Origin of the sequence: Acinetobacter thutiue (genome assembly GCF_030385805.1) — a bacterium.
Taxonomy (GTDB): Bacteria; Pseudomonadota; Gammaproteobacteria; order Pseudomonadales; family Moraxellaceae; genus Acinetobacter; species Acinetobacter corruptisaponis.
Genome location: NZ_JAUDZE010000001.1, coordinates 468,941 through 526,611, shown reverse-complemented (window position 1 = coordinate 526,611; position 57,671 = coordinate 468,941). Strand labels below are relative to the sequence as shown.

Below are 57,671 nucleotides of genomic sequence, written 5' to 3'. Positions count from 1 at the left end.
GTTCTTCGTAGTAGCGAAAATTAAGCGGTCGAATCTGCCAACCGCTGCGAAAACTGACATCCACATAGCCCTCTTGTTGCAAACGATAGAGTGCCTGTCGGATTGGGGTACGACTGACATCATAAGCCTTTGCCACTTCGGACTCGGTAAAACGTTCACCTGGCATCAACTTGAAATCAAAAATATCATTCTTGATGCGCTGGTAAACCAGCTCAGACAAATTGTCTGAGCCTTTTGTTGTTATTTTTGTTTCTTTCATGCCACCCTATTCCATATAGACCAGTGGTTCACCGCTATGCACGGTTTGTCCCGCCCGACAGATAATAGCTTTGACAATGCCATCCTCTTCTGCATAGACAGGCAATTCCATTTTCATCGCTTCAATAATAGCAACAGTTTCACCTTTTTTAACTTCCTGACCATGCTCTACAAAAATTTTCCAGATATTGCCTGTCATTGAGGCATTCAATGAAGACAGATGGCTGTAATCTGTGTTGTTGCTTTGCTCAATTTGCTCTTCTGGTTGCGCCGCAAATTCCTCTTTCCAGCGACCAACTTCTGAGCTAAATGCCTGTTGCTGTTTGGCTTTAAACTCGGCAATATCGTCTGCTTCATCCTCCAGAAATTTCACATAGTCGGCATAATCAAATTCAGTTTCCTCAATCTGGATTTGCGCACATCCATTCTCAAAATCAGCACGCCATTGATTCAACTCTTGTTCAGACACTTCAAAATATTTGATTTGATCAAAGAATTGTAAGAACCACTGTTTATCACCGAACTGTTTATTTTTCTTAAACTTGTTCCAGATCGGCAAGGTACGACCAATCAGTTGATAACCACCTGGGGAATCCATACCATAAATACACATATACATGCCGCCAATGCCAACTGTTCCCTCTGCGGTGAAAGTACGTGCAGGGTTGTATTTAGAACTGAGTAAACGATGGCGTGGATCAATTGGCACGGCACATGGGGCAGTTAAATACACATCGCCCAAACCCAAAATCAAATAATTGGCATCGAAAATAATATCTTTCACTTCATCACGATGCGCCAAGCCATTAATCCGTTGGATAAAATCAACGTTATTTGGTAGCCACGGTGCTTTGGCGCAAACACTTTCCTGATAGCGTTGTACTGCGCCCAACGTGGCACTGTCTTCAAATGCCATTGGTAAATGCACGATACGAGATGGAATTTTTAACTGACTTAAATCGCCCATTTCCTGTTCAAGTTGCAGCAATCGGGCAATCAGTTGTGACTGTGGAATCAGCAAACCATCATATTTAATTTGCAGTGAACGAACTCCCGGAGAAAGTTCCAACACGCCTGCAATTTTTGCTGCACGAATCATTTGAATCAGTTGATGCACCCGCAAACGTAATGCCAAATCTAAAACGTTTTCACCATATTCGAGCAGAATATAACTATCACCTGCCTGACGATACACGGTTTTTGGTGACAATTCGGTTGGTTCACGTTGTGCCAGAATCGTACTTACAACTGCTTGCATCGGTTCAATTGTTTCAATGATTTGAGCTGCTTCAGCAAAGTTTTGAATATTGTCAATTTGCTGACGTTCCAATTCATTAGCTTGTTCAACACTGATTGGATAAAAACGGATTTTATCGTCGGCTTTCAACTGACCAACTTTCCAGAGTTCTGCTTTGGCAATGGTCACAGGACAAACGAAACCGCCTAAACTTGGACCATCTTTTGCCAAAATCACAGGGAAATCACCTGTAAAGTTGATTGCACCAATCGCATATTCACAGTCATGTACATTGGATGGATGCAAGCCTGCTTCACCGCCATTTTCCCGTGCCCAACTTGGTGTTGGACCTGATAAACGTACGCCTAAACGGTTGGAGTTAAAATGTACCGTCCATTCAGAGGCAAAAAATTCTTCTACATATTCAGGTTTAAAAAAATCAGGTGCGCCGTGTGGACCATAGAGCACTGCAATATCCCATGTATTACCATATTCAGGAATTAAGTCAGTTGATAATGCTTGTGGCGCATCCGTTGCAAGTGGTAATTCCGTATTGGCACAGCTTGGATCGACCATTTTAATCATGTCACCAACACGCAAGGTACGCCCTGCGTGACCGCCAAAATTCCCTAGTGCAAACGTGGCACGGCTGCCCAGATACACAGGTACATCCACACCATTGCGTACCGCTAAATAAGTACGGCAACCTGATTCCACCTGACCGATTTTAAGGATTTGCCCTGCTTTAACGTTGATAGGCTGCCAAAAATCAATTTCCTGATCATCCAGCAAAGTAGTACAACTTGCACCTGCTAAGGCAATAGTCGCATCGGCATGGAATTTAAAAGTTGGACCAACGAGGGTAAATTCAAAACCTGCGGCTTTCGCATCATTTCCGACAATGCGATTTGCCAATTGAAAAGCATAATCATCCATTGGTCCAGATGGTGGTACACCAATATCCCAATAGCCTGTACGGCCTGGATAATCCTGAATTGAACTGAGTGTACCCGCTTGCACCACTTCAATCACATTTGGCACATAGTTGAAATCATCCAGCATCCGTGTCCAGATTTGCATATCATCAAAACGCTGATCAGACACAATGGCACGTGCATAATCCAGATTAGTGCTAATGCCATTTAAACGGGTTTCCGCCAATACGGTTTTGAGTTTTTCAATTGCAGCCGTGCGGTCATCGGCATGCACAATAATCTTGGCAATCATCGGGTCAAAATATTGAGAAATTTCAGTGCCTGTTTTGACCCAAGTATCGACACGAGTGCCCTCTGGAAAACTGACTTCAGTCAACACACCTGGACTTGGCTGGAAGTTCTTCACAGGATCTTCGGCATAGACCCGTACTTCAATGGCTGCACCTTGTGGCTGAATATTGCTGAGATAGTTCCAATCTAATTCATCGCCTGCTGCAACTTTTAGCATGCATTCAATGAGATCTAAGCCAGTGACCATTTCCGTGACAGGATGTTCGACCTGTAAACGGGTATTCACTTCAAGGAAATAAAACTCATCCCGATGGGCATCGTAAATAAATTCAACTGTGCCTGCACTGCGATAATTGACTGATTTACCAAGCTCCACCGCAGCTTGATGCAGTTTTTTACGCGTCGCTTCTGGCAGATTTGCCGCAGGGGTTTCCTCAACCACTTTTTGGTTACGACGTTGTAGCGAACAATCACGCTCGCCAAAAGCCACCACTTGCCCTTTGCCATCACCAAAAATTTGCACTTCAACATGGCGAGCCTTATCAATAAAGCACTCAATAAATACGCCTGCATCTTTAAAAAATTGCTCACCCAAACGTTTGACACTTTCATAAGCATCGGTCAAGGCCTGTGGTGTATCGCAACGAGTTAGACCAATACCACCACCGCCTGCGGTACTTTTCAGCATGATTGGATAGCCAATCCGATCCGCAGCGGTCAGTGCTTCTTCTACGCTATCGAGTAAGCCTGTCCCTGGAGTCATCGGCACATTTGCCGCAGCAGCCAATTCACGGGCACGGTGTTTTAAGCCAAATTCCAAAATTTGCTCTGCGGTTGGACCCATAAAAGCAATGTTATTTTCTTCACAGGCACGGGAAAAATCCGCACTTTCAGACAGGAAACCATAACCCGGAAAAATCGCTTCTGCGCCTGTTTGCTTGGCTGCCTGAATCAGTTTTTCAATACTTAAATAAGTATCCGCAGGTTTTAAGCCATCCAAAGCAATCGCAATGTCTGCATCGGCAACATGCTGTGCATAGCGATCACTATCGGAATAAACAGCAACACTGGTAATGCCTAATTTTTTTAAGGTGCGAATCGCCCGAACAGCAATTTCACCACGGTTTGCAATAAGTACAGTTTTAAACATGATGATTTCCCCAAATTAATTCGTTGTGTTGGCTGCTTGACTGTTGCGATGCTGAATGTAGGCTCTCCAGCCACCAAAATGACTAATATTCTCTGCATCATCTATGCCATAAGGCTCGCAAATAAAGCCCTTGACCCAACGACCATCTTCCAGTTCGACATTGCCCATACCTAAAGGGGTTGGAATTTCTGCGACAAACTCGCCAAAACGAGCCGTTGGCACATCCCAAAGTTCGACAATGATGCTGTCCCCATTTTGCTGACGAGCTAGTCCAGGTTTTGGAGGAATCGTGCCGTTTAAGGCGTATAGCGCATAATTTTTTGAGGTTTTAGTGGTTTCGATATGTACCGCATCACGGGTGGTAAGCTGGAAATTTAATGGCATACCTGTCAAATGCGCCCCGACCACTGCAACACGGATATGATGTGCAGAAACAGGCGTTGCAGAACTTAAAGGTAAGCTTTTATCTAACGCACCCAATTTCAGTGCCAGATAGTTTTGCCATGCCTTGCCAAAATGCACCAATGCAGCATCGTGCCAAGCAGGCGCAATTAAGGTAATGCCAAAGGGTAAATGATCGGCTCTAAATCCTGCGGGCAATGCCAATGCACTCAGATCAGCCAGATTGGTGAAATTGGTATAAGTACCAAAATGAGCGTTATATTCAATTGGATGCTGTTGAACCTGCGCAATGGTATAAATCGTTGGCGTGGTTGGCACAATCAAGGCATCAAACTCAGCCAGTTTTTGTTGTATTTTTCGGGCTAAATCCTGTTTGAGATATTCAGCATTGTAGGCATCCACCGCAGAATATTTTTCGCCGCTTTTAATAATTTCTAAAACGGTTAGATCAAAATCTGCGGCATTGGTTTTGAGTAAATCTTCAACCGCTGCGGTACGCTCTGCCACCCACGAACCTTGATACAGTTGCGCAGCCAGTTTCTCAAAATCTGAAAAATCAATCTTGGTGATTTCAGCATTCAACGATTCAAGTAATTGAACGGTTTGCTGAAAAGCTTTTTCGGCTTGCTCATCACCAAAGAAATTGGGCTGTTCTGGAATAGCAAATTTGAGTTTGCCAGAAAAACGGGCAGGCACATTTTTAGGATGCTTGCGTGAATAGCTGTCTAAAGGGTCATAAGCTTCCAATAGATTTGCCACCAAATCCGCATCGGCAACAGTCAAGGCAAAAATGGAAATACAATCCAAACTTTTACAGGCAGGTACTAAGCCACGATTGGAAAAACGTCCTTTGGTTGGTTTTAATCCCACAATATTATTGAATGCTGCGGGTACGCGCCCCGAACCTGCTGTATCTGTACCGAGTGCAAATGGAACGAAGCCTCTAGCGACGACACTGGCTGAACCTGAACTTGACCCCCCACTGACATATTCAGCTTTAAACGTGTTAGGCACTGCTCCAAATGGTGAACGCGTCCCAACCAAACCTGTCGCAAATTGATCAAGGTTGGTTTTACCAATCACAATTGCACCCGCTTGTTTTAATAAGCGAACAGTCTCCGCATCTTGCTCGACAATGGTAGTTAAAGCTTTACAGGCCGCCGTTGTTGCAAATCCTGCCACATCAATATTGTCTTTGACTGCAAATGGAATGCCATACAATGGAAATTGCTTGTGTAAATTTTCAGCGTCTTTCGCCAATTCATTTAGGGAATGAATTTGTTGCTCAACTTGATCTACGGTTGCAATCGAAATCCATGCATTATCTTGAGGATCAATTGCTGCAACCAAATCCTTTAAAGTATCGGGCTGAATCTCATTGTTTAAATATGCCGTTTGCCATTCAGAAATTGTCCAGCCTAAAGTTTTTATCTCATGCATTTTATGAATCCCATCTTGTATACAAGTTTGGATAAATAAATGCAGAAAGTGTGCCAGATATATTTTTATATTATAAATGAATAGCTTATTATTTTATTTAATTGATTTTTGATGAGTGGATTTAGCTTTGGTGCCAAAACGGCTTCATTTTAATGCCCATGCCCCATAAATCAGCATAAGATTATTGAGGTGATTTTAGATAGCTGGATAATTCTTGAAAATCATGCTCAAGTGCTTGGGCTGCCTGCTGTTCCATTGCCCTAAATTTTTTGAGAATCACTTGCCCAAATTCAGTTACCACCGCTCCACCACCATGTGTTCCGCCTGTCTGGGTTTCCACCAAAGCAGACTGAAAACATTGATTCATAGTATCCACCAGTTGCCAGGCACGTCGGTAACTCATATTCATGGATTTAGCCGCCTGCGAAATTGAACCTGTACGTTGTATTGCTTCAAGTAATTCTGCTTTACCAGGACCAAAGGCAATCTGTTCTTCAGACAATATACGGACGTGTAGTTTTAAACGTGGTTTTGACATCAACTTATACTCAAAGATTTGATGATGCAGAACACATCATCAAATCCAGATTTTAACAATTAAAAATGAATCACGGTACGAATCGACTTGCCCTCATGCATTAAATCGAAAGCCTCGTTAATGTCTTCAAGCGGCATTGTATGCGTGACAAATGGTTCAAGCTGAATCTCGCCTTTCATGGCATCTTCAACCATTTTTGGCAGTTGTGAACGACCTTTCACCCCACCGAAGGCAGTACCCATCCATTTACGTCCTGTCACCAACTGGAACGGACGAGTTGAAATTTCCTGACCAGCACCAGCAACACCAATAATCACTGATTGTCCCCAACCACGATGCGCACATTCCAAGGCTGAACGCATCACATTGGTATTGCCAATACATTCAAAGGAATGATCAACGCCCCAGCCTGTCATTTCGACAATCACTTGCTGGATTGGTTGCTCATAATCTTTAGGATTAAGAAAATCAGTTGCACCAAATTGTTTTGCCAGCTCAAATTTATCAGGATTGGTATCAATCACAATAATCCGTCCAGCTTTGGCTTGGCGAGCACCTTGCACCACCGCAAGACCAATGCCACCTAAACCAAACACTGCAACACTATCACCCTCTTGTACTTTCGCCGTGTTATGTACCGCGCCAATACCTGTGGTCACGCCACAACCCAACAAACAGACTTGTTCATGGTTGGCTTCTGGATTGATTTTCGCCAAAGACACTTCGGCAACAACCGTATATTCACTAAAGGTTGAGCAGCCCATATAGTGATAAATTGGCTGACCATTATAAGAAAAACGAGTTGTACCATCAGGCATCACACCCTTGCCCTGAGTCGCGCGAACCGCAACACAAAGATTGGTTTTACCCGATTTACAGAACAAACATTCCTTACATTCTGCGGTATAAAGAGGAATCACATGGTCACCGACTGCAACACTGGTGACACCCTCACCGACCTGAACCACAACGCCTGCGCCCTCATGCCCCAATACTGCAGGGAACACACCCTCTGGATCATCACCAGACAAGGTAAAGGCATCGGTGTGGCACACACCTGTATGGGTAATTTTAATCAGGACTTCACCCACTTTTGGTGGTTCAACATCCAGTTCCACAATTTGTAATGGCTCACCTGCGGCAAAGGCTACGGCTGCACGAGATTTAATCACAATGATACTCCTTAATTTTTACTTTAAATAAGATTTAAGAATTTTACTGACTTGAGTTAGTTCCTGACTGCGTTGCAGCTCTGAAGATTCACCTACCACCAAGGTATCCTTTAAATGAATTTCGAGAAGTTCAGTCATTAAACCATTTAATGCACCACGAACTGCACAGATTTGCTGCAAAATATCAGCGCATTCCGTGTCATTTTCCAAAGCACGTTCAACGCTCTGTACTTGCCCCTGGATTCGTCTTACACGTGTGAGAATCTTTTTTTTATCCTCTAATTGTTTAGGCATAATGTCGACTACATTAAATCTAAAAATATACTATACACCAGTATAGTACCAAAGCTCAATAATTGATTAACCCATATATGATTTTGCTGTTCTCGGTGAATTTTTTTAACAACTAAAAATGTATAAGCCTCCACCACATCCATAATAAATTATTGTTTTTCTTAGAAATTACATTATCACCTTGGAAATAAAAAGTTTTTAGATAATAAAATCAATATTGTATAAATTAAAGTTGGATTCACGTGCTTGAACAATAAAATGATAAAAAACTCATACCATCTTCAGATAACGACACTTGTTATCATGTTAGGAATAAGTGGCTGTTCTTTACCACCAAACCAGAATCATGATCGGAGTAATTCTGTGCAAATAAAAACAAAGTGGATGAATGATCCACAAGCCGATCTCAATATTGAACATGGTTTAACCGCTTTTTTAGCCTTGGATGATGCTTTTTTAAGCATTGCTTCACGGATTCACTTAATTCGAAATGCCAAACATCAGCTTGATTTACAATATTATATTTGGAATGACGATGCCATTGGCAACATGATGCTGCATGAATTACTGAGTGCAGCAGACCGAGGCGTAAAAATCCGTTTACTGATTGACGATCAAAATGGAATAAAACTTGATAAAACCTTAAGGGCCCTTGCCCACCACCAAAATTTTGAAATCCGTATTTTCAATCCTTATAAATTTAGACACTTACGATTTATTGATTATATATTTCGGCTCAACCAAGTGAACCATCGTATGCACAATAAGCTGACAATTGCTGATCAGTCGATTGCAGTCACAGGTGGTCGTAATATCAGCAGCGAGTATTTTGAAGCAAGCGATCAATTCCAGTTTAGCGATATGGATATTTTGTTCTATGGCAAGGCGGTTGATCGGGCTGAACAGGTTTTTGATGAATTTTGGAATAATGATCTCAGTTATTCAACTGAGCAGTTAATTGGGACGGGAACACCACAGCAACTTGAAAGTTTAAGAGATACTTATAAAGCTTTGAATCAGGTTAATACCCCAACGGAAGATAAACTGGAAGCAGCACAGGATTATTTAAAATTAAGATTACAAAATTATCCCATCCAATGGGCAAAGGCTCATTTTGTTGCTGATCATCCCAATAAGGCATTGGGACAGGCAAAGGGTGACAATCTGCTATATTCTCAAGTGCTAAAGATTATGGGCAAACCTGAACAACATATGGAACTGGTTTCGGCCTATTTTGTACCCACCAAGCAAGGTACCGCTTATTTAAATCAATTATCTGGGAATGGAATTAAGGTTCGGGTACTTACCAATAGTCTAGTGGCCAATGATGTTGCCGTGGTTCATTCTTTTTATAGTCAATACCGTAAGCCTCTCTTGCAAAACGGCGTACAACTTTATGAGTTCAAACCCAATATTGAAAGAACAAAGCGAACTTGGTATGAAATTGCTACAGGTAGCGTGATTCCTAAAAAAGGCAAAAATCGCTCAAGCCTACATGCAAAATTCTTTGATGTGGATGGGAAAGTTTTTATTGGCTCATTTAATTTCGATCCTCGCTCTGCCCATTTAAATACCGAGGTCGGTTTAGTGGTTGAATCCGACCATTTACAGGATCAGATTACCGCGATGCTTGACCAGCATTTGCTACAAGTCGCCTACCAACTCAAACTGGATGAGAATGGCAATATCGTTTGGTATGAACATCAACCAAATGGTGAAGTTGTTGAACATCATCATGACCCTGAAAGCACTAAATTCCAGCGATTTACCATGCATTTTGTGTCTTATTTTCCAGTGGAATGGATGATGTGACTCTCTATTTGATTTTCACTTCAAACAGGCACAAACCCTCAATTTCTAAAGGCATCTTAATATTTTCAAAAGATGCTGCTTTTAAAGCGTCGATATGCTCCTGTTTGTTCATATAAAGCTGGTCATTTTGCATGGCATGAGGTGCACATAGATGATCACAAACCAAGTAACAACCTTGAGGTTCTAATAAGGTTGTTACTTTTTTATGAAAATCGGCAGCATATTTTTTATGCCGAAGCTCATGCAATGCCTGATGGATGATAATAAAGTCATATTTTTGATTTACAGCATTTTGCCACTCAGGCTCTTTAAAGTTTCCAATGAAATAATTGGCTCTTGCCCGTTCAGAGGAGGTTAACTTCTGTTGAGCAAGCTGATGCATAGCCTCAGAAAAATCGAAAGCGGTATATTGAATATTGGGCAATTGCGACAATAAATGTTGCGCTAAAAATCCTGGCCCTGCTCCCAACTCCAGAATATGACCTTGATCAGAAGCATGCGTCTTAATCAGATTGACATAATAATCAAAGAAATCCTTTCTCCACGGGCGTTTCACATTCGCCGTGTCTTGCCATTCCACAGCATCCTCATAATTGCGTAAGTCGATTGGACTGGCGACATCGTTCATCCATTTCCCCTCCTTTTATAATTAAACCAAACCAATTTGTTCAAAGAACTGTTTGTAAACATCCGCTTTTTTTTCCAGTGCCAATGGATAGGCCCGTGATGATGAGGGCAAGCGGTATAAACTTAGCTCACGATTGTCATAACCAACCTCTACCGATTGACCGATCATGGGCTTGACTGGCTGATCTGGAAAATGCTGCATCAGCGTATCTGTGGCCTTGTCTCCCGTTGTCATAATGGTATGGCACATTGGCATTTGCTCAAGCAAGGCTGACAAATCGGTTGGAGTCACAATTTCCAGGAACTTGTCTGAGGCATTGCCCTGCAAGCGTTTAATTTGATAGGCCGTATCAAATATCCCAATTCCAATTTGGGACAAAAACTCACGGATTTGACTTTCCTTAAAATTTTTATTGGGTAAATCTAAAAAGTGGTTTTTATCACTGAAAAAAATCAGGCCAAAGATTCTCCACATATCATTTTGATAGTTTGGATAGTAGAAGTTCATCTTCCACCGATTCTGAGGTGGTGGAAAGCTTCCCAGCATCAGCAGTTTTGCATTGCTAGGCAAAAATGGAGTGAGTGGATGTGTTTCTATATCTATCATCGTACTACTTAGAATTAATTTTTTAAAGGAATTAAATCTGAGTGTGACTTTGTTTTTTAATCAATTCAAGACTTTGTTAAAAGAATACAAGTAATATAACCATTTTAAACATGGTTTTAAATTATTGGAGAGTCATTATATGGTTTAAAGTGATTTAAAATTAGTTGGTATCACAGAGAGATTTCTAAATGGAATTATTTATATAAAATCAAGTCAATGGTAGAGAAGTCATCCTCTAGTTTAAGCAAAACCTGCTCCAATAGCTGATTAACCTCTTCATTATGATAGGGTTGCATTTTGCCATTCTGCATATCCATGACATTACAATTTATTTTTTGCTCCAGTAACTTATAGATACTTTTATTTCGTCCAAACAGGATTCTCTTGATCAATTGATGTTTTTCAAGATCAGCCAAAACCCTATAAATTGTGCCAATTTTTACTTCCCTGTTTTTATTGACCATCATATAGATGTCATCGGCTGTTAGTCCCCCATGATTCGCAATGACTTCCAAAACAGCCAGTCTGGCAGTTGTTGCCCCTAATCCTGTGTTAAGCAATCGTTCTGAAAACATAAACACTCCTTAACCTATAGAAATCGCTATATTTTTTCTAAAATAAAAAAACCTACCATTTCTTGAAATGGCAGGTTGTAAACTTAAGCTTAGAAGCTAAAGGTAACTTTCACAAAATAATTGCGTCCATAAAGTTTGGTATTGAAGCCCTCATCCTTATCTTTCAAGTCAACATCAGTCAGGTTTTTAACACCGTAGTCTAGGGTTAAGTTTTGAGTCAGATTTGAAGTTAGGGTTACATCATAGGTCGTATATGATGGCAACTCTTCTGTAGCCGACAACATTTGTTGCCCAATATAGCTCGCACCAAAATTCATTTTATAATTTTCAACAGGTGTCCAGGTAATAAAGGCATTTGCCATCCATTCTGGACGCTCAGTCAAATCTTTATCAGTGATTTTATTTTTTGCATCTAGATAGGTCGCATTCCCCTTAACACCAAAAGCATCACTGAAGTCATAACCTGCCGCTACTTCAACCCCTTTAAGCTCGGCCTTGGCAACGTTATCCCATTTGTTTGGGAACTTCGGATCTGTTGGTGCTGGGTCTTTGATACGTTCAATCAGGTTTTTAACATCATTTTGGAAAGCCGTGATGTTAAAGTTCCAGTTTGGTTGTGTCACAATCAAGGATGCTTCGTAGTTATTACTTTCTTCTGGTTTTAAGTTCGCGTTACCACGAATGAAACAGCTTCCGCCACAAGAAACCAGACGGTAATTTTCATCTAACTGGTATGGACCAGGTACTTTGTAAGCCTGTCCAAAGCCCCCTTTTAGCACAATCCCATCTGCAAGCTCATAGGCTAAATAAGCCTTACCAGTAGCCTTACCGTCAAAGTTATCGAAATGGTCATAACGCCCCCCAACCGTAGCCGTGAAAGCATCTGTGATGTGGGTATCATTCTGTACAAATACACCATAACTCTTTTGCTTCGAGCTGCCTGTTGTATATGAAATAGGATCAGTGATTTTTTGGTCTTTATAATCTGCACCTAAAGTCGTGTTGTTCATCAACCAATCAAAATTGGTAAACCCTCTGGCAATTAAATTATCCTGTTTATAATGTCTTTTTTGTGGTGCATCATAGTCAGTGTCATAATCATCGATTTTTGCGGTTTCTTTACCGATATAGGCTTCTGTTTTACCCCATCCCCAATTACCACGGTGAGTTAAACCGATATTGGTACGGTCCATCTCCATTTCTTGAGAACCCCAATTTGTATCCTGGGTTAAAGGTCTTTTATCTTTATTATAATTCACATCTAAATCGAGTGCTTGCTGGTCATTAATGTCCCAGTTCAAAGTTCCGTTTAAATTGGTTGTTTCTTTCTCAACAAAGTAAGCTGAAGCATCGGTTTGTTGCTTATACCATGCATCTCGGTTATAGGCATCGCCTGAAAGATTAAAACGGACACCATCAGTTAGTCCGCCATTTAAATTAAAACCATAACGTGACTGGTTTTTACCTTTGCCACTGTCCACTCTATTAAACTGAGTGAAAACAGAACCATGAATTTCACCTGGTTTTGCTTTTTTAGTAATAATATTGATTACACCACCCATGGCATCTGAACCATAAAGTGATGACATTGGACCACGAATGACTTCAATACGTTCAATACTATTGAGTGGAATTGAACTCCAGTCAAAGTCATTGCCGCGCCACATTGCACCTGAAGAAGAAGTGCGTTTACCATTCAGCAGGATTAATGTATAGCTGCCAGAAGTATCCTGCATACCACGGATCACAATTTTATCTTGTCCGCTGTTATAGTTATAAACACCCGCTTCTTTTTGCAAAACGTCTGCTACGCTTAAGGCAGCACTTCTTTCAATCTGTTCACTGGTAATTACGCTGATAGATGCAGGTGCCTTGTCTATGTTTTGCTCTGTTAATGCGGCTGAAACCACAATGGTCTGAAGGCGTTGAGGTTCTTGTTGATTTGAGCTGCCCTGTTCATTTGCCATCACTGTGAATGGTGCTAATGCGGCAACCGCAATAACTAACTTTTTCTTAGTTAAAACCATCTTTTCATTTCCTCCTTATTGATAACAATTTCAAGTATTAATTGTTAGCATTTGTAAATTTTGCGCATCATAACCAGTTATTGATAATCATTCAATAGTTATAACTATTTTTATTTTGAAATTGATAATCATTCTTATTTATGTAAAATTGAATTATAATCGTCCTTTTGAATATCGCCATATTCCAACTTCCATTACCAATTTATGCATAAGTAGATAAAATAATGTTGCCTCGCTTCTTTATTTACCACCCCATATTTGCATCAGTCATTGCTATTATCATCCTGATTTTAGGCTTTTTTTCGATTTTAGCACTGCCTGTTGAACGTTATCCCAACCTTGCCCCACCAAGTGTCAGTGTTGCTGCGGTTTATCGTGGAGCATCTGCCGAAACCGTTGAAGAAAGCGTGACCCAGATTCTGGAACAGCAAATCAAGGGTATCGACAATCTGCTGTATTACACCTCGAATAGTGAATCCTCTGGTCGCAGCAGCATTGATATTCATTTTAAAATTGGAACAGATATTGATAAGGCACAGGTTCAAGTGCAAAACCAGATGAATAGTGCACTGAGTCGATTGCCTGAACAGGTCCAGCGTCAAGGGGTCAATATCTGGAAAACCACAGGTGATTTATCACTGATCGTGGGCATTTATGACGGAACAGGTAAAACCAGTAATATTGATTTATCTGATTATTTGATTACTCATTTTGAGCAACCATTGACCCAGATTCAGGGTGTGGGTGAAGTGGATATTTTTGGTTCAGCCTATGCCATGCGGATCTGGCTCAATCCAAATCAGCTTCGAAATTATAAGTTGATGCCGAGTGATATTGAAAAAGCGCTGTCAGATTATAATACTCAAATCGCTGCGGGTTCGATTGGTGCAATGCCCTCCGCAGATCATCAAAATATTTATGCCAAAGTCACCGCAGGTTCACGCCTGAAAACCATTGAGGATTTTAAATCGGTGGTGGTGAAAGCCAATATCGATGGTAGTTTGGTTTATTTAAAAGATGTGGCACGAGTTGAACTCGGTGCAGAAAATTATGAAAGTATAAATAGGCTGAATGGCTTTCCCTCTGCGGGTTTGGGTATTTATCTGAGTCCAGATGCCAATGCCATTCAAAGCTCAAAACTGATTAAGGAAAAAGTCGCTCAACTGAGCCAGCATTTACCTGCGGGTTATAAAGTGGTTTATCCACGCGATAATACGCCATTTATTCAGGAATCCATCAAACAGGTGATTTTTACCTTGCTGGAAGCGGTAGTTTTGGTGGTTCTGGTGATGTATTTATTTTTACAGAACTGGCGAGCGACCCTAATTCCAACCATTACTGTGCCAATTGTGATTTGCGGAACATTTATTATTCTGTACTTGGCAGGGATGAGTATTAACACGCTGACCTTGTTTGCTTTGGTTTTGGCAATTGGTTTGCTGGTAGATGACACGATTGTGGTGGTGGAAAATGTCGAACGCCTGATCCATGAAAAACAGCTTGAAGTCCGTGAAGCCTGTCTTGAATCCATGCAAGAAATTAGTGGTGCATTGATTGGGATTACCTTGGTGCTGACTGCGGTGTTTATTCCAATGGCATTCTTTAGTGGTTCGACAGGTATGATTTACCGTCAGTTCTCGATCACACTGGTCGCTGCCATGCTACTTTCGCTGATTGCAGCGATGATGATTACCCCAGCTTTATGTGCTGTATTACTCAAAAAAGAACATAAAAAACCTGTTTGGGGACAGTATCTGGAAAATGGAGTCAATCGGATCAAATCCCTATTTGTCCAATTGACCAAGTCTTTGCTACGTTTTAAGGCTTTGGCTGGGCTGGGTGTCTTGGCAATTATTTTTGCTTTGGTTCTCGTCTATCGTGCCTTGCCGACCAGTTTTATTCCCAATGAAGATCAGGGTTTATTGGCGGTACAATTTACCTTACAGGACAGTGCTTCACTCAGTCAAACGCAAGCTGTGGGTAAACAGGTCAATGATTATCTACTCAATCAAGAAGCCAAAAATATTAATACTGTACTGATTGTGAATGGACAGAACTTTTCTGGTCAAGGACCAAATTTGGGTATGGCATTTGTGTCACTCAAACATTGGGATGAGCGTCAAGGTGCGGAAAATACTGCACCTGCGATTCGTGCCCGTTTACAACAAGGACTTTCTGATCTACTGCCTGCCCGTGTCATGGTCGGCATGCCTGCCAGTGTCTCAGGTTTGGGACAGTCTGATGCGATTGAGTTATGGCTGCGTGATGTGGCAGGTAAAGGTCGGGAAAATCTACAACAACAGTTTGCCGATATTGAATCACAAGCGAAAAACTACCCTGCTTTTACTGATTTAAGCCCATTGGTCAGTGACAACAAAGCCGCTTTATTTGTACAACTGGATCAAAATAAAGCCAAAATGCTCGGTATTGAGCAGCAGGAAATTCGTTCAACCTTGTCAACCGCTTGGGGCGGCAGCTATGTCAATGATTTTGTGGAACGTGGGCGCATCAAACGAATCATTATGCAGGGCGATACCGAATTCCGTTCTAAACCTGAAGATTTACGTTATTGGCATGTACGGAATCAGTCTGGCGAAATGTTGCCCCTTTCCCATTTTGCCCAGACCGAATGGACAGGTGGTCCAGAAGTGTTAAACCGTTTTATGGGCTTGGCGGCAATTCAACTTGAAGCCAGTGTCAGTGAGGGTTTTAGTTCTGGTCAGGCGATGGGACAACTTTCGGACTTAATTAATCAGCAGGCAGATGTTGATCTGGCATGGAGTGGTTTGTCTTTGCAAGAACAACAATCCAGCAATCAGGCAATTTATCTGTATGTGATTTCAATCCTGTTTATTTTCCTGTGTTTAGCGGCTTTATATGAAAGCTGGAAAATTCCGTTGATTATTTTATTGGGCTTGCCTTTAGGGATTACAGGTACAATCTTATTTGCATGGTTATTTGATTTGCCAAATGATGTGTATTTCCAGATTGCCTTATTAACCGCCATTGGGCTGTCGTGTAAAAATGCCATTTTAATTGTGGAATTTGCCTCAACTGCACTCACGCAAGGTCGAGATAAATACGCAGCAGCCTATGAAGCTCTATCTTTGCGTTTACGCCCCATTATTATGACCTCACTTGCCTTTGGTGCAGGGATTATTCCATTGGTATTTGCCACAGGTGCAGGTGCGGCAAGCCGTTATGAAATCGGGATTAGTGTATTGGGCAGTGTAATTTTTGGAACGATTTTAATTCCTTTATTTACCGCTTTCCTGTTCGTCATCGTACATAGTTGGGTCGGTGTACCAAAACTGGAATGGCGTAATTTGGATGTGTTTGCCCGTGTTAGGAATTGGCGGATTAAGGAAGATTAACATTTAAACAGAGTAAAAAATGGCAGATTAACTCTGCCATTTTTTTGTTCAATAAATTATGAAAAATTAAGCCACCAATTTTTCAATCCAGACATCCAAAGTCGGTTGTTCGGCTAAATCTTCAAAACTGACTTTTGCTCCATGTGCTTGCCATTTCCCAACCAATGTCATCAAACGTACAGAGTCCAGACCCAACATTAACAAATCATCATGTAATTCAATTTCCGTCACAGGAATCTGGAGTTGCTCGCTGACTGCGGCAATAATTCCCTCTTTCGATAATACGGTTGCCATATCTTTTAACTCCCATAAACGTAAAACCTGATCCGTACTCATCACCTGTCCGCAACGTGTGCTGATATATTTCAATGCCATATCGTGTTCTTCACGGCTAAAATCTGCCATTGCATCGCCACAAACAAAAGGTTTGATATTCAGCATAAAGGCTTCGGCTGCACTCATTAAGCAACCGATATGCGCATAAACGCCACAAATCACCAACTGATCACGTCCCCACTGATGCATCAACTGTTCAAAGTCAGAAAATTTAAATGCGCTATAACGCCATTTAGTCATCACAATATCGGACTCAATTGCAGCCACATCAGGATGAATACGGGTGATTTGCGGATCTGCTTTTAAACCTGTGCCCCAAAAATCTGTCAATAATTGACGATGTTCAGGGGTTTGGTCACCTGGTTGTGCTGTATAGACCACAGGGATATTCAGTTGACGTGCCTGTGCAATTAGAGCTTGGGTATTTCTCAAAAGTTCAGGAATCGGCTGTTGAGTCTGGTCATAAAAGTCTAAGAAATATTGCTGCATATCATGTACAAGTAGAACCGACTTTTTAGCATCAAGCTGCCAATGGGTTTTGTTTGCGGTAAATTCATCTGCCTGTGGCATGGTATAACTGGCAATTTTAGGGATAGTCATATAAGTCTCTCGTATATAATTCGTGATATTCCCTCTCCTGCTAGGAGAGGGTTAGGGAGAGGTTAAAAATCAAGTAGAAACTAAGAACTCGGTGCCCCTACGTTTAAAAAGGGGTTAGGAAAATTCAAACCACTTCGGCTTCAACTTGTTTACGCAACACTTTTTTGTCAATTTTTCCAAAAGCGGTATAAGGAAACTGTTCGATAAACTCAATTCGATCAGGAATCTTATAAGTGGCTAAACCATAGTCTTTGAGGTATTGGCGTAATTGCATACCACGACGAATCGCACTTGGCTCATTGTCCTGTGTTTGCCATGCAATAAAGGCACAACTTTTTTCACCCAGCATTTCATCGGGCATCGCCACCAATGCAGCTAAACGCACCTGCGGATGAGTCACTAAAGCTTGTTCTACTTCTTCAGTGGCAATTTTTTCGCCACCCCGATTAATCTGTTCTTTGGAGCGTCCCTCGACCACAATACAGCCATCTTCACGGATACGAACTAGATCGCCTGTACGGTAAAAACCATCGGGCGTAAATGATCGGGCATTATGTTCTGCGGCTTGATAATAGCCACGAATCGTATAAGGTCCTCTTGTCAGTAAATGCCCAATCTGCCCAATTGCTACAGGTTGATCATTGTCATCCAGTACCAGAATTTCATCATCTTCGGAAATTTTAATGCCTTGTGTATGAATGATTTGCTCGGCTGACATATCAAAGCGAGTGTAATTGACCAAGCCCTCAGCCATGCCAAATACTTGTTGCAACTTCACATTAAATTCTTGGATTAATGCGGTTGCTACCGTATCAGGCAAACGTGCGCCACCAACCTGCAAGCAGCTTAAAGTTGATAAAATATCATCTTGATCTTTACGAGCCTTATCCATCCACGGGCGAACCAAAGCAGGCACTAGACAGGCATCAGTGACTTGATGTTTACGCATTAAGTTGAATGCTGTTTCAGGACTCGGGTCTGTACCCAATACCACTGCGCCACCCACATAAAAAATCCCTAATGCGCCTGCCGAACTCATAGAAAAATTATGTGCTGCGGGCAATACCATTAATAAACGGGAGCTTTGCTCAAGTTGGCAAATTTTGGCACTTTCACGCACGCTATATAAATACTCATCGTGGGTACGAGGAATCAGTTTGGGAATCCCTGTACTGCCACCTGAAAGCTGTAAAAATGCCACCTGATCAGCAAAACTTGGATTGATCGCTTGTTCTAAAATAACTGTTTCTTCTAACAAATCAGCCAAACTGGAAAATTCAGCCTGATCACCCAACACAAAAATATGCTGTAGCTCAGGATTTGCGGACTGACATTTACGAGCCAATTCCCGATAATCAAATTTCTGTGCGCCAAAATCAGCACAAAAATAAGCTTTTGCACCTGTTTGTTGAAAGAAGCTATTTAACTCTGCATGTCGATGAGCTGGCAAAGACATAATTGGCAACACACCCAAACGAATCAGCGCAAAAAATACCACATAAAATTGATAACAATTCGGCATTTGTACGACTGCTTTATCGCCTGCACGTAAACCATGTTGATATAAATGTGTGGCGCAATAACTCACCAATTGATTAAATTGCTGATAGTTAATTTCGGTTTCAGCATCGAAAATGGCAATATTATCTGTATACTGACTTGCTGATTGCTGCAAAAAATCACTTAGATTCTGTCCAATCCAATACCCCTTTTCACGGTATAAATTGGCAAATTGTTCTGGATAAGGCACTGCACCCTCTAGGTAATTCTGCATGTTATTTCACCTTGTCCATAATTTGTGCCGAACTAAAACCAAAACCATCCAGTACCGTTCTAAACTTGGCGGCTGTTTCGGCATGTTCAGCATGTGGATCGGAAGCCGCAACAATGCCTGCCCCCGCAAAGAGTCGAGCAATATTGTGCTGGATACGGGCACAACGTACCGTCACCGACCATTCGCCATTGCCCTGTTCATCTGCCCAACCCATTGTTCCTGCAAACAATTCCCGATTAAACGGTTCAAGCTGTTCAATCAAATATTTTGCAACCGCTGTCGGTTGACCACAAATCGCAGGGGTTGGATGTAGTTTTTCCACCAGATCAAAGACATGAGTATCCTGATCTTTAAGCTCGCCCTCAATCCGTGTTGCCAAATGCCAAAGACGTTTGGTTCTAATTAACGATGGCTGTTTTGGAATATGTAGCTTTTTACAAAATGGACTGAGTTGATCGGCAATCATTTCAATCACCACCGCATGTTCATGCTGATCTTTGGCAGAATTTAACAAGTATTTGGCATTTTCCTGATCCTGAATCGGGTCAGCATCTCGTGCCAAAGTGCCAGCGACTGGTTTGCTCCAGACTTGCGCAGCTTGTTTGGCAACCAATAATTCAGGACTTGCGCCAACAAACCAACCCTCCTGATGTGCATTTCTGGCGACAGCGTAGTTATAACCCTCTGGATTATCTTTGGATAACTGATAAAACAGTTGTGCCACATCTATTTCATCTGTCAGTTCTAACTGTAAAATGCGGGCAAGTACCGCTTTATTGAGTTTACCCTGCTGCATTTTTTCGACTAGTTCAGCGACCTGACGTTGGTATTGTTGTCCTGATGGAATAAAACAGGCTTCTCGAATACTTTGTTCAGGCAAGGCTTGATGATGTTGGGTATAAATTGCTTTTTGATAAAACTTAACCTCATCCATGATCATTAGGTTTAAATCTTGTGAGGTACAAAATGGAATACCACCCAAAATTTTGGCTTGATGATGACCATCGGCAATCGCCTGTTTCAGTTGCAAACGTGCCTGTTGCAACCAGTCTGACAATTGGCTCTGCTCACTCACCTGTATGTTTTGCAGTTTTCGCTGACTCTGTAGAATATAATCTGGAGTGGTAAAACAGAAAGCTGCTGCTTGGTCACATTGAAAAATCTCATGTGCCAATGCAACACGGCTCTCAGTATAGTTTTCTCTCTGGATAAAATAGGGATGTTGAATCGACATCGCACTACTCCTTAGTGATTGATCTTTTTATAAAGTTTTAAGTTTGGAATAATGGCTTTAAACCCCTAAGGTCGCCCCACCATCGACCACTATTTCCTGCATGGTGATTTGTGAAGCTTGCTCAGACAGTAAAAAAATCACGCTATTGGCAATATCTTCAGGTTCAGCCAGTTTTCGCAATGGAATACCTGTTCGGTATTGAGCAAGGTCACCATCGACTACGGCGGCTGGTGGTTGATCATTGGTCCAAAGCTGTTTCTGCATACTGGTCAACGTTGAGCCAGGCGAAACAATATTGACACGCACCTGATGCGGTGCAACTTCTAGCGCTAAGTTACGGCAGTAATGACTCAACGCAGCTTTAGTCGTCGCATACATACCCAAATGCATACGTGGCATACGTGCACTATTGGAACTAACCGTAACGATACTGCCCTGTTTTTTCATACAAAAATATTGGGCAACCTGCTGACTCATCGCAATCGGTGCCAACAAATTCACTGCCAGAATCCGTTGCCAGTCGGTCGATGTGGCATCCAGTAATGAGGTCATAATCAGAATACCTGCAGCATTAACCAATCCAATCACTTGATGATTTTCTAAAATGTCCGCAATTATGGTATGGGTCTGGTCTTCAATTGTGATGTCCTGACAAATGCCTTGCCAACCTGAATGGCAATCTGGTGTCAGGTTTTGGGTTATTTCCCATTGTTCAGGTTGTGCCTGCTGGTCTAAACCAACCACACAAAAACCTTGCTGCAATAATTTCAATGAAATCGCTGCACCAATTCCTCTGGCAGCTCCCGTGACAATGACGGTTGAGCGCATATCAATACTCCAATAGAGATGAAATGTGAGGAACGATTAAAGTTCCGTAACAAACATCGCAAACTGATCGTGGAATCATTAAGTTGGATATTGTGCCTGCCACGAACCTTGACAAGGCACCAATAAATTCCTGCGCATAATTGCAAATAATTATCGTTATAATCAAGTATCGTATTATTATTATTTTTATCAAATAAGAAATTTCTGGATATTTTATAAACTTTTATACGAATTAAGTTATTGTTTTATCTATAAATGATAAATTCATGCTTTTTTTAATTGATTATAATGATAATTATTTTCATTTACTATTAAGAATCATTTTAGTATTGTGAGTCCGCTTTCTGGTCACTCTAGGGACTCAAGATGAAGCCAACCACCCTCCCTTACACTGTTAAAACCGCAACTCATCCCCTATTTCAGCAAAATGATCTGGGTTCAAAAAACTGGTGGAGTCAAGTCCAGCATATTGGCAATCCACTGATATTAAAAAAGAATCATCGTACGCATTGCACTTTTCTATGGCGTTGTCAATCACAGGCTGAACAGATTTTTATTGATATATATTCACAAACATCCTCGATTTATCAGCAATGGAATCAGTTTAAGCGGATTGAAAATACCGACATTGCCTTTTTTGAAATTGAGTTACCGCATGACTGGTCAGGCAGTTATGTACTGGTCACAACAACTGATCTTGCCCCTCAAAGTACCGATGCCGCAGTGCGTCGACAATGGTGGCAAAAGCAGTTACAACAACATGCCCAAATTGATCCCTTAAATCCTTATCCTGCCTATCCTGCACAGGTGGCTCGTTGGGTCAATCAAGTGCATTTAACTGAAAAAGAAGAAAATTATATTCAGGATTTACCGATTCAATATCGCTCATTGCAGTGGCAAAGTGTCTTGCTCAATAGCACTTACCCTGTTGATCTCTATCAAACTGGTGATGAACTTTCAGCAAATCAACCGCTGATTATTTTTCTGGATGGGCAAGTCTGGAGTCGACATTTACCGATTCTACAACAGCTTCAAACCTTGACTGATCAGAACAAAATTGTTCCTGCCCGCTATGCCTTTATCCACAGTATCAATAATGAACAACGCTGCTTCGACTATGGCTGCCGTGACCTTTTTTCGCAAGCGTTGGTTAAGGAACTCATTCCCCATCTTAAACAGCAGTTTGGTTTGGATCATTGCAAAGTCAGCTTATGCGGTCAAAGTTTAGGGGGCTTATGCGCCCTGCATACCTTACTGCTTTATCCAGATGCACTACATCAACTAATTTTACAGTCAGGTTCTTATTGGTGGTCGGACTATTCACAAAGTTCTTTTTTTAAAGACCATCAACAACGTTTTTTGGAGCTTATTCCACAACATGTACAGCGTATTCCAGCAGATCGAAACATCCTGATCCGTGCTGGACAGTGTGAAACCGATATGCGTGAAGACAGTGAACAGCTTTATGTTCATTTAAATCCATTTGTAGACACCCAGATTCACACCTTTGCAGGTGGACATGATGCAGTCAATTGGAGACATGACCTGATCGCCAGCCTGCAAATCCTGCTTTCCTCATAAAACCGTTTAGATTCAAAGGAAAAATATGATGAGTACTTTACAAGAAAACTATCTCAATCCATTCGACAATGAAAATTTATCATTTTTCGTCCTGAAAAATCATCAAGGTGAATATAGCTTATGGCCTGAATTTCATCCTGTACCCAAAGGTTGGGACATTCAACACGGCGCAGATAGCCGTGCAGCGTGTATCCAATATGTAGAAAAACACTGGAAATCGATTAATCCATTCAAATCGGCTTAATGGAGCAATTGCCATGAATCAAGCCCTACAGCATGAATTTACCCAAGAACCGATTCGCCTAAGCCTGCTTTCAACCCAACAAGGGATTTTCCTTGCCGACCATCTCAGTCCAATTGAAGATTTATATACCATTGCGCATTGTCTGGAATTGCCAAAAAGTGTTGATCTAAGCATTTTTAAACAAGCGATTGAACTGGGCTTGAGTGAAGCAGATACCGTCACGGCACGTTATTCTTCTGATCCCACTCATCCCTTTTTCCAGCTCAATCACAATCCGCAAATTCAGATTGAAGAATTTGATTTTTGTCATCTCAGCCCTGCTCAGGCACAAAAACGCTTATGGGACTGGATGCCAACTGATCGGGAATATGCAAAATCATTAAAAAATAATGATAGCCATCTTTATCGTCAGGTGCTGTTTATCTGCCATGACAAGGTGTATTGGTATCAACGTTACCATCACATCATGCTGGATGGTTTTAGTATCATTAACCTGACCAAACGTATTGTCGGGCTGTATCAGCAATTGCAACAGCAGACTGAGCTTAAAGCCTCACCGTTTATTACTGTCACAGAAGTGATTGCAGAACGTCAGGCCTATGAAAAGAGCCCACAGTTTCAGGTTGATCAGGACTTTTGGACATCCTACTGTCAGGATTTACCAACACCTGTGAGCTTAAGCACACATCATTTAGCGGCTAAAACCACTGCCAAATTTATTAAGCATCAATTGCATTTTTCACAAGGCATTTTGGCACAAATTCAGCTTTTAGCTGCCACTGCCAAACTGGCTTTACCTGACATGATGATGGCATTGTCATTACATTATATCTACAAAATGACCGATAAGTCTGAATTAGTCATGGGCATCCCCTTTATGCGTCGTCTGGGGTCTAAGGCCATTCGTTCGCTGTTGCCTACCGTCAATGTCTTGCCTGTCAAGTTTAGTGTGACGCAACAACAAAGCTGGCTAGACTTGGCACAGCATGTACAAGCGCAACTGAATCAGATTCGCCCACATCAAAAATATGATGCCGAACAGATTTTACGTGACCTAAATTCGATTGATGTGCATGAACGGATTTATGGGGCAATTCTAAATTATAAGGCCTTTGATCAGGACTTCGTCATTGATGATCAGGTGGTGAAAACCCATCATATTTCCACAGGTCCAATCGACGATTTTGAGTTTTCATTTATTGTGCAAAATCAGGAATTGATTATCGAATTACGAGCGGATGCCTTACGTTATAGTCAGGATGAATTGTTGATGCACAGTCAACGTTTAACGCTGCTATTGGAACAATGTCTGGCACAACCCGAACATCCCTGCGCTACCTTTAGCATTACCACCAAACAGGAACAGCAGTTACTGACTCAGGCAGGAACTGGCCCCCGTGTTGCGCATCCTGACAAGTATAATAATGTGCTGGATATTTTCTATGAACAGGCACAAAAATATCCTGAACGTACTGCGATTCTAAGCGGTGAACGTGATTCACTCTATCAACTGACTTTTGCTGAATTAAAAACCCAAATCAACCAACTGACCCGTTTCCTGCAAGCCAATGGTGCAAAAAAGCATACCGTGATTGCAGGGGCAATTCCCCGTTCAGCTGAATCAGTGGTGATGATGCTCTCAGTGCTAAATTCGGGTGCAAGCTTTTTACCACTTGATCTGGACTATCCGATAGATCGTATGCAAATGATGTGTGAGGATGCCAATCCTTTATTTGTATTGACCACACAGGCTTTGGCACAACAGCTTCCACAGGGCTTAACACAGATTTATCTGGATGATGTGTCGGTACGTGAGCAAATTCAGCAACAAGACCCAAGCGATATTACTGCGGAACAACGCCATTTTGATTTTCAGGATGTGGCTTATGTGATCTTTACATCAGGCAGTACAGGGCGACCAAAAGGCGTGATGAACACGCATGGTTCATTACTCAATCTAATCCTGTCGCATCAACATACGATTTATTTCCCTGTACTGGAGGCAGTGCAACAACGTTTCCCCGAACGTCCGCTCCGTGCTGCACATACCCATTCATTCTCCTTTGACTCGTCATGGTTACAGGTGTTTTGGCTGTTATGGGGGCAGGAACTGCATATTTTTGATGAAAATATGCGTCGTGATGCCTATGGCTTGGTACAGGAAATTCAGCAACGCAAAATTGATACGCTAGATTTACCGCCCTCATTCTGTGCCCAGATGATCAGTAATGGTTTATTTGCGGAACATCAGCATCATCCAAGCTTGATTTTAATTGGCGGTGAAGCTGCGCCATTGGCATTGTGGCAACAACTGAATGCCCAACCGAACCTATTTGCGCATAACCTATATGGCCCAACTGAATATACCGTTGATACCTTTCGAGCTGAATTAAAACTGTCTGAACGCCCTGTGATTGCCAATCCGATTGGTAATACCCAAGCCTATGTACTGGATCAAAATCTACAACGCTGCCCAATTGGCGTGATTGGCGAGTTATATATTTCAGGTTTTGGCATTGCCAACGGCTATTTAGGTCGTGCCGATCTCAGCTCGACTCGTTTTGTTGCCAACCCATTTGAACAGGGTCAGCGTATGTACCGTACAGGTGATCTAGTGCGCTGGAATATGGCGGGCAAACTGGAATTTATGGGACGCTGTGATGACCAGATCAAGATTCGGGGCTATCGGGTCGAAATTGGTGAGGTTGAAAATGCGCTATCCATCCTACCAGATATTGAAAGTGTGGTGGTGATTGCTGAACCGATTAACAACAGTCATCGCCTGCTAGGCTATTGTGTGGTCAAAGATATTCAACTGGATGAAGCTAAAAGTGAGCAACTGAGCCAGCATTATCTGAGTTTGTTACGCCAAAACCTGCCTGATTATATGGTGCCATCGGCACTCACTGTCATGCAGGAATTTCCTCGTAATGTCAGTGGTAAAGTCGATAAAAAAGCATTACCAAAACCGCAAATTCGTAGCCAAAGCCGCGTTGCACAAACGCCTGAGCAAAAACTGCTGTGTCAGATTGCCGCCTCTGTGTTGAAACTGGAGCAGATCGGGATTGATGACGATTTCTTTATGACAGGCGGTGACAGTATTTCAGCAATTATGCTGTGTACCCAGTTACGCCAACACGGTTATGGACTTAAACCCAGTGATGTGTTCCAGTTAAAAACCGTTGCAGCAATGGCGACTCAACTTGAAGCGCTGGAAATAAAATCAAACGATAACACCATTCAACAGGTGTTTGATGAGGCCCTGATTCAAAAAGTACAACAGCACTATACGCAGGACAGTATCGTTCTGCCATTACTACCATTGCATAAAGGCATGTTGTTCCATTCGCAAATTGAACAGCAAAATGCCAGTTATAATGCCTTTACCCGTTTGAGTTTAAATGGCGAAATTGACCTGATTCAGTTGCAACAGGCACTCACCAATGTGCTGAGAAAACATCCTCAACTGGGTGGCTGTTTTGATAGCAATCTGCATGATGAACCAATTTTTGTGTATTCGCCAAACCCAACGCAAATGTGGCTGGTTGAACAATACCATTGCGAAAAAGATCAATTAGAACAGACGATTGAACACGTTTTACAGCAACCGATGCAACTTGATCAGCCTTATGGACTGATTCGTGCCGTGCTGATTCAGCACAATTCACAGCAATCTGAACTGATCTTGATGGTGCATCATCTGCTAACCGATGGTTGGTCTACTCCACTGTTTATGCAGGATTTTATTCAGGCTTATCAAAAACCTGAACAAAGCCTAACTGTTCCAGCGCATAGCTATGCCGATGTGATTCTGCAACTGGTACAACAGGATCATAGCCTTTCCAAGCAAATTTGGCAGCAAGACCTTGTCCATGTGCAGCCTTTAGTATTGTTTGAACACGCCAAACAACAACAGGTACAGGAAAGTATCCACCATTTAAGTCCAACCCTGAGCACAGCACTGCAACAAAAGTTGCGTCAAACAGGCATTACCTTAAATGTATTTATGCAAATGATCTGGGCAATGTGCCTACAGATTTATGCACATCGTGAAGATATGATTTTTGGTACACCTGTGGCTGGGCGTTCTGCCCCGATCAATGGACTAGATCAACAAATTGGCTTGTTCCTGAATACCATTCCTGTACGGGTGCAATTGAATATGCAACAAAATCTGTGGCAGCAGCTACAGCACTTGCAACAACTGCACATTCGCCATCTGGAGCATGATGGTCTGGGTTTAACTGAAATTCAGCAACAACTGGGCTTGGGTAGTTTATTTGATAGCTTATTGGTGGTGGAAAATTACCCTGATCATCAATATCTACATCAAACGCTTGGTTCAGCCAAAATTGAAAAGCTGACCAATCGGGGTTATAGCCATTATCCACTGGCATTATTGGTGATTCCTGATCAGCACATTGAACTGTTACTGGAACAACGTGGCGTGATTGCTCAACCTGAGCAGTTCCTGCAACGCATTGAACAGTTGATTGAAATTGCCCTGAATCAGCCTGAAACCGCACTGCATCACTATCTGTTACAAGTGAATGCTGAAGAGCAATTTATTCAACAGATCAACCAAACTAACCATGATGTGCCACAGACTACATTACAGCAATTATTAAGAACGCAGGCATTGCGCAATCTTGATCTGATTGCCCTATGTGATGAACAGCAACAACTGACTTTTGCGCAGTTACGTCAGCAAGTCTGTGCACTTGCCAAAGTGTTGCAACGTTCTGGGGTACAGGCGGGCGATATTGTGGCGATTGCCCTACCTCGTTCAGTTAAACTTAGTCTGGCGATTTTGGCGGTGATTGAAGCAGGCGCAGCTTATTTGCCAATTGATATTCAGCATCCAACTGAACGTATTAAATATATGCTTGAGGATGCCAAACCTCGTCTGACCATCACAGAACAAGATTTATTAGCCGAAATTGAAACGCCACGATTTGATTTTGATGCCTTGTTTGATGCGGAAGATATTCGCCTGACTCATTATAAAATTAGCTTGGTTAACCCACAGCATCCTGCCTATGTGATTTATACCTCTGGCACAACGGGGCAACCGAAAGGTGTGATGGTCTCGCATCAGGCGATTGTGAATCGTATCTTGTGGATGCAAAATCAATATCCACTCGGTTGTCACGATACAATCCTGCAAAAAACGCCTTGTAGTTTTGATGTGTCGGTATGGGAGTTTTTCTGGTCATATCTGGTCGGTGCTCGTTTGGTGATGGCACCTGTCGATGCACATCGTGACCCAATGGCATTGCTCAATGTGATTCAACAAAATGACATTAGCACCCTGCACTTTGTACCGTCGATGCTGGCGGTATTTGAAAATGCGGCAACGGAATTTTTAACTGATGAGCAACGTCAAGCCTTGCCACTGAAACGAGTGTTCTGTAGTGGTGAAGCATTGCCAACCGCAGTGGCAAAGTCTTTTAACCAACATTTTAGCTGTGAATTGCATAATCTGTATGGACCAACTGAAGCGGCAGTCGATGTCAGCTATATGGATGCCCGACAGCCGCAAGCAACGCCTGAAAGCAGTATTGCGATTGGTTATCCTGTCTGGAATACCCAGCTTTATATTCTTGATCAATATTTACGTCCGCAACCAATTGGTGCTGAGGGTGAGCTATATTTGGCAGGTGATCAATTGGCAATCGGCTATTTACAACGTAGTGATCTCACCGCAACCCGTTTTGTTGCCAATCCATTTCTATCAGGGCAACGTATGTACCGCACAGGCGATATTGCCCGATGGAATGCTGATGGCAGTATTCAATATGTCGGACGTGCTGATGATCAATTGAAAATTCGTGGGCAACGGATTGAATTGGGAGAAATTGAACAGCAAATCCGTCTAGTCACACAGATTGATGAAGTGGTGGTTCATCCTGTAGCAAATGATCAAAATACTGCTGATATTCAACTGGTCGCTTATCTCAAAACCACACAGCCTTTGGATAGCAATAGCCTAAAAAAACGTCTGGCAAAAAGCTTACCTGCCTATATGATTCCAAACCACTTTATGACATTGGCAACATTCCCGCTCAGTCATAACGGCAAACTGGATCGTAAAGCCCTACCGCAACCGCAAACATCGAATACTTTAAATAGTCGTTTGCCATCCAGTGAAGCTGAATTAAAACTGGAACAGATTTTCCAGAATATTTTAGCACTACAGCGTCGTATTAAGGTTGAGGAAGATTTCTTTGCATTGGGCGGACACTCGATCTTAGCGATGAAATTGGCAATTGAAATTAAAAAAGCCTTTGATCGAAGTCTCGCCGTGAATCAAATCATGACTGGCGCAAATATTGAAAAATTGGCTGAACAGTTACAACTGCAAAGCCTGATCAATCAAGCCAATGATGATGCAGGTTTTGATACCACCTTTATTATTCGACAGGCAAAAACTAAACCTGTGTTCTGTATTTATCCAGGTTCAGGCTTGGCATGGCAGTACAGCGTACTGAATCGTTATCTACATCCTGATATTAGCCTGATCGGGTTGCAATCCCCTCGTCCAAACGGTGCATTGGTGTATAGCCAAACGATGGAAGAATTGATTGATCATCAACTAAAACAAGTCCTTGAAATCCAGTCTGAGGGACCATTTACCTTTTTGGGCTATTCATTGGGCGGCACCATTGCCTACGGTTTGGCTGATCGCCTGCAATGTTTGGGGCATGAAGTTGCCTTTGTCGGCTTACTCGATACCTATCCTGCTGAAATCCATGATTGGGATATGCAAAATGCCGATGTCGTCACCGAAGAAGCAGAACAAGAACAAATCCAGTTCTTTAACCAGGTTCTGGATGGTGCGGATGAAGTCCTGAATGAAGAAAAAGACAGTTTGCAGGACTATATTTTTGCCAATTATCGGGATGCGGTGCGCCTACTCAGTCAGCATCAAACCTCAAGCTATGCAGGCAAAATTCATGTCTTTGTCGCTGATCAATCCTTACCTGACTATATTCAACCGCTTGAAAACTGGCAGCCTTTTGTCAATGAACTGGACGTGATTCGTTTGCCTGAAGCCAGTCATGAAAATTTATTGTCGCCTGAACAGCTCACCACTTTAGGACCATTACTGAATGACTATCTCAGCCAAGTCTACCAATTAAAGGATGCCAAGCATGAAGCTTAAACATATCTTGACTGATTTTAGTCTACTCAAAACTAATCGACATTTCCGTAATGTGTTTATTGCCCGCACTGTTTCACTGCTCACCATCGGAATGCTGATCGTTGCGATTCCACAGCAAGTCTATCAAATGACTGGCGATGTGTTGCAAGTGGCAATTGTCATGGCATTTGAGGGCGTTGCCATGTTTATTGGTCTATTGCTCGGTGGTGTGCTTTCAGATCGTTATGACCGTAAAAAGCTGATTTTATTGGCTCGTTTTGTCTGCGGTCTGGGTTTTATGGGCTTGGCAATCAATGCCATGCTCGATACACCCTCACTGTATGCGATTTATTTCCTCAGCGCATGGGATGGTTTCTTCGGCGCTTTAGGCGTGACTGCCATGATGGCGATTATGCCGATCATTGTGGGTCGGGAAAATATTGTACAAGCTCGTGCGATTAGTATGGTGTCCGTACGTCTCGCCACTGTGTTGTCACCTGCCATTGGCGGAATTGTGATTGCCCTGAGTAATGTCGCTTGGGCATACTGGTTTTCGACCATTGGTACATTGATCACGGTACTGTTATTAATTGGCTTGCCTCAACTTAAACCACAAGGCAATGATGAAGATGAACATCCGATTCAACAATTATTACAAGGCTTTAAATTTGTCTTTCAAAATAAGGTTGTTGGTAGCACCATTTTAATTGGGACGATTCTTGGTTTTAGTAGTGCGATTCGGATTTTATTTCCGCAGATTGTCGATCAGCAATTTGGAGGTGGCGCATTTGAATTGGGCTTGATGTATTCAGCCGTACCATTGGGTGCAACACTTGGGGCTTTACTCAGTGGCTGGACATCACAACTCTCTCGTCCTGGTACGGTGATGCTGTATATTAGTCTGGCGGTTTTTGCCTGTATGTTCCTCGTAGGGTTATCGCATTGGTTTGTACTGACTTTGGTGATTCTGAGCGTATTTGGCTATCTCTCTGCCATCGCGAATCTATTGCAATATAGTATTGTGCAAGGTCATACCCCTGATGAATATTTAGGGCGAATCAATGCCATTTGGTTGGCTCAAGATGCGGCATCGGATTCAATTGCCACGACCATTATGGGCGCACTGACTCGCTTCCTACCAATCTCAAGCAGTATCTTTATTTTTAGTGGTTTGAGTTTTGCACTGGGTTTAGTCTTTTTGATGAGTGCTGAAAAAATCAGGGAAGCCAATTTTAATGATCCTGATTTACAGGAAAGTTAGCAAGTAATGCGAAGAATCAATCTCACATAGGATTAAGACACTAAATCATAGGGGTTGAACACAGTTCGACCCTACATTACATCTAAATTTGTAGAGGTGAACTATGTTCGCCTGTTTGAATGTGTGAAAATCTAATTTATTTATGAGAATTTCCCTAAGATAGAAGAATTAATATCGTCTATTTTTATTTTAAAACCCACGTCAATACCATCTCACCCTGCATTTTCCAATAGCCCTGATAACTCTCCAACAAACCATATTTTTCTCTGACTTTCGGGCAAAATGAAAACTGCACAGACTGATTTTCCATATCTATTTGTTCTACAAACGCTTCCAGAAAATCAATATAACTTTGGGCAACTGGATACACCGCCTTATATAAACTTTCTTTCAGGGAAAAAATCAACGTCAAATATTCACAAAAACTTAAACCATGAATTTGTCCTGTTTTCCATAATGCTTGTTCAAATTGTGTGAGAATCAAAGCAGCACTGTCTTTGGCAAAACTTTCATCGACAATATGTTCAATATCAATGCCCAAATAATCTGCCTGTGCTGAAACAGCAACCACCAACTTATTGTTGGAATGACTGATACTCCCCTTAAACCCTTTTGGCCATATCGGGAGTCTTTCTGACATAGACGTGATTGAATCCAGACAACTAAAATGCTGTTGTAATATGGCTTGAGCAAGAATACGTCCTGCGTAAAACTCGTTTAAACGTTTAGGAACAGCGTTAAGCAGATAGTTAGGACGAGCCAAATCATACTGTTGCCAAATCTGAGGGATATCCATCAACTCCAATGTATAACTTACAACTTGCTCTGCAAGAGCAATAGCTTGGGCAGCTTCCAATAGCTGCATACATAAATGATTTGGAATTTTTAGGGATTCACACATAGATTAAATCAAATTTATTAAACGACTTTAGGGGGAAAACAAAAAAATTAATTGAGCAAATTATACGCTTACGATCAAGCATATGAACAAATAAAACCTAAAAACACAAGAAATTTATCATTATTCGGAAAATAGAAAGCACTTGTTTTTAAAAAAGATTCTCACTATTCTTACGGCGATTAATAAAATTGCCAAACATACTTATAAACACAATTTTTTGGGGCTTGTCATGAAAAAAACAGATTTTATTGCTGCAAATAAACTGAGTACACTGGCAACATTATCACGAACATATTTATACCGATTTTTCCAACAACAATCATGGGAAAATGGTCTGGCTTATGAAGATAAATTACGCCAAATTCATCTTGATTTTAGTATTGAAAGCTTACGTCGAATAGATACATTTTTAGACCAGCTCCGCCAAGACGATTATTTAAGCCAATCTGAATTTATTGATGATACCGCAAAACAGTCACTGTTATTACTTCTTGGTTTTTATTGTGGAGAAATCATTGCGCGGGCATGGCAAATATGTCCATCATGGTCTGAATATGAACAATATTTCAATGCAGAAAATAGTGAATTTGGAGGTTTGGGCAATATTATTGGACCCTGTTTTGAGAATTTTCTAGTTTTAGAATATGAAAGCAACCAACAAAAAAATGTTTATTTTCCTTTGGTGGCAATTTGTGAACGATTATTTAATCAACTCCCTGAAAAAAGTGTTCACTTTAGTGTAATAGGCTTTTTGCCTGCGGGTTTAGACCCACATGCGCCTTTAGCAGAAACACCAAACCCATATTTACTGGATCATTTACCTGAAATTATTGCCAAGGCCCCATTTGACCTGACTAGTTATTTACAGATGATTCCCCCTTTTTGGATGCTGGGTGATGAATTAATCGGGCAAATGGATGCATTAAAAACCCTTTATAATGAGGGGCACGTCGTTTGGGGCGTGATTGTACAGGCCAACAACCTATTGTTTAAAGATGAAGAATATGCCTCTTGTCCTGCTGAAATTGTCTATGACCCAACAGGAAAAACTGACCATTTATCTTTACGCAACATTGCCCATCGACTTTATGAATTAAAACAACAAGAATTTGATGATGGTGATAACCAGGATATTGCCCAGTATGCCAGACATTTAAAAGCCGAACATACCCGCTTTATTGGTGATGCCCCACAATCAATAACCACCATTCCACTCAAATCAGCCACCAGCTTTATTTGGCGTTTACACTTACCCAATGGCAAACTAACCTATCCATTTTTCCCTATTTTAATCAGCGACAAAACACCATTTATCACTGTTCTGCCTGCTTATTTTTGGCAAGATACAGCCTTGTATCAATCGTGGTTGGCAGAAGAAAATTCAACAGAAGAACAAGATTCAGAAAATTCTGTTGAAATATTACCTGTATTTGCGCAAGGCCAACAGCAACATTTATGGCAATTATTTTCAGAAATGTGCTATCCGCAAAAGCGCGATATACCTGCACTGATGCAAATCAAGCCCTCTACATCAAATCATTACAGTGAGGCAAATGAAAAGAGCCTGAATTTTGTTCATATGTGTCAGGCAAAAATTTGTAGCGACTATCAACGTTATGAACCAGAAATATATGAAAAAGTGGCAAAAGAACGACCTGATGGACAAGCCAAACATGTCAAAGAGCAAATGCAGGCACAACTGATCCACCAACATGATTTTAGTTATTTACTGGCTGAACTTGAGAATCAGGATTTTAATGCTCAATTAAAACAAAAAGGACTACCTAAAGCCGCAGAAATGCTGAAAAAACATAAACTCAGTCAGGTTGAGTTGAATTATTTAATCGCGTTTCTGCATCAGTCTGTTTCCCAACCCCAACATGAAACCACTGCCCTGTTATACCTTGCTTATCTTTATTTACAGGGTCAGTATTTAGCTCAGGACCTCAAAATAGCCCAACGTTTTATTGGCCTGGCTGCAATAAATGATTGGCGAGCAATATATCTTCAGGCGGAGATTGGCTTGGTGGCCCCTGATCTAATCAGGTCTCGCATGTATCAGGAAGTGACATCACAGACAGCTCAAGTGGTGTTATCCAATATTGAGCACCATGCTTATTTACACAAACTGATTGATGATTTTTTAGATCATGCCATGGTTAAAAAAGAATATGTCCGTTCATTGCTACAAACCGCCAAAGAAAAAGGTCATCCTTTGGCTCAACAACGGCTGACCACTTTAATTGCACAAGGTAAATTGCCACCGTATGCCACGCCTCGCTACCAAAATGTCATCACATGGCTGGAATACCACATCGCTCAGGATCAGCAAGAACAAAGTGCTCCACAACCAGAAACTCAAGTACAGGCATCTTCTTTTATCTTTGAAAGACCTGCACTCAGTGCCTTTATCATTTTCGTAATCATCATCTTGATTAAACTGTTATAAACAATTCATAGCCAATACCGAATGGAATGTAGAATAAGTTTTTCCATTCGGCTTATTGGTTTACATATATCAATCAAATCCGTCCCACTTCAAGATAAGGAATTAAATTCTTGTCAAAATTTGGACGAGGATCAACCTCAAAACTGATAAATCCGTGCATACCTGTCAAGCGTTCCCCTTTGTAAAACTGATTCAATTGATAACGCGGATCTTTATGGGAAAGGGTGAAACTCACCACACCAACGTCACGTTTTTTTGACATCGTATAAGCATCCTCAAGCATAAGATGGTGTAAAGCCAATGACTCTGGATGACACAATAAGCTATGCAGCACATGATATTTCATTGAATCCCCAAGTTTGGGCAATGGCATACTTTTCGTGATCAAGGTAGAGAGATTATAAAATGGCCGTAATACACCGATCACAGGGCTGTAATGTAAGATTTTGGTCTGTTTAATTTGATGCTGGTCCCATAAACCAAACATTCCCACCAACTTCTGATTTTGAAAATACAGTATAAAATCCGATAAATTTAAGCCTGAAAAATAATGATGCTCCTGCAATAGCTCCTCAAATTGATAGGCGGGAATAAAATTATAATGCTGCGCCATTTCCGCAATAAAATTGTTCATTGCTGGAATGTGTTCTGGCTGTGCAATACAAGGCTGAATATCCTTGATATTGTTATTCTGAACCGTTCGATTCAAAAAATTAACGACCTTTCTTTTTGAACCTAGATCAGTCAGGGTTAAGGTTTCAATCAGCCCCTCATCATAATAATCAGGCATGCCTGTCTTGCCTGTCTGCATTGCAGCGCGGGCAGCATAATTATCATTAAAGATAATGATCTGGCTAAAATTCGGTGCATACATGGTCTGTTTGACATGGGCACCCAAAGCTTTAACCAGCGATTTGCCACGATAGGTGTGATCAACACGTAAATCACTGGCATATCTAAAATTTTGGATTTTCTGATTGACATAACATGGTCGATACCCGTTGCTATAACATGCCACTTTTTTCTGCTTTTCCTGATCCTCTATCAGTACATGCAATTTATGTCGATACAGAATATCCGAGGCTTTAAAGTAACTCGGTTCACGCTGAAAACTGATTTTTACACCCTTGGTTGTCATTGGCACAGCAATTAACTCTCGTAATGCCTGATCATCCTGCAAGGTTGCTTCACGGGTGATTAGAGGGTTTTCTATTTGTGGTAATGCTGGATTAGTTGTCATTGAAAACTCTCTGTTGTTGATGTTGAGTCGACACCAGATCATTCAAATCACCCATCTGGTCTAATAGCTGATAAACAAACACCACTTCATCCTGTTCATTTACCGTTTGATGTGTCTGTACATCCAATAATTTTTGTTCAGTATTGAGTAAGTCAAAAGTGGTTTTGGTGCCCAGCTCAAATTCTTTACGGGTATAAACCAGTGCAATTGATGCCGCATCAATCGCATTTTTCAGCGCATCCTTATTTTGTTGAATGCTACGAAGTTGTGCGTAAGTGGTTTGGGCACGCTGATTTAAATCCAGTTCCAGGCTTTTAATTTTCTGCTTCGCCAACTCTACATCGGCCTGGGCTTTTTTGATGTTGGCACGGTTCAGCCCATCGTCATACAGTGGCACATTTAACTGCACGCCGACCATATAGTTATTGCTTTCAGAACCAATATAGCTCGCTTCATGCTGCGAGCCTGCGCGGCTGGTCAACATCACTGTTGGCCACAGTTCCCGTTTTACCAAGGCAAATTGCTTTTCGGCAGCCTGTTTTTCATATTTGGCCTGCATCAAGGCTGGATGATTTTTGGTTTTTGTCAAAATATCATCTAAATGACTGGAAATTTTAGGTAAGTTGGTCATTGCCACGAGACGGTCTGGCTGTTCACCTGTAATTTGATAAAACTGCGCCTCACTCACACTAAGATTCGATTGTGCCTGTGTCACATCTGCCTGCCCCTGAGCCACCTGTGCCAAAACCTGTGCCAAATCTGCACGGGTAATCATGCCCACATCAAAACGCCGTTGTGATTCATATAAAGAACGTTGTAAATTCGCCAGTGTTTTCTTTCTCAGTTCCAGAATCGCCTGTTTTTTCAGTACATCTGTATACACCATCACCGTGTTTAAAATGGTTTCCGATCTTCGGTCTGAAAGACCCTGAGACTGTGCAGAAAGCTGATTCTTGGCAACCTCAATCCCTAATCGATGCCTACCCGAGGTATATACAGGATAATCCAGTTGTAATTGCAGGCTTCGACCTTTTCGGTTGCCCTCAGTCGGGAACATCACGCCTGTGGGTGTTTCAACCCGTTCATAATCCAGTTGCCCAACCAGATTCAGCTTAAGCCCATCTCTCTGTCGCGCCTGCTCAAGCATCGCGGTTGACTGATTTACACTTAAACGGCTCATTTCCAACTGACTTTCATGTTTTAAACTTGCAGATAATGCCTCATCCAAAGTCATGGCATTGACTGAACTTGAAAGCAGCAAAATACCGAAGTATATGGCGGATTGGTATATTGAAACCTGCTTTCGGAAATAGTTATCCCTGATCTTCATAGCTGTTCCAGACTATTCAGGGTAATTTTCTTTAAGGGTTCGGGTTTGATATTCCCCTCAATAATGCCATCAAACATCACCAGTTTTTTATAGGCATCCCAGCCATTATCTGCCTGTCGAATCTGGGGTTGGTCAAGCTGCCCCAGATTACGTGCCAATTCATAGTGGAAATTTTCACGTAATAAGTTGTCGATATAGGTATGGTCAACACCATGGTGAATCTCGCCCTCAAACAGCACACAATAAAAAGGCTTGGCCTGTTGCTGTGTATCCACTGCCAACAAGGAAACTGCCTTGCTATCTGCCTGATTTAAATGTGAAAGCAACTGCTGCGCTGTTTCAGGTGCCAGCTTTTCTCCCACCAGATCGACCCCAAAACGCCGTCCCTGAAACTCAAAACACGGGATTTGTCCCATAAAGCCTGTTACCCGTAGACAATCATCCAGACAGTAACGCAACAATCCATTACCAGAACTGATGATCGGACTGACCACATCGCCCTGCTTGAGTTGCCATGATGGAATAATTTGTCCCTGCTGATCTCCCTGTAAATATTCAAACTCATAAAAATGGCTTTGATAGGCTAGAGGATAATGATCATCATAAGGAATAGTGACCACTCCCTCTGTTGCCCATAGCCCCTTACCCTCAAACTGCACCCAAGGAAGTCTTTCTTTTAATTTTCTAGCCCAGTCTTTTGAACCCGCGGTATCCCAACTGGAGACCAAACTCAGCTTTGGCCATAAGATTTTAAAATCAATACTATTACCCGCATAACTTGCAGTCAAACGCTCAGCACTTTGTGGGCCATAAGGTGTTTTGACTTCTTTTAGAGAGGTTTGACGATTTCCCCAAGAACCACTTGCCAATACCTCAAGCACTTCATCACGCATAGATTCCAGCCGTTCTAACAATTGCAAGGCAAAGGTTGGACTCCACACAGAAATCATGGTCAAGTTATGGTTTGCAACCAGATAACAAATGGTGGCAAACAAGGCATCATCGGCATTGGCGGCAAACGCCACATTGCTTGGCACCGCCTGGGTAAACTTGGATAAAATACGTTTACCAATCCCCAATAAAGCACTGTCATCATTCAGGTTTTTATCTTTTAGCACCTCACGCTGGCTTTCAGGCAACCATGATACCGACCAGTAATGTGTGCCCTGCTGCAATTGAGGACATTTTCGATACAGGCTTGTCAACCACGGTGCAATGGCATGATCCAACTCATCCAGAAACAGTTGGGTATAAGGAATAAATTTAATTTGTTCACTGGAACCACTGGTTGGCTGAAAACGGACCAGCCTGCTGCTTGAAAGAGCAAGCTTTTGTTGCCGATATTGCTGTATCTGCTCTCGCCATGTGCCATAACGGGATGGTGAAAAAGCTGTGATAAACTGCTCATAGTTCTTCACCTTTTTGTCATTGGCTAAGGTCGATGACTGTAAAATTGAATCCAGTACTTGACGCTGAACCTGTTCCAACTGGTTGAAACCATTTCTAAATTTTTGGTCAGCATTCTCACACCAATGCTTTAAGATGAGATGCGAACCTGAAGTCAGCCATGATTTATATTTCATTGCATCACTCCGTGGCGATTTTCCTGTTTGACCACAAGCGCTTCGTATTTTCCCTTACTCACAGGTTTGGTCATTAATTTTACAGGAAAACGTGCAAGGTCTTTCCATCCCAAACGTCCAAGACATGGCAGTTCTGTCCCTGTTGTCCAGGTGGGATTTTTCTGCTCAAAGAAATGGATTTTAGGATTCTTTTCCCTCATTTCCTCGGTGATGGGAGCCACCTCACCTTTTAATGGTTGATAGTCATCACCAAAATTTAACAAGCCAACTTCCCTGTCGTAATACTCGCTAAAAAAGTTTTCGCAATAATGTTCGACCACAGTCGATAAATGCTGGTTTTCATCTTGTATATTTGGGTAGTACACATAGTAATTATTCGCAAGCAATAAATAGGTTTTATAACCTTTTGAGATCAGTAACCAATACAACTCATTAAAAGGATATCTGATCCTTAGCTTGACCATTAACTTAAACATGGTGCTTTGCAGTGTTCGGGTTCCCCAAAATGCTTTCAAAATCACAGTATCTCCACTAAACAGCACCGTATAATCCTTACCATTTAAGTAAAAATGCTGAACCGCAACTGTGGAGAATCCAACAACCTCATGGGTTTCTGAATGAAAAATTAATATGGCGCCACTTTTCTTTTTAAAATCCTCAACGAAAATTGAGAACTTGGTATTTTCATAATACTGTTCATAAATCGAATACATGGCTTTTAATCGGTCAATATCAATTTTCTCTTTTTCAATATACTGACCATAGGTGGTTTCTTTACCGTTCAACTTTGAAATGAGTTTATAAGTCTTATTAATCATAACTTCATCCTTTAAAATTTGGACATGAGTTCACCTATTCCCCTAAAAGGGAAATAAAAACCCATATCAATATTTTTGTTTTATTTAGGCATATATAAATATGCGCTATTCTAATTTTCCATGATCTGAAAAATTACCCTCTGGGATTACACATCTAAATATCCATTTTTTTTGCCCTATCCATAAAAATTGTAAGAAATGCGGTAATAAACATAATGATCGAGAGCATACGCAATAAATCATTAAAACTTGAGGTTAAAGCCTGATAATGAATATCACGATAAATAACACTGAGCGCGATTTGCTGTGCGTTTGCCCCAAGCTCCTGATACTGCGCCGTAAGCTGATCAAGCCGTTCTATAAACATCCAGTTTTGCGGTGTCATGTATTGATTCAATTGGGTGACGTGTAACGCGGTCAGCCAGTCGAGTGAGGAATTGATGAGTGCCAACCCCACGGCCCCTCCAATATTTCGCATCAGGTTATAAATGCCACTTGCATCTGCCACCTTGCTGATGGGTAAAGTGCTCATGGCTAAATGCGACACCACAATCAGGCAAATCATCAAACCAATGCCACGATAAATTTGTGGCCAGAACATAAAGTCGTAGTCACTATGGATACTTAAATGGGAGTTTAGCCAGACGCCAAATCCAGCCAGGATCATGCCGACAAAAACTGTTTTTCTGGTATCAAAATTGGGAATTAACCATGCCAGCAGTGGTGCGAAACAGAACATGACAATGCCTGTCACCATCATGACATGACCGATTTGGCTACTGTTCATTTCCCGAACCTGCCCGAGAAAGACGGGAATCATATAGCCCAAACCATAAAGTGCCATTCCAATTACAAAGGTGGTGATTGAGCTTAGGGTGAAGTTTTTATTCTTAAAAACACTCAAATCCAGCAGTGGTTTAGGTTGGGTAAAACTACGAGAAAAGAAAATCAGGCCGCCAATAACACAGATGATAAATGCGATACGGACACCTGTATCCACAAACCAGTCATGGCGGGCGCCCTCATCCAGAAAGTACTCCAATCCACCCAGAAACATCGCCATGCCAATCAGGCTAAACCAGTCCATTGTTTTGATTAAGGAATAATTGGCACGATCAATATTTGGCCCTGAGAAAATAATCGTGGCAATGATAATTCCAGGAATAATATTGATCAGAAACATCCAGTGCCATGAAAAGTTATTGGTTAGCCAGCCACCAATAGTTGGACCAATGGCAGGTCCCAAAGTGCTGACCATCCCAAAAAGCACCAATGGTAATGAACGCTTGGCTTCAGGAAAAAGTAGATACAACGCTGTCATGGAGGTTGGGATCATTCCACCGCCCATAAAACCCTGTATGCCCCGAAAAACCAGTAAGCTTTCCAGATTCCAGGCCAAGGCACACAGCAATGAACTGATCGTGAATCCAACCGCACAAATTGTGTAATAAATACGGGTCGATAAAACCCTGGACACAATGCTGGACATCGGGATGGCAATGATTTCAGCAATTAAATAAACGGTCTGGACCCAAGTCACTTCATATCGGCTTGCACTCATGCCCGCCTGAACCTCATTTAATGAACTTGCCACAATTTGAATATCAAGAATTGCCATAAAGTTGCCAAAAATCATGGCAATGAACATCACCCATGCAATTTTGGGTGCAAAAACCCACTCATTATTCAAATGCTGATTCATATTGTTATTCCTAAAATATTTTTATTATTAGGTTCTTAGGTCAACTGTGGCACTGACGGACATTCCAGGTTTAATCAGGTCGATATGTGGACTTGAATCAAGGGCAATCCGAACAGGTATACGCTGCACCACTTTATTAAAGTTGCCTGTGGCGTTGTCTGGTGGCATCAATGAGAACGTTGCGCCAGATGCTGGAGAAAAACTCTCAATTTTCCCTGTATAGCTCAGACTTGGATAAGCATCCATTTTTAGGACAACTTTCTGACCAATATGCATTTTTTCAATTTGTGTTTCTTTAAAGTTTGCCTGAACATACAAACTATTCTCAGGAATAATCGCCATCAAACGAGTTTGTGGAGAAACACGCGACCCTTTTTGTATTGCAAGGCTTCCCACCTTACCATCCACTGGACTGATAATTTTTGAGGAATTCAGGTCAATACGATAAAGGTCCAAAGTTGCATTGGCATTTTGAACATCTGCCAGAAGTTGTGCCCGACTTGCCTGTAAACTGCCTAATTGGGCTTCGGCAGAATTGACTGTCGCCTGTGCCTTATTTAACTGGGCTTGAGCCGCCAGATATTGAGACTGGACGTTATCAAAATTTTGTCGGGTAATCACACCATCTTTTAATAAATCCTGATAGCGGGAATAATCCTTTTTTAAACGGTTTAAATCAGCCTGTGCAGCCAATACGCCACTATTTGCCTCACTAATACTCGATTTTGCTGATTTTTCATTTTGCTGTTGTACTGCCAACGCTGCCTGTTTTAATGTGACCATCGAGCGTGCCTGATCATAACGGGCCTGATAATCCCGATGGTCCAATACCGCCAGAGTTTCCCCTTTTTTGACCACTTGATTATCATTAATGATCAACTCCATAACCTCACCTGAGATTTTAGGCATGACCCAGGTCACATCAGCCTGCACATAGGCATTATCTGTAGACTGATAAAATCGAAATACAAAAATATAATATATAATACCGAGAATCAGGCATAACATAAGCACTGTAAAAACAGTCCAAGTTATTTTCTTACGACTGTGGAAATTAATATCCGTTTCCGTCTGAACCAAGGCTTCCATATTTTTTCCGTTCTTTCTAATATAAAATTTTTTATTTTGACCCCAATTAATTTGGGTAAATATATAACTTTTATTTAGCTGTCTAAATAAATAGTTACATATTCCAAAGTGACGCAAATTATCATTCTCACTGTCACAAAGTGTCATTGACTATTTTTACATCTTATTTTCCAATTCATGCCAATGCTTTATATAAAATGGAAATTTCTTCTAATTTTGAATAACCATACATAGTATCGTAATGTTCCAGTAAGGACACAGCATCTATTTATAGCTATATTATTGTTAATATTAAAATTATTAAATTTAAATATTGACTAAAAAAGTCTTATCAGAGCATTTAAAATAGTAGATAAATGATTATTTATTACATTTATTAAAATCTTAATTCATTATAAGAAATGTTTATAGAAATGTAACTATTCACATAATTTGGCCTTTATCTTCTAAATTAACACTTTAAAATAATCCAAATTGTCTTCTAGCAGACAAATTGAACTTGGAAAAATAAATAAGATCATTAAATCTACAAGAGACGCGGCTATTAGCATACCTTTCCACTATTGTCTAAACATTAAAGCTTGTTTTTTAAGTCATTGTTTAAGTAGTGCTATTTTTACTAGAGAAAATTATGATAACTTTTCTGGGATGAATTGTTACAGTAGAACACTTTCTAAAAAATTTGACAAAAACATATCAAAGGAAAAAACGGTTATGGATTCTGGATTGATCACACTGTTCTTGCCGATTGCCCTGGCAATTGTTATGGCTGGAATGGGACTGGAGTTAACTTTAAAGGATTTTGCGCGGGTAAGTAAGCATCCTAAAGCGGTGTTAATCGCTCTATTTTGCCAATTGATTCTATTGGTGGGAATCGCATTTTTAATTTGTAAAATATTAGCCTTACCTCCTCTTTTAGCGGTTGGCTTGATGCTGTTAGCGGCCTCTCCAGGAGGAACCACAGCAAACCTGTTTAGCTATTTATACAAAGGTGATATTGCCCTTAATATTACATTGACAGCCATTAACGCAATTATTGCTGCCGTGTTTTTGCCTTTTATTGTAAATTTTGCAATTCTGCATTTTATGAATGAGGGTCAGCATGTCGGACTACAATTTTCGAAAGTTTTACAGGTCTTCCTGATTATTCTGGTGCCTGTGGCGATCGGTATGCTGATTCGACACTATGCGCCCCATCTTGCAGAAAAGCTGAATCGCCCTGTACGAATTTTTGCAGTGGTTTTCTTACTCATCATTATTTTGGGTGCCATCTTTAAGGAAAGAAGTAATCTGGTTGAATATATTGGGCAAATTGGCTTGGCGACAGCATTATTCTGTGCAATCAGCCTGTTAATTGGCTATTTTGTACCACGAATTATGGGAATTAATTCCTATCAGGCACGTGCATGTGCTTTTGAAATTGGAATTCATAACAGTACATTGGCCATGACCATTGCACTTACCATTATGGCAAGTACAACCATCGCGATTCCTGCTGCTGTGTACTCTATTTTTATGTATATCTTTGCGACTATTTTCGGAATGATGATTACCAAATTTGGATCTAAAGAAAGTTTAGCCAGCTAATTTTTAATTTCGCTTTTAAAAACAGCGTATAGATTTATACGCTGTTTTTTATTTCTTTATTATTAATAACCAATTGAATTTTATAAATTAATCTAAATTTTAAAATATTTTTTGATTTGAATTTATAAATTTTAATTAGGCTATTTACAATCGGGCTAAAAAAGAAACCTTATTGCAAAAATAAGATTTCTTTGCGAATCAGCTTAGGACTTGAAATAATTTAATGGTAATTTCAGGTAACGAACTCCATTGGATTCTGGTTCAGGAAAACGTCCTGCATCCATATTGATTTGAATAGAGGGCAGAATCAATTTGGGCATTGTTAATGTCGCATCACGCGCCTGACGCATATGCACAAAATCCTGTTTAGCTGTTATGGCATTTAAATGAATATTGCCCTGCTTTTGTGCTTGAATACTGGTTTCACACACAAACTCAGTTCTCCCATCAGGCTTATAATCATGGCAAAGAAAAACGCGTGTCTGTTCAGGTAACTTATAAAGCTGCTGCACAGAATCATATAAGACTTCCGCACTCCCCTCTGGAAAGTCACAGCGTGCTGTCCCATAATCAGGCATAAACAATGTATCACCGACAAAAACTGCATCACCAACCACATAACTTAGACAGGCTGGCGTATGACCTGGTGTTGGAATATTGTAGGCATCCAACTCACCAATCTTAAAATGTTCATGATCCTTAAATAGGTAATCAAAGGTTTGATGGGTATTAAAATATTTAAGATCAATATGATAGATTGCACTAAAAGTTTCCTGCACAATTGCAATCTTTTCACTCATGGCAATTTTTCCACCCAACCTGCTTTTTAAATATTGCGAAGCGGTTAAATGATCCGCATGAACATGAGTTTCTAAAATCCACTCCACCTTGAGCTGATTTTCTTCAATGTATTGAATAACTTCATCTGCACCCTGAGTCGATGTTGAGGCAGATGCCGCATCATAATTCAACACACTGTCAATAATTGCGCAAACCCGTGTACCTGGATCAGTGACCACATAGCTGAACGTGTTGGTATCCTGATCAAAGAAAGCCTTGACTTGAGGATGTTGCATAAGTATATCTCCTATCGTTCAGCCCATAAGCGATGTATAAACATTCCAAACATCATTGCAGCAATAAAATACCAGGCTTGTGAATAACCCAGTCCAATTAAAGTAATTGCAGGTGCTGGACAAATACCTGCAATTCCCCAGCCGATACCGAACAGTACAGCCCCAATCATCAGTTTTTGGTCAATTTGGTTATTGTTGGGTAATAGCATCGTTTCACCCAATAAAGTTTTAGGATGTCGAATGGCTTTTTGAAATGGAATTATTGCCACCGCAATTGCACCAATCATTACGAACATCAGGCTAATATCCCAATCGCCAAGCACATCCAGAAAACCCAATACTTTTGCAGGGTTTGACATGCCTGAGATCATTAAGCCTAAAGCAAACAAACCACCAAACAGGAAAGCAAACAGGTTTTTCATGAATGGACTCCTATGACATGACGCACAATATAGACGGTGATCATTCCTGCAAGCATGAATGTCACCGTTGCAATGATTGAGCGTAGAGACAATCGGCTGATACCGCAAATACCATGCCCACTGGTACAGCCTGAACCTAAACGTGTTCCAAAGCCAACCAAAAGCCCTGCTACAATTAAAGTGAGGGGTGAGGATTCAATCACAATTTCAGGTTTTACAAATAATTGGTAAACGAATGGTGTGAGAAATAACCCCAGTAAAAACCAAAGTGCTGGACTTCCACTCAGAGACTTTGGTTGTAATAACTGGGCAAGCAAACCACTCATACCTGCAATACGACCGTTGATGTATAAATAGCCTACAACTGCAATGCCCAAAATTCCACCACCGATCAATGCTAAGAGAATACTAGACATCATTCCACCATATAATATTATATGTTTTTATATTATGTTAATTAGGTGATAAAGCAAAGTCATTTTTTACGTATCTTTTAACCAATTGATTATTAGTATGTTATTAAAAATCAGATAGAACTTTTTCGACAAACCAAAGTGGAAATTCAGTCATATTCTCATTAAGTTTTAACACTTCGGCTTGTTCAATTTCCGCTAGAAAAGCAGCCTTTTCACCATCAGATGAATTATCAAATAAATAAGTTCGATCTGTGACTTCGACTGCCTGCATAAGCAAATCCAGGCTACGATAATAGCGATCACGAATCTTTTGTTCTGGTACAGGATGCCCACCTGTACTTACCCGATACTGGACACGTGCGATATTAATTTCAGGATTCACTGTTGCAACATAATATAAATATGTTTTAAACCCTTGTTCCTGTGCATCTTTTAAAAATTCAACTTTACTGATGTGAGACATTACCGTCTCAAAAGTAAAACTGATCTTTAATCTTAAAAATTCTAAACGAATAAAATCAATGATTCGGGCTGCAAGATAAGAATCGACATCAACTTTTGCAAAACGGATTTGTCTCTCGGCAAATAATTCAGGTTCCTGACTCAATAAATCACATATTTGTTGGTTTATCTTTTTCTTTTTGGTCTTTAAAAAATCAATGAGTTTTTCGACATCCAGCAACTCATGATAACTATTCAGATCAAGAATTTGTGTTTGATTTAAAACTTTTTCAAGCTCATCTGCATTTAAATATGCCCCAATATGTCGGGGCAATAAATAGTCCTTGATGGTACTTTTTCCAGAACCATTTGGTCCTGCAAACATACGAATACGCGGCTGTCGCATATCTCTAAACAGTCACAGACTTTTTCTTACGTTTGAAGATACGTTGAGAAGTTGCAAGTGATTGATACGATGTTGAAAGATCTTGTAGTACTTTGATCTCACCATTAGGAAACCGCTTTAACAATTGACGATCTTTTACATAAACAACTTCAGAACATTCACTTGCTTGCTTAAAGGCATTGCGGAACGCTTGTATAGCAAGGTCAGGAAGATGATCTTCTTCTTGCATACTCATTTGCATGATTGTAAAAGCTGTCATTGATGACTCCTCCGCATGATTGCTGCTTATAGCTATACTAACATAAATGCGGATTTTGTCTAATTTTGCAGCACCAGTTAACCAACTAAATCCTCAATACCAATTAATTTAGGTAATTTTTCAATTAGCTTATTTAACTCCGTATTTGCTGGTGAAATACAGCCTGTATAGTGACTTAAACGTGTTACCGTACCATCGGGACGTTTCCACCAGAAATATGCACTTGGCTGATCTGTTGCGGTTTGCTGGCATCCTGTAGTCTTTACATTCGCTCCTGTTTCAGGACGATAAGTTTGTAATTCTTGTTGAAGCTTCTTATAAACAGATGGGCTTACTGTTAAATCTTGGGTACCCGTTACTTTTGTATATTGTTTCCCATCAAAATGCACCGCTCCAGACGGAGAAATTTCCACTGAATAAATTGGACAGGCACCAAAACATGGGCTAGATGAATAGCGAATGGTTTCCTGCGCCGTATCTTGAGTTTGCTGTGGTGTAGATGCACAACCCACTAATGTAAACGTAAAAAGACCCGCGATTAATAATTTTTTCATTTGTTGATCCGTTATAAAGTATGTGGTTCAAATTTAACAAATAGTGAAATTTTTGTCATTTATATTGATGTTAAAATATTAATATTTCACTAATTTTACTTAGGCTATTTAACTATAATTGATGTAAAGCAAAACGGATTAAAACTAGTGAGAATTTTGTGATTGCAGAATTAATCGGGCAAGTTCCAGATCATCAGCATAGGTAATTTTAATATTGTCTGAACGACCTTGCACCACTTGTACAGGCTGATTGATGTATTCTAAAGCACTTGCCTCATCAGTAATTACAATGTCATTAGCTAATGCTGTTTCAAGCGCATTTTTTAATATCTTTAATTTTGCCATCTGCGGGGTTTGTGCCTGCCACAACAATTCACGGCTGACTGTTTTCTCAATCTGATTTCCAGTGTGTACCTGTTTTAAGGTATCACGAACTGGAATTGCTAAAATTGCACTTTGGTTATGTGTTATTGCAGTATTAACCAATAGCTGTAAATTTTCCTGAGTCACACATGGACGTGCCACATCATGCACCAATACCCAATCATCTTCATGAGCAATTTCAGATAAATAAATGAGTGCATTCAGTACAGAATGAACACGCTCTGCACCACCCAAGCAAAAATGCAATTTATCTTTATGCTGAAAAGAAAGTGTTTTAGCAAAATGATCCTGTTCACCAATTGCAAGCACACATCCTGCTAAATCCAAGCTATTAAGACGATTTACAGTATGTTCAAGTACAGTATGGTTTTGAATATATTGATATTGTTTTAATTCGGTTTTTGAAAAACGACTGCCCGAACCTGCTGCTGGCACAACCGCCCATAGCCTAGTCTGGGTTTTCATTGGTTGCGACATCTACTTTTGCATTTGGATCAATATAAATTGGTTTGTAATGGGTACTGATGGTACTCATTTGCACAAAAGTTTCATGTGGTTTAATTAAACCCAAGTCAAGACGTGCATGTTCTTCAATGGCTTCAGAACCATTTTTCAGGTCAAAAACCTCTGCCGCTAAAATACGGTTACGTTCCTTTAGCTCAGTATTGATTTCTGCTTGCTGCTTAATTTGCTGGGTTAAAGCCTGATGAGGGAAATAGCCTCCCTCACCCAGCCAAAATTGATACTGTAAACTTGCAACCAAAGCAATTACAAGCAACAGAATCAATTTACTCGAAGTCGATCGAAATACATCTAGCATGAAAAACTCCCCACATCCCTCTTGAAAGGAAAACCTGTCACAAATTCTATAGGATTCTGAATTCGTGAAGTTTTTCTCTTTTGTAAAGAAAGGCTCTCAAGAAGTTTTAACATGACTAAAGCTTGACCTTATTTTAGACCTTTGAACTCAGCCTTACCACGATAAGCGGCATGGGTTAATTCTTCAATGCGAAGCAATTGGTTGTATTTCGCAACACGGTCCGAACGACAAAGTGAACCTGTCTTGATTTGACCCGCTGCTGTACCGACTGCCAAGTCAGCAATGGTTGAATCTTCAGTTTCACCTGAACGGTGCGAGATTACAGTGCTGTAACCATTTGCTTTCGCCAGGTAGATCGCATCCAGAGTTTCACTTAATGTACCAATCTGGTTGTACTTGATCAGAATAGAGTTACCGACTTTCTCATCAATACCACGTTGTAAAATTTTAGGATTAGTTACGAATAAATCGTCACCCACCAACTGGATTTTATCGCCAAGAATTGAAGTCAGGTAGCTCCAGCCTTCCCAGTCAGACTCATCCAGACCATCTTCAATCGAGATGATTGGGTATTGATTTGCAAGACCAGCAAGGTAATCAGCAAATTGATGGCTGGTAAATGCACGGTTACCTTCACCCTCTAAAACGTACTGACCATTTTTGTAGAATTCTGAAGATGCACAATCCAATGCAAGCATCATGTCTGAACCTGCTTTATAGCCAGTCAATTCAATCGCCTGTAAGATCACTTGAATAGCTTCTTCGTTAGAGCGTAAGTTTGGCGCAAAACCACCCTCATCACCCACAGCAGTATTTAAACCCTGCTTTTTCAATACTGATTTCAACGCATGGAATACTTCTGCGCCTGAACGCAATGCTTCAGCAAATGAAGTAAAGCCGACTGGCTCAATCATGAATTCCTGAATATCAACAGTGTTGTCAGCATGCTCACCACCGTTCAGGATGTTCATCATTGGTACAGGCATAGTCAATGTTGTTTGACCACGTAGGTTAGCAATGTACTGGAACAATGGAAGTTTTTGTTCAGTTGCCGCAGCACGGGCCGCAGCCAAAGATACCGCCAAAGTTGCATTCGCACCTAATTTTTCTTTGTTTTCAGTACCGTCCAATGCGATCATCTTGTCATCAAGCAATTTTTGCTCAAACACATTTTGACCCACAAGTAGCTCATGAATTGAGCTATTTACATTTTGAACAGCAGTACGAACACCTTTACCCAAGTAACGTGACTTGTCACCATCACGCAGTTCCAAAGCTTCACGAGAACCAGTTGAAGCACCAGATGGTGCACATGCACGACCAACAACCCCAGATTCCAAAATTACGTCTGCTTCGATGGTTGGGTTACCACGAGAGTCCAAAATTTCACGTGCACGGATGTCAACGATTTGGCTCATGAACAATTCCTCTGTTGAATGAATAAAAAGATGCAAATGAATGCATCAATGGGTATCTAACTTTTTGAATCCTTTAACCAAAGTATCCAATTCTTTTAATTGCGCCAAGAATGGCTCAAGCTGTGATAAACGCAAGGCACATGGTCCATCGCATTTTGCATGTTCAGGGTCTGGATGTGCTTCAAGAAATAATCCTGCCAAGCCCGTTGCCATACCTGAACGCGCTAAAGTCGTGATTTGGGCACGGCGACCACCAGCGGAATCTGCACGACCACCTGGTGTTTGCAAAGCGTGGGTCACATCAAAAAATACGGGCACGTTCATTTCTTTCATGATGTCAAAGCCCAGCATATCAACCACAAGGTTGTTATAGCCAAATGCTGAACCACGTTCACAAAGTATAAGTTTGTCATTTCCCGCTTCCAGACACTTATGCAGGATATGGCGCATTTCATGTGGGGCAAGAAACTGTGCCTTTTTGATATTGATAATGGCTTGGGTTTTTGCCATTGCCTCAACAAGGTCAGTCTGGCGACTGAGGAATGCGGGAAGCTGAATAATGTCGGCAACTTCGGCAACAGGTGCTGCCTGATACGGTTCATGGACATCAGTAATGATTGGGACATTAAACTGTTTTTTAATCTCACCCAGCCATTCAATGCCTTTTTCCAGGCCAGGTCCACGAAACGAGTTCAGGCTGGAACGGTTGGCTTTGTCAAAACTCGCTTTAAACACATAAGGAATGTTTAATCGTTTACAGATATCAATATAAGTTTCAGCAATCTCAAACGCTAAATCTTTTGACTCAAGTACATTCATTCCGCCAAATAATACAAATGGCAAATGATTTGCCATTTGTATATCGCCTAAACGTACAACTTCTTGTGGTTTTAATTGTGACATTTAAACTTTCCCAGTTTATCTAAGTCTATATTATTTACTCTTTTGATGCTGTTTCTTTGTAGCGTCAATAAAACTGGCAAATAATGGATGACCATCACGTGGTGAGCTTGTAAATTCTGGATGGAATTGTACCGCAATAAACCAAGGATGTTCAGGAATTTCTACAGTTTCAACCAAATGTTGTACTGAAGAATAGCCTGAAATCTTCATACCCGCCTGTTCTATGGTCTCAATAAAGCGATCATTCATTTCATAACGATGACGATGACGTTCAATAATTTCTGATTGACCATAAATTGTACGAATTTTTGCACCATCAACCAATTCAGACTTTTGTGCACCCAAACGCATGGTGCCACCCAAGTCTGACTCAAGACTACGGTGTTGTAATTCGCCACGCTCATCCAACCATTCAGTAATTAAGCCAATGAGTGGATATTTGGTGGAACGGTTAAATTCGGTTGAAGTTGCTTCTGGCAATCCTGCAACATGGCGTGCATATTCAATCACCGCCAATTGCATCCCTAAACAGATGCCCAGAAAAGGAACCTTGTTTTCACGCGCATATTGAATGGCACGCATTTTCCCCTCAGTACCACGCTCACCAAAACCACCTGGAACAAGGATTGCGTCAGCCGTTTCAAGTACCGAAATATCCTGACCCTCTAAAGATTCAGCATCGACATAGTCAATCTGTACTTTAACGCGGTTTTTAATACCTGCATGTAAAAGTGCTTCATTTACAGATTTATAGGCATCAGGTAACTCAACATATTTACCGACCATTGCCACGCGAACGGTGTATTCTGGATTGAGTAATGCTTCAACCACATTATCCCAGTCTTCAAGATTGGCTTCTGGCAGATCGTTAAAGCCAAAACGTTCACAGATTAAATCATCGACATTTTGTTCATAGAAATTGCGTGGAATTTGATAAATGGTTTTTGCATCTGGACATGCAATGACTGCACGCGCCTCTACATTGGTAAATAGTGCAATTTTACGGATAGTATCCGCATCAACTTCATGTTCAGTACGGCAGATCAGGATATCTGGCTGGATACCAATTGAAAGCAGCTCCTTAACAGAGTGCTGGGTTGGCTTGGTTTTTAGTTCAGCCGCAGACTTAATATATGGCAATAAGGTTAAGTGCATCAGCATGGTACGTTTATGACCCAGCTCAACCATAAGCTGACGTACCGATTCCATAAATGGAAGTGATTCAATATCACCTACTGTACCGCCAATCTCAACGATTGCAACGTCATAACCCTCGCCTGCGCGAAGTACACGTTCCTTAATATTATCGGTAATGTGCGGAATCACCTGAACTGTACCACCCAAGTAGTCACCACGGCGTTCTTTATTGAGTACGTCCTGATAAACACGACCACTGGTGAAGTTGTTCAGTTTGGTCATTTTGGCACGACGCAGGAAACGTTCGTAATAGCCCAAATCTAAGTCAGTTTCAGCACCATCCTCTGTGACGAAAACTTCACCGTGCTGGAATGGGCTCATGGTACCTGGATCGACATTAATATATGGATCCATCTTTACCATCGTGACTTTTAAGCCACGAGCTTCCAAAAGTGCGGCAACAGAAGCAGCAGAAATACCTTTACCTAGTGATGAAACCACACCACCAGTGACAAAAATAAAATGGGTCATTGAGTTTCTCGTACAATCGAGCCGAAATCGGCCTACAATGTTGGGCAATTTTACTGTACTCTGCACCAAGAAAGCAAAGTCAAACCGCACCAATTCAAAGAACTATAAACAATCGACTATTCTATCAGCATTTTCGATAAAATTTTATGGGATTTGTGGATTTTTCATCCATATATGATATTTGGCTGATCAATAGCATGGAACAAATACCGCAATTTCCCCCCAGATTTACTGTCATTTTATTTTAAAATAGCGCTTTCCCAGCAAGCATTTATAAAATATCAACAAAGCCGATAAACCGTAGGGATTTCTTCACCTCGTTTTATTGCTATAATCCGTGCTGTCCTTATTCAATATGTTGTTTTAGCAATGGCAAATAAAAAACTTTTAATTTGTGCAGCACTTGCGACTGGCCTTTTATTAACTGCTTGTGTGAAAAAAGAAGAACCGAAAGAAGAGCAGCAAGAACAGGCAACTGAGACACAAACGACTCAGCCACAACCTGAACCTGAAAAAATTCAGGAATTTGAGTCTCTAGAAAGTGCGGAACCAGCACCTGAGCCAGTGATTGAAACAAGCCGTGAGGAAACACCAAATACGACCACTGAAATTCGTCGTGAAACACGCCCTACTCAGGCACAGACTTCTACAGATACAAGCACTCAACCTGAAACGCCACGTACTGAACAGCCTAAACCAGCAGTTCAGGCTGAGCAAAAGCCTGCTAAAATAGAACAACCAAAAACTGAACCTGTAAAAGCTCCAAAGCCATCGACACCAGCCCAAAGTGAAGATGATGCTGTTGCTGCCGCAATTGCCGCTGCAACCCCTGCACTGAACAATTAATTGATTGCAGTCAAAAGCCAGTTCCATTGATGCAACTGGCTTTTTTATGGGCTAAGCTTTAATCAATAGTGCCTAAAAAAGTCTGAAATCAACCGTGATGCCCACGATTTCACTGCTACTCCCTCATAAAAGCCACAATGACTGCCCTTTTTGGTAGTCACTACCACAACATTTTCCATCTGCTGGATTGCGTCTTTATAAGGTTCCAGATTTTTAATGGAACAGACAGGATCATCTTCAGCATTCAAAATCATCAGTGGAATCTTGACATTTTCAAACACATAAATCGGGTTGATGGCTTGGCAATAACTTTGATAATCCTGAAAGCCCGCCATTTCAAAATATTCTTTTTCAAACTCTTCTAAACTTGTCGTGGTGAGCACTCTTTTAAGAGAAGAAACATTGCTCCATGTATTTTGGTAAGGATGAATAAAATACTTAAATAATTTTTTAGTCATCATTTTGCTATAAAAAGGATGCACATTTTTAAAGCCGAGTTCAGTGTTATAGCCTGGACACATGGCAAAAGCAGCTTTAAACGGCGTACTTTCCCCTTGTTCGCCTAGATAACGTACCAATAAGCCAGTTCCTGCCGATGAACCCACCCCATATAAATCTGAGTTTGGGAATAATTTTTGAATATGACCAAGCTGTTCTTTTAAGTCACTGGTTGAACCAAACAGGGAAATTTGTGGTACAGGCATCGGCAGTCCTGCGTGTCCACGACGCAGACACAGGGCAATGCGCCATCCAGTATATTCATGTAAATCTTTAACCAATTCCCGCATACTTTCAGGTGTACCTGTAATGGTGTGCATGATCACAACAGTTGGCGTATCTGCGGGTAAATCATAGCCATACCATGCAATTGCAGTAACCCCACCATCCTGCATGGTCAACTGATCAATACGATCATACTCAAGCTTGATGGTTTTCTTCTTGATTAAATCAAAATATAAAAGATGAACATGGCTATTGCTGAGCCAAAAAGTTGGGCGATATTTCTGTTTTAACTGCGGCAATCTTTCCAAAACATCTTTAATTTTCCCTTGTGGGTCATAATACATTTTGGGTTGTTCAGCACCTGATACTGAATCCAGTACGTCCAAAGCTAAAACTTTAAGCTTGTTTAAAGCAGATCTGCCCATCTTCAATTACCGTCTCTGACTATGCGTTAAATGTTTGTCGCACCAATGCTGCGACCTGTTGCCCCCAAATTGCATAAATTTCTTTACTCGGATGAAAACCATCACTGGCCATCGGCAAATTCATTGCCTGAAAGCTTTCAATGTCATATTGAATAAATCTAAATTGAGTTTGTGCTGCCAACGATTGTTGTAATGTGTCATTCATTTGTTCGGCATATTTTCCAAACAGCCAAGCCAGTGGCTGAGGTAGTGCTGGAAAATGTTGCATCGGTGGTACACCTGACACAATAATCAGTTTTGGCTGGAAACGGGTTTGTATTTGAGTAAATAATTGTTTTTGTTGTTTTATCCATGTTTTGGCAGAAGTCAGTTTGGTGACATCATTCACACCTATGGAAGTCACCACCACATCATAGCTTTGTGGTTCTAGATCATGGATCGCTTTCAAAACCTGTTTTGTGGTATCACCTGTTTTGGCATGTAATTTCCACTGCAACATGAATTCACCTTGTAACTCAGCCATAATGGCACCAGATAAGGCATCCTGTTGTGTTTCCACACCAACACCTGCTGCTGCCGAATCACCGAGAATCAAAAGTGACAGGGGTTTTCCCTGTCCAATCCTACCCTCACGATCTCCAGTTGCTTCTGCCAGACGTGGTGTATTCCTACGAACTTTTGTGCCTTGTATCAGCAATACAGGTAATAATCCGAAAGTTGCAAGTTTTAACCACATCTTTATAAACTCCACATATTGGTTATACCAATTTTCAAAAGCGAGTTAAGAGCAATTTGTAAAATAATAACAATCAGCACAACCTCATAATTTTGGGGATTATCAAATGTCTGTTGTATAGGTGCTTTCTTACTTTTCACGGATGAAAAGTAAGCAAAAATCTTTCAATGATATGGATTTAGTTTGCAAGTATAGGAGTCTTTCAGGAATTATTACTTAGGCTATTTTGTATTAATTAATTTGGTTGATATTTGGCAAATCTTGCACCCATCTGTTCAGCCAATGCCGCCAAGCCACTCATTGGACGAATCATCACTTCAAAATCAATGATTTTGCCTTGTTCATTAAAGCGGATCATATCAATGCCTTTTAATGATTTTCCGCTCACATTTGCGCTAAATTCCAATACTACGTTTTCACCATCTTCAGTATAGAATTCACGGTGATAGGTAAAATCCTGAAAAACCTGAATGACATTGGTCAGGATAAAAAACACCACGTGTTTTCCCTCATAAGGTTTGTATGCCACAGGCGAATGAAAAACCACATCATCTGCCAGTAATTCATTTAAAGAGGACATATCACCTGTTTGAATCATGTGATGCCATTTTTCTAGCGATTGTTTTGTTGTTTCGAGTGTCATTTTATTTTCCTTTATCCTTAAATGTTGAAATGAGGGACATTTCCTCCTAGAGAAAATGTCCGATTCATTTATTTATACAACGGCTGCCAATTCAGCACCTTGACGAATGGCACGTTTCGCATCCAGCTCACCTGCTTCTTTCGCACCACCAATGAGATGAACATTTTTACCATCAGCCTTGAGTTGATCATACATAGCGGTATAGGATTCTTGACCTGCACAGATCACCACGTTATCGACTTCAAGTACAGTGGTGTGACCATCAACGGTGATATGTAGACCTTGATCATCCACCTTGTCATAGCTTGCGCCTGCAATCATCTTGACATTGCGGTGCTTTAAGCCTGTACGATGAATCCAACCTGTGGTCTTACCTAAACCAGCACCCACCGCAGCCGTTTTACGTTGTAACAGGTAAATTTCACGTTCAGACTGTTCCAGTTCTGGCTGTTTTAAGCCACCCACATGCGCATAAGTGGTATCAATGCCCCACTCATCATAGAATTTTTGTGGATTTAAACTGCCGCTTTCGCCCTCATGGCTTAAATATTCGGCCGTATCAAAACCAATCCCACCTGCACCAATAATGGCGACACGCTTGCCCACAGGCACACGCTCTTTCAGTACTTGGATGTAGCTCAGCACTTTTGGATGATCGAAACCCTCAAACTGCAATTGGCGTGGTGTTACACCTGTTGCAACCACAATGTCATCATAGTCCGCTTGGCTCAGTTCTTCATAAGTCACGGTATGGTTGAGCACAAGTTCAATATTGGGCTGCAACTCAATCTGACGCTTAAAGTAACGTAAGGTTTCGTAGAATTCTTCTTTACCTGGAATGGTTTTGGCAATATTAAACTGACCGCCAATCTGATTGCCTGCATCAAAAATCTTGACCTTATGACCACGACTTGCAGCATAGGTGGCAAAGCTTAAACCTGCTGGCCCTGCACCAATCACAGCAATATTTTTAACTGCATTAGTTTCTTTAAAAATCAGTTCAGTCTCATAACAGGCACGTGGATTGACCAAACAAGTGGCAATTTTCATTGAGAAGATATGATCTAAACACGCTTGGTTACAACCAATAC

Annotated in this window: 45 protein-coding genes (2 of these 45 running past the window's edge); 9 read left to right on the top strand and 36 right to left on the bottom strand. The window is 41.0% G+C overall.

The window, feature by feature from the left end:
- The 6 genes from QTA56_RS02465 to QTA56_RS02440 form a co-directional block, all read right to left on the bottom strand.
- Nucleotides 1-259, bottom strand: partial view of a GntR family transcriptional regulator gene (locus QTA56_RS02465; protein ID WP_267979378.1) — the start only. 434 nt of this gene lie to the left of the window's left edge; 259 of the gene's 693 nt are visible here — the first part of the coding sequence; it begins with the start codon at nucleotides 257-259; the stop codon falls past the left edge of the window.
- Nucleotides 260-265: 6 nt separating this feature from the next.
- A complete protein-coding gene (gene uca / locus QTA56_RS02460) occupies nucleotides 266-3,871 on the bottom strand; it encodes an urea carboxylase (RefSeq protein WP_267979377.1) in 3,606 nt (1,201 codons plus the stop codon).
- A gap of 15 nt (nucleotides 3,872-3,886) precedes the next feature.
- On the bottom strand, nucleotides 3,887-5,713 hold the full coding sequence (atzF, locus tag QTA56_RS02455) for an allophanate hydrolase (RefSeq protein WP_267979376.1): 1,827 nt from the start codon (nucleotides 5,711-5,713) through the stop codon (nucleotides 3,887-3,889).
- 181 nt (nucleotides 5,714-5,894) lie between these two features.
- Entirely contained in the window at nucleotides 5,895-6,251 is a 357-nt protein-coding gene (locus tag QTA56_RS02450) for a winged helix-turn-helix domain-containing protein (protein ID WP_267979375.1), read from the bottom strand.
- A gap of 59 nt (nucleotides 6,252-6,310) precedes the next feature.
- Nucleotides 6,311-7,420: an S-(hydroxymethyl)glutathione dehydrogenase/class III alcohol dehydrogenase gene (locus QTA56_RS02445; RefSeq protein WP_267980023.1), complete on the bottom strand. Its 1,110-nt coding sequence runs from the start codon at nucleotides 7,418-7,420 to the stop codon at nucleotides 6,311-6,313.
- Between the two features lie 21 nt (nucleotides 7,421-7,441).
- Nucleotides 7,442-7,717 carry a metal/formaldehyde-sensitive transcriptional repressor gene (locus QTA56_RS02440; protein WP_267979374.1) on the bottom strand — a complete coding sequence of 92 codons (276 nt, stop codon included), beginning with the start codon at nucleotides 7,715-7,717 and terminating at the stop codon, nucleotides 7,442-7,444.
- Nucleotides 7,718-8,020: 303 nt separating this feature from the next.
- Between QTA56_RS02440 and QTA56_RS02435 the strand changes: the two genes are divergently transcribed.
- On the top strand, nucleotides 8,021-9,529 hold the full coding sequence (locus QTA56_RS02435) for a phospholipase D family protein (RefSeq protein ID WP_267979372.1): 1,509 nt from the start codon (nucleotides 8,021-8,023) through the stop codon (nucleotides 9,527-9,529).
- A 4-nt stretch (nucleotides 9,530-9,533) separates the two neighbouring features.
- On the opposite strand, the gene QTA56_RS02430 is transcribed toward QTA56_RS02435, so the two are convergent.
- The 4 genes from QTA56_RS02430 to QTA56_RS02415 all read right to left on the bottom strand — a co-directional run bounded on the left by QTA56_RS02430 (nucleotide 9,534) and on the right by QTA56_RS02415 (nucleotide 13,365).
- Nucleotides 9,534-10,157 (bottom strand): class I SAM-dependent methyltransferase, encoded by a 624-nt coding sequence (locus QTA56_RS02430; protein WP_267979371.1) that lies wholly within the window; start codon nucleotides 10,155-10,157, stop codon nucleotides 9,534-9,536.
- 21 nt (nucleotides 10,158-10,178) lie between these two features.
- Entirely contained in the window at nucleotides 10,179-10,763 is a 585-nt protein-coding gene (locus QTA56_RS02425; protein ID WP_267979370.1) for a uracil-DNA glycosylase family protein, read from the bottom strand.
- 194 nt (nucleotides 10,764-10,957) lie between these two features.
- The gene (locus QTA56_RS02420; RefSeq protein ID WP_267979369.1) at nucleotides 10,958-11,338 is read right to left on the bottom strand and encodes a Fur family transcriptional regulator; all 381 of its coding nucleotides are present in this window, start codon (nucleotides 11,336-11,338) and stop codon (nucleotides 10,958-10,960) included.
- Nucleotides 11,339-11,427: 89 nt separating this feature from the next.
- Nucleotides 11,428-13,365: a TonB-dependent receptor plug domain-containing protein gene (locus QTA56_RS02415; RefSeq protein ID WP_267979368.1), complete on the bottom strand. Its 1,938-nt coding sequence runs from the start codon at nucleotides 13,363-13,365 to the stop codon at nucleotides 11,428-11,430.
- A 224-nt stretch (nucleotides 13,366-13,589) separates the two neighbouring features.
- Here QTA56_RS02415 and QTA56_RS02410 point away from each other — a divergent pair, with 224 nt between their 5' ends.
- Nucleotides 13,590-16,739: a multidrug efflux RND transporter permease subunit gene (locus QTA56_RS02410; RefSeq protein WP_267979367.1), complete on the top strand. Its 3,150-nt coding sequence runs from the start codon at nucleotides 13,590-13,592 to the stop codon at nucleotides 16,737-16,739.
- A gap of 66 nt (nucleotides 16,740-16,805) precedes the next feature.
- Here the strand turns inward: QTA56_RS02410 and QTA56_RS02405 are convergent, their stop codons facing one another.
- The 4 genes from QTA56_RS02405 to QTA56_RS02390 form a co-directional block, all read right to left on the bottom strand.
- On the bottom strand, nucleotides 16,806-17,675 hold the full coding sequence (locus tag QTA56_RS02405; protein WP_267979366.1) for an isochorismatase: 870 nt from the start codon (nucleotides 17,673-17,675) through the stop codon (nucleotides 16,806-16,808).
- A gap of 124 nt (nucleotides 17,676-17,799) precedes the next feature.
- Nucleotides 17,800-19,449: a (2,3-dihydroxybenzoyl)adenylate synthase gene (locus QTA56_RS02400; protein WP_267979365.1), complete on the bottom strand. Its 1,650-nt coding sequence runs from the start codon at nucleotides 19,447-19,449 to the stop codon at nucleotides 17,800-17,802.
- Nucleotide 19,450: 1 nt separating this feature from the next.
- Nucleotides 19,451-20,683 carry an isochorismate synthase gene (locus QTA56_RS02395; RefSeq protein ID WP_267979364.1) on the bottom strand — a complete coding sequence of 411 codons (1,233 nt, stop codon included), beginning with the start codon at nucleotides 20,681-20,683 and terminating at the stop codon, nucleotides 19,451-19,453.
- A 57-nt stretch (nucleotides 20,684-20,740) separates the two neighbouring features.
- Nucleotides 20,741-21,511, bottom strand: a complete 771-nt coding sequence (locus QTA56_RS02390) for an SDR family oxidoreductase (protein WP_267979363.1) — start codon at nucleotides 21,509-21,511, stop codon at nucleotides 20,741-20,743.
- Between the two features lie 366 nt (nucleotides 21,512-21,877).
- Between QTA56_RS02390 and fes the strand changes: the two genes are divergently transcribed.
- The 4 genes from fes to entS are packed head-to-tail and all read left to right on the top strand — an operon-like array spanning nucleotide 21,878 to nucleotide 31,741.
- Nucleotides 21,878-23,092 carry an enterochelin esterase gene (gene fes / locus QTA56_RS02385; protein ID WP_267979362.1) on the top strand — a complete coding sequence of 405 codons (1,215 nt, stop codon included), beginning with the start codon at nucleotides 21,878-21,880 and terminating at the stop codon, nucleotides 23,090-23,092.
- 28 nt (nucleotides 23,093-23,120) lie between these two features.
- Nucleotides 23,121-23,336 carry an MbtH family protein gene (locus QTA56_RS02380; protein ID WP_267979361.1) on the top strand — a complete coding sequence of 72 codons (216 nt, stop codon included), beginning with the start codon at nucleotides 23,121-23,123 and terminating at the stop codon, nucleotides 23,334-23,336.
- 13 nt (nucleotides 23,337-23,349) lie between these two features.
- The gene (locus QTA56_RS02375; protein ID WP_267979360.1) at nucleotides 23,350-30,501 is read left to right on the top strand and encodes a non-ribosomal peptide synthetase; all 7,152 of its coding nucleotides are present in this window, start codon (nucleotides 23,350-23,352) and stop codon (nucleotides 30,499-30,501) included.
- Nucleotides 30,491-31,741, top strand: coding sequence for an enterobactin transporter EntS (gene entS / locus QTA56_RS02370; RefSeq protein ID WP_267979358.1), 1,251 nt, complete (start codon nucleotides 30,491-30,493; stop codon nucleotides 31,739-31,741). The genes QTA56_RS02375 and entS overlap by 11 nt, the downstream gene beginning before the upstream one ends.
- A gap of 184 nt (nucleotides 31,742-31,925) precedes the next feature.
- Here the strand turns inward: entS and QTA56_RS02365 are convergent, their stop codons facing one another.
- Entirely contained in the window at nucleotides 31,926-32,606 is a 681-nt protein-coding gene (locus tag QTA56_RS02365; protein ID WP_267979357.1) for a 4'-phosphopantetheinyl transferase family protein, read from the bottom strand.
- Between the two features lie 265 nt (nucleotides 32,607-32,871).
- Between QTA56_RS02365 and QTA56_RS02360 the strand changes: the two genes are divergently transcribed.
- On the top strand, nucleotides 32,872-35,091 hold the full coding sequence (locus tag QTA56_RS02360; RefSeq protein WP_267979356.1) for a hypothetical protein: 2,220 nt from the start codon (nucleotides 32,872-32,874) through the stop codon (nucleotides 35,089-35,091).
- 73 nt (nucleotides 35,092-35,164) lie between these two features.
- Here the strand turns inward: QTA56_RS02360 and QTA56_RS02355 are convergent, their stop codons facing one another.
- From QTA56_RS02355 to QTA56_RS02330, 6 genes are all read right to left on the bottom strand, one after another.
- The gene (locus QTA56_RS02355) at nucleotides 35,165-36,331 is read right to left on the bottom strand and encodes a hypothetical protein (RefSeq protein WP_267979355.1); all 1,167 of its coding nucleotides are present in this window, start codon (nucleotides 36,329-36,331) and stop codon (nucleotides 35,165-35,167) included.
- On the bottom strand, nucleotides 36,321-37,661 hold the full coding sequence (locus tag QTA56_RS02350) for a TolC family protein (protein WP_267979353.1): 1,341 nt from the start codon (nucleotides 37,659-37,661) through the stop codon (nucleotides 36,321-36,323). Before QTA56_RS02350 ends, QTA56_RS02355 begins: the two co-directional genes overlap by 11 nt.
- On the bottom strand, nucleotides 37,658-39,244 hold the full coding sequence (locus QTA56_RS02345; protein ID WP_267979352.1) for a GH3 family acyl-acid amido synthetase: 1,587 nt from the start codon (nucleotides 39,242-39,244) through the stop codon (nucleotides 37,658-37,660). Before QTA56_RS02345 ends, QTA56_RS02350 begins: the two co-directional genes overlap by 4 nt.
- The gene (locus QTA56_RS02340) at nucleotides 39,241-40,029 is read right to left on the bottom strand and encodes a hypothetical protein (protein ID WP_267980022.1); all 789 of its coding nucleotides are present in this window, start codon (nucleotides 40,027-40,029) and stop codon (nucleotides 39,241-39,243) included. Before QTA56_RS02340 ends, QTA56_RS02345 begins: the two co-directional genes overlap by 4 nt.
- A 187-nt stretch (nucleotides 40,030-40,216) precedes the next feature.
- Nucleotides 40,217-41,764: a DHA2 family efflux MFS transporter permease subunit gene (locus QTA56_RS02335; protein ID WP_267979351.1), complete on the bottom strand. Its 1,548-nt coding sequence runs from the start codon at nucleotides 41,762-41,764 to the stop codon at nucleotides 40,217-40,219.
- Nucleotides 41,765-41,791: 27 nt separating this feature from the next.
- Nucleotides 41,792-42,853 carry an HlyD family secretion protein gene (locus QTA56_RS02330; RefSeq protein WP_267979350.1) on the bottom strand — a complete coding sequence of 354 codons (1,062 nt, stop codon included), beginning with the start codon at nucleotides 42,851-42,853 and terminating at the stop codon, nucleotides 41,792-41,794.
- A 714-nt stretch (nucleotides 42,854-43,567) separates the two neighbouring features.
- On the opposite strand from QTA56_RS02330, the gene QTA56_RS02325 reads away from it, so the two are divergent.
- Nucleotides 43,568-44,440, top strand: a complete 873-nt coding sequence (locus tag QTA56_RS02325; protein ID WP_267979349.1) for a bile acid:sodium symporter family protein — start codon at nucleotides 43,568-43,570, stop codon at nucleotides 44,438-44,440.
- Nucleotides 44,441-44,643: 203 nt separating this feature from the next.
- On the opposite strand, the gene QTA56_RS02320 is transcribed toward QTA56_RS02325, so the two are convergent.
- The 11 genes from QTA56_RS02320 to pyrG all read right to left on the bottom strand — a co-directional run bounded on the left by QTA56_RS02320 (nucleotide 44,644) and on the right by pyrG (nucleotide 53,207).
- Nucleotides 44,644-45,516, bottom strand: coding sequence for an MBL fold metallo-hydrolase (locus QTA56_RS02320; RefSeq protein WP_267979347.1), 873 nt, complete (start codon nucleotides 45,514-45,516; stop codon nucleotides 44,644-44,646).
- Nucleotides 45,517-45,527: 11 nt separating this feature from the next.
- A complete protein-coding gene (locus tag QTA56_RS02315; RefSeq protein WP_267979346.1) occupies nucleotides 45,528-45,938 on the bottom strand; it encodes a YeeE/YedE family protein in 411 nt (136 codons plus the stop codon).
- On the bottom strand, nucleotides 45,935-46,354 hold the full coding sequence (locus QTA56_RS02310; protein ID WP_267979345.1) for a YeeE/YedE family protein: 420 nt from the start codon (nucleotides 46,352-46,354) through the stop codon (nucleotides 45,935-45,937). Before QTA56_RS02310 ends, QTA56_RS02315 begins: the two co-directional genes overlap by 4 nt.
- A gap of 103 nt (nucleotides 46,355-46,457) precedes the next feature.
- The gene (locus QTA56_RS02305) at nucleotides 46,458-47,201 is read right to left on the bottom strand and encodes an ATPase (protein WP_267979344.1); all 744 of its coding nucleotides are present in this window, start codon (nucleotides 47,199-47,201) and stop codon (nucleotides 46,458-46,460) included.
- A 4-nt stretch (nucleotides 47,202-47,205) separates the two neighbouring features.
- Nucleotides 47,206-47,460 (bottom strand): hypothetical protein, encoded by a 255-nt coding sequence (locus QTA56_RS02300; RefSeq protein WP_267979343.1) that lies wholly within the window; start codon nucleotides 47,458-47,460, stop codon nucleotides 47,206-47,208.
- Between the two features lie 77 nt (nucleotides 47,461-47,537).
- Nucleotides 47,538-48,014, bottom strand: a complete 477-nt coding sequence (locus QTA56_RS02295; RefSeq protein ID WP_267979342.1) for a DUF6438 domain-containing protein — start codon at nucleotides 48,012-48,014, stop codon at nucleotides 47,538-47,540.
- Between the two features lie 144 nt (nucleotides 48,015-48,158).
- Nucleotides 48,159-48,863 (bottom strand): 2-C-methyl-D-erythritol 4-phosphate cytidylyltransferase, encoded by a 705-nt coding sequence (gene ispD, locus QTA56_RS02290; RefSeq protein ID WP_267980020.1) that lies wholly within the window; start codon nucleotides 48,861-48,863, stop codon nucleotides 48,159-48,161.
- On the bottom strand, nucleotides 48,847-49,218 hold the full coding sequence (gene ftsB / locus QTA56_RS02285) for a cell division protein FtsB (protein ID WP_267979341.1): 372 nt from the start codon (nucleotides 49,216-49,218) through the stop codon (nucleotides 48,847-48,849). Before ftsB ends, ispD begins: the two co-directional genes overlap by 17 nt.
- A 128-nt stretch (nucleotides 49,219-49,346) precedes the next feature.
- Complete coding sequence (eno, locus tag QTA56_RS02280) at nucleotides 49,347-50,636, bottom strand: phosphopyruvate hydratase (RefSeq protein WP_267979340.1); 1,290 nt, start codon at nucleotides 50,634-50,636, stop codon at nucleotides 49,347-49,349.
- Nucleotides 50,637-50,681: 45 nt separating this feature from the next.
- Nucleotides 50,682-51,539 carry a 3-deoxy-8-phosphooctulonate synthase gene (gene kdsA, locus QTA56_RS02275; protein ID WP_004677343.1) on the bottom strand — a complete coding sequence of 286 codons (858 nt, stop codon included), beginning with the start codon at nucleotides 51,537-51,539 and terminating at the stop codon, nucleotides 50,682-50,684.
- Between the two features lie 30 nt (nucleotides 51,540-51,569).
- A complete protein-coding gene (pyrG, locus tag QTA56_RS02270; protein WP_267979339.1) occupies nucleotides 51,570-53,207 on the bottom strand; it encodes a CTP synthase in 1,638 nt (545 codons plus the stop codon).
- Nucleotides 53,208-53,576: 369 nt separating this feature from the next.
- Between pyrG and QTA56_RS02265 the strand changes: the two genes are divergently transcribed.
- Complete coding sequence (locus tag QTA56_RS02265) at nucleotides 53,577-54,053, top strand: internalin (protein ID WP_267979337.1); 477 nt, start codon at nucleotides 53,577-53,579, stop codon at nucleotides 54,051-54,053.
- Between the two features lie 62 nt (nucleotides 54,054-54,115).
- On the opposite strand, the gene QTA56_RS02260 is transcribed toward QTA56_RS02265, so the two are convergent.
- The 4 genes from QTA56_RS02260 to QTA56_RS02245 form a co-directional block, all read right to left on the bottom strand.
- On the bottom strand, nucleotides 54,116-55,201 hold the full coding sequence (locus tag QTA56_RS02260; RefSeq protein ID WP_267979335.1) for a YheT family hydrolase: 1,086 nt from the start codon (nucleotides 55,199-55,201) through the stop codon (nucleotides 54,116-54,118).
- 19 nt (nucleotides 55,202-55,220) lie between these two features.
- The gene (locus QTA56_RS02255) at nucleotides 55,221-55,937 is read right to left on the bottom strand and encodes an SGNH/GDSL hydrolase family protein (protein ID WP_267979334.1); all 717 of its coding nucleotides are present in this window, start codon (nucleotides 55,935-55,937) and stop codon (nucleotides 55,221-55,223) included.
- Nucleotides 55,938-56,172: 235 nt separating this feature from the next.
- The gene (locus QTA56_RS02250; protein WP_267979333.1) at nucleotides 56,173-56,580 is read right to left on the bottom strand and encodes a nuclear transport factor 2 family protein; all 408 of its coding nucleotides are present in this window, start codon (nucleotides 56,578-56,580) and stop codon (nucleotides 56,173-56,175) included.
- Nucleotides 56,581-56,652: 72 nt separating this feature from the next.
- On the bottom strand, nucleotides 56,653-57,671 hold the 3' portion of the coding sequence (locus QTA56_RS02245; protein WP_267979332.1) for an NADPH-dependent 2,4-dienoyl-CoA reductase. Its footprint extends 1,006 nt past the window's final position; 1,019 of the gene's 2,025 nt are visible here — the last part of the coding sequence; the start codon falls outside the window, past its right edge — the gene reads right to left on this strand; its stop codon occupies nucleotides 56,653-56,655.

Excerpts from the sequence above, each read along its gene's own strand:
- uca (WP_267979377.1), bottom strand. The coding sequence starts at position 3,871 with ATGTTTAAAACTGTACTTATTGCAAACCGTGGTGAAATTGCTGTTCGG.
- atzF (WP_267979376.1), bottom strand. The coding sequence starts at position 5,713 with ATGCATGAGATAAAAACTTTAGGCTGGACAATTTCTGAATGGCAAACG.
- QTA56_RS02450 (WP_267979375.1), bottom strand. The coding sequence starts at position 6,251 with ATGTCAAAACCACGTTTAAAACTACACGTCCGTATATTGTCTGAAGAA.
- QTA56_RS02440 (WP_267979374.1), bottom strand. The coding sequence starts at position 7,717 with ATGCCTAAACAATTAGAGGATAAAAAAAAGATTCTCACACGTGTAAGA.
- QTA56_RS02435 (WP_267979372.1), top strand. The coding sequence starts at position 8,021 with ATGTTAGGAATAAGTGGCTGTTCTTTACCACCAAACCAGAATCATGAT.
- QTA56_RS02430 (WP_267979371.1), bottom strand. The coding sequence starts at position 10,157 with ATGAACGATGTCGCCAGTCCAATCGACTTACGCAATTATGAGGATGCT.
- QTA56_RS02425 (WP_267979370.1), bottom strand. The coding sequence starts at position 10,763 with ATGATAGATATAGAAACACATCCACTCACTCCATTTTTGCCTAGCAAT.
- QTA56_RS02420 (WP_267979369.1), bottom strand. The coding sequence starts at position 11,338 with ATGTTTTCAGAACGATTGCTTAACACAGGATTAGGGGCAACAACTGCC.
- QTA56_RS02415 (WP_267979368.1), bottom strand. The coding sequence starts at position 13,365 with ATGGTTTTAACTAAGAAAAAGTTAGTTATTGCGGTTGCCGCATTAGCA.
- QTA56_RS02410 (WP_267979367.1), top strand. The coding sequence starts at position 13,590 with ATGTTGCCTCGCTTCTTTATTTACCACCCCATATTTGCATCAGTCATT.
- QTA56_RS02405 (WP_267979366.1), bottom strand. The coding sequence starts at position 17,675 with ATGACTATCCCTAAAATTGCCAGTTATACCATGCCACAGGCAGATGAA.
- QTA56_RS02400 (WP_267979365.1), bottom strand. The coding sequence starts at position 19,449 with ATGCAGAATTACCTAGAGGGTGCAGTGCCTTATCCAGAACAATTTGCC.
- QTA56_RS02395 (WP_267979364.1), bottom strand. The coding sequence starts at position 20,683 with ATGTCGATTCAACATCCCTATTTTATCCAGAGAGAAAACTATACTGAG.
- QTA56_RS02390 (WP_267979363.1), bottom strand. The coding sequence starts at position 21,511 with ATGCGCTCAACCGTCATTGTCACGGGAGCTGCCAGAGGAATTGGTGCA.
- fes (WP_267979362.1), top strand. The coding sequence starts at position 21,878 with ATGAAGCCAACCACCCTCCCTTACACTGTTAAAACCGCAACTCATCCC.
- QTA56_RS02380 (WP_267979361.1), top strand. The coding sequence starts at position 23,121 with ATGAGTACTTTACAAGAAAACTATCTCAATCCATTCGACAATGAAAAT.
- QTA56_RS02375 (WP_267979360.1), top strand. The coding sequence starts at position 23,350 with ATGAATCAAGCCCTACAGCATGAATTTACCCAAGAACCGATTCGCCTA.
- entS (WP_267979358.1), top strand. The coding sequence starts at position 30,491 with ATGAAGCTTAAACATATCTTGACTGATTTTAGTCTACTCAAAACTAAT.
- QTA56_RS02365 (WP_267979357.1), bottom strand. The coding sequence starts at position 32,606 with ATGCAGCTATTGGAAGCTGCCCAAGCTATTGCTCTTGCAGAGCAAGTT.
- QTA56_RS02360 (WP_267979356.1), top strand. The coding sequence starts at position 32,872 with ATGAAAAAAACAGATTTTATTGCTGCAAATAAACTGAGTACACTGGCA.
- QTA56_RS02355 (WP_267979355.1), bottom strand. The coding sequence starts at position 36,331 with ATGACAACTAATCCAGCATTACCACAAATAGAAAACCCTCTAATCACC.
- QTA56_RS02350 (WP_267979353.1), bottom strand. The coding sequence starts at position 37,661 with ATGAAGATCAGGGATAACTATTTCCGAAAGCAGGTTTCAATATACCAA.
- QTA56_RS02345 (WP_267979352.1), bottom strand. The coding sequence starts at position 39,244 with ATGAAATATAAATCATGGCTGACTTCAGGTTCGCATCTCATCTTAAAG.
- QTA56_RS02335 (WP_267979351.1), bottom strand. The coding sequence starts at position 41,764 with ATGAATCAGCATTTGAATAATGAGTGGGTTTTTGCACCCAAAATTGCA.
- QTA56_RS02330 (WP_267979350.1), bottom strand. The coding sequence starts at position 42,853 with ATGGAAGCCTTGGTTCAGACGGAAACGGATATTAATTTCCACAGTCGT.
- QTA56_RS02325 (WP_267979349.1), top strand. The coding sequence starts at position 43,568 with ATGGATTCTGGATTGATCACACTGTTCTTGCCGATTGCCCTGGCAATT.
- QTA56_RS02320 (WP_267979347.1), bottom strand. The coding sequence starts at position 45,516 with ATGCAACATCCTCAAGTCAAGGCTTTCTTTGATCAGGATACCAACACG.
- QTA56_RS02315 (WP_267979346.1), bottom strand. The coding sequence starts at position 45,938 with ATGAAAAACCTGTTTGCTTTCCTGTTTGGTGGTTTGTTTGCTTTAGGC.
- QTA56_RS02310 (WP_267979345.1), bottom strand. The coding sequence starts at position 46,354 with ATGTCTAGTATTCTCTTAGCATTGATCGGTGGTGGAATTTTGGGCATT.
- QTA56_RS02305 (WP_267979344.1), bottom strand. The coding sequence starts at position 47,201 with ATGCGACAGCCGCGTATTCGTATGTTTGCAGGACCAAATGGTTCTGGA.
- QTA56_RS02300 (WP_267979343.1), bottom strand. The coding sequence starts at position 47,460 with ATGACAGCTTTTACAATCATGCAAATGAGTATGCAAGAAGAAGATCAT.
- QTA56_RS02295 (WP_267979342.1), bottom strand. The coding sequence starts at position 48,014 with ATGAAAAAATTATTAATCGCGGGTCTTTTTACGTTTACATTAGTGGGT.
- ispD (WP_267980020.1), bottom strand. The coding sequence starts at position 48,863 with ATGAAAACCCAGACTAGGCTATGGGCGGTTGTGCCAGCAGCAGGTTCG.
- ftsB (WP_267979341.1), bottom strand. The coding sequence starts at position 49,218 with ATGCTAGATGTATTTCGATCGACTTCGAGTAAATTGATTCTGTTGCTT.
- eno (WP_267979340.1), bottom strand. The coding sequence starts at position 50,636 with ATGAGCCAAATCGTTGACATCCGTGCACGTGAAATTTTGGACTCTCGT.
- kdsA (WP_004677343.1), bottom strand. The coding sequence starts at position 51,539 with ATGTCACAATTAAAACCACAAGAAGTTGTACGTTTAGGCGATATACAA.
- pyrG (WP_267979339.1), bottom strand. The coding sequence starts at position 53,207 with ATGACCCATTTTATTTTTGTCACTGGTGGTGTGGTTTCATCACTAGGT.
- QTA56_RS02265 (WP_267979337.1), top strand. The coding sequence starts at position 53,577 with ATGGCAAATAAAAAACTTTTAATTTGTGCAGCACTTGCGACTGGCCTT.
- QTA56_RS02260 (WP_267979335.1), bottom strand. The coding sequence starts at position 55,201 with ATGGGCAGATCTGCTTTAAACAAGCTTAAAGTTTTAGCTTTGGACGTA.
- QTA56_RS02255 (WP_267979334.1), bottom strand. The coding sequence starts at position 55,937 with ATGTGGTTAAAACTTGCAACTTTCGGATTATTACCTGTATTGCTGATA.
- QTA56_RS02250 (WP_267979333.1), bottom strand. The coding sequence starts at position 56,580 with ATGACACTCGAAACAACAAAACAATCGCTAGAAAAATGGCATCACATG.